The following is a 57671-nucleotide window of genomic DNA, read 5'->3' as shown; positions in this document are numbered from 1 at the left end:
GAGCAGCTCGGCCACGGCCTGTTTGAGCAAACCCAGACCCGTACCGTCCTTGGCCGACAACCAGACCCGTTGCGGCTTGCCATCGGCATCGCGCTGGATCTGCGGCTCAACACCCTCGAGCAAATCGAGTTTGTTGTATACCTCCAGGATCGGCAAGTCCTGGGCCCCGATCTCACCCAGCACCACCATGACCTGCTCAATCTGGGCCATGCGCTCGGGCTCATGGGAGTCGATCACGTGCAGCAACAGGTCGGAGTTGCTCGACTCTTCGAGCGTAGCCCGAAATGCCTCGACCAGTTTGTGCGGCAAGTGACGAATGAAACCCACGGTGTCGGCCAGCACGATCGGACCGAGATCGTCGAGCTCGAGTCGGCGCAGGGTCGGGTCGAGGGTGGCGAACAACTGGTCGGCGGCGAACACGTCGGACTCGGTGACCGAGTTGAACAACGTCGATTTGCCGGCGTTGGTATAACCCACCAGTGAAACCGTCGGAATGTCAGCGCGCTTGCGGCCACGACGCGACTGCTCGCGCTGGCTGCGGACCTTTTCCAGGCGCCCCTTGATCTGCCGCAGGCGAACCCGCAACAGGCGCCGGTCGGTTTCCAGCTGGGTTTCACCCGGACCACGCAGACCGATACCGCCCTTCTGCCGCTCAAGGTGAGTCCAGCCACGAACCAGCCGCGTGCTCATGTGTTCAAGCTGAGCCAGTTCGACCTGGAGCTTGCCTTCATGGGTACGGGCGCGTTGGGCGAAGATATCGAGAATCAGACCCGTCCGGTCGATCACGCGACACTCGAATATCCGTTCGAGGTTACGTTCCTGGCTGGGCGTGAGGATGTGATTGAAAATCACCAGATCTACCTGCTCGGCTTTGACCAGGTCGCGTAACTCCTCGACCTTGCCGCTGCCAATCAGGTATTTGGCGGTTGGCCGATTACGCGGCACGTTGAAAAACGCGACGGTCTCGGCGCCAGCCGACATTGCCAACTCCTGAAACTCCTGCGGATCTTCGCGCGCCTCAGGGTCCTGACCATCCAAGTGAACGAGAATGGCTCGCTCACCACCACCGTGGCGCTCAAAGAACAAAGGAGACTCCTATCAGGCGTTACCTGGCTCAGCATCACCTGCTTCGGATTCGGTTGCGCTAGGCAGACGAATTGGACGAACCGGCACTACTGTAGAGATAGCGTGTTTGTAGACCATTTGGCTGACGGTGTTTTTCAGCAGGATAACGAACTGGTCGAAAGACTCGATCGTGCCTTGCAGCTTAATACCGTTGACCAGGTAAATGGACACCCCAACTTTCTCTTTACGTAAAGTATTCAAGTAAGGGTCTTGTAGCGAATGCCCTTTTGACATGTGCCGCACTCCTTTAAGGATTCAATATAAAAAAATAGGTAAACAGATGGCTTGTGGCCGTCACACCCCCAAGGATAGACGGCAATTGCAAGGACTCAGCTCAATATGGAGATGGTCCCCAGGTATTTCAAGGCGCGCGGCAGATTGTCGCAATCCAGGCTGTCCAGCCAGTGTAAATCAGCCCAACTGCGCAGCCAGGTGAACTGGCGCTTTGCCAATTGGCGCGTGGCGATGATTCCACGCTCCTGCATCTCGGCTGACGTCAGCTTGCCATCCAGGTAGTCCCAGACTTGTCGGTAGCCTACCGCACGTATAGACGGCAACCCGGCATGCAGGTCACTTCGCTCACGCAGGGCTACGACCTCGTCAATGAATCCCTGTTCCAACATTAAAGTGAATCTTTGTTTAATTCGCTCATGCAGTACCTGACGATTTGCCGGAGCAATCGCCAAGTTCGCGACAGTATAGGGCAATTGTTGCCGCCCCGAAGCGGCTGCTTCAGTACTTTGCGCAGATTGTTGCAGTCGTAGCGCGGTCATGCTCTGACCGCTGACGCGATAAACTTCCAGTGCTCGACTGAGCCGCTGCGGATCGTTCGGATGAATGCGCGCCGCGGAAACCGGATCGATCACCGCCAATTGTTCGTGCAAGGCTTGCCAGCCAAGGCGTGCAGCCTCTTCTTCGATTTGTGCGCGCACGTCCGGGTCGGCAGCCGGCATATCGGCCAGGCCTTCGAGCAAAGCCTTGTAGTAGAGCATTGTGCCGCCTACCAGCAGCGGAATTTTTCCGCGCGAGGTGATGTCGGCCATGGCTTCAAGGGCGTCACGACGAAAATCCGCGGCCGAATAACTCTCGGCCGGATCGAGAATGTCGATCAAACGGTGCGGAAACTGCGCCAGAAGCTCCTTCGACGGCTTCGCGGTGCCGATGTCCATGCCACGGTAGACCAGTGCCGAATCAACGCTGATCAGTTCGCAGGGCAGGACCTTGGTGAGTTCGATGGCCAGGTCGGTCTTGCCGGCGGCGGTCGGCCCCATCAGGAAAATGGCAGGTGGGAGCTGGCTCATCAACGACCGCGCAAAAACAGTTTGTCCAGATCGTCCAGGCCCAGTTGGGTCCAGGTCGGTCGGCCATGGTTGCATTGACCGCTGCGCTCGGTGTTTTCCATGTCACGCAGCAGACCGTTCATTTCCGGCAAGGCCAGACGCCGGTTAGCCCGGATCGCGCCGTGGCAGGCCATGGTGCCGAGCAATTCGTTCAGGTGTGCCTGAATCCGGTCGCTGGTGCCGTACTCCATCAGGTCAGCCAGCACATCGCCGACCAGCCGATTGGCTTCAGCCTGTTTGAGCAGTGCCGGAATCTGCCGGATGGCCAGGGTTTCCGGGCCCAGGCGCTGCAATTCGAAGCCCAGTCGCTGGAACCAGGCGGCATGCTCTTCAGCGCAATCGGCTTCGCGCTGGCTGACCGCCAGGGACTCCGGCACCAGCAGTGGCTGACCGCTCAAGCCTTCGCTGGCCATGGCGACTTTCAGGCGTTCGTACATGATGCGCTCATGAGCGGCGTGCATGTCCACCAGCACCAGCCCCTGGGCGTTTTCCGAAAGTATGTAGATACCTTTGAGCTGCGCCAGCGCATAACCCAGCGGAGGGATGTCACCCTGCCCGGCCGGCAGCGCGACCGCATTGGCTTCGGGCAGCGGCGCGAAGAACTCGCGATAGGCAGCCTGGGCTTCGGCGGCAGGCACCGCGGACTGAGGGCGCGGCGTGTATTGATACTGGTAACCGGCCCCCGAACCCGATCCGGCTGGCGTATTGAACGACGGTTGTGCCTGAGGCTGCTCCAGCAATGCGTTGGCCGCCAGACGCATTTCACCCTGCGGACCGAACTCACCGGCATCCAGCCCGGTAGGCCGGACAATCGCTGTCGCAACCGGCGCCGCCAATTGGTCTTCCGGCCGCACATCACCCAAGGCGCGGTGCAAGGTGCCATAAAGGAAATCGTGGACCATGCGCCCGTCACGGAAACGAACTTCGTGTTTGGTTGGATGCACGTTGACGTCGACGCCCGCCGGATCGACTTCGAAAAACAGCACAAATGTCGGGTGCCGGCCGTTGAACAGTACGTCGCGATAAGCCTGGCGCACCGCGTGGGCCACCAGTTTGTCGCGCACCGCACGGCCGTTGACGAAGAAATATTGCAAATCCGCCTGGCTGCGGTTGAAAGTCGGCAAGCCAACCCAACCCCACAGGTGCAGGCCGTTGCGCTCGATCTCGATCGGCAGCGCCTGCTCCAGGAAACCGGGGCCGCAAATCGCCGCGACTCGCCGGGCCCGGGCCGCATCATCGTGGGCTTCGTGCAGGCTGAGGATGGTCTTGCCGTTGTGGCGCAGATGGAACGCCACGTCGAAACGCGCCAGGGCCAGGCGCTTGATCACTTCTTGCAGATGATCGAATTCGGTTTTTTCAGTCTTGAGAAACTTGCGTCGCGCCGGAGTGTTGAAGAACAGGTCGCGAACTTCGACAGAGGTGCCTACCGGATGCGCTGCCGGCTGTACGCGGGGCGCCATGTCACGGCCTTCGGTCTCGACCTGCCAGGCCTGATCGGCATCACGGGTGCGGGACGTCAGGGTCAGACGCGCCACCGAACTGATCGAAGCCAGCGCCTCACCGCGAAAGCCCAGGCTCATGACCTGCTCCAGATCTTCGAGATTGCGGATTTTGCTGGTGGCGTGTCGCGCCAGGGCCAGCGGCAGGTCATCGGCGGAAATGCCGCTGCCATCGTCGCGCACCCGCAGCAACTTGACGCCACCCTGCTCCACATCGACATCGATGCGTTTGGCGCCGGAGTCGAGGCTGTTTTCCAGCAACTCTTTGATCACCGAAGCCGGGCGTTCTACCACCTCGCCGGCGGCAATCTGGTTTGCCAGCCGAGGGCTGAGCAGCTCGATGCGGGCAGCGTTGGTCAGCACCTGGTTCATTCTTTGGCCGCCAGTTCAGTGCCAGGAATGGTCAAGTGCTGGCCGACCTTGAGTTCGTCACTCGCCAGGTTGTTGGCGCTGCGTAGCGCGGCCGGCGACACCTGATAACGCACAGCGATCATCGCCAGCGTCTCGCCCGGATTTACCCGGTGGTCACGCGGGCCTTGGGCGATCTTCCCGGAATCACGCAGCCAGGCGATGTAAGTGCCCGGTGGCGGATTTTGCTGGAAGAATTGACGCACACCGCTGCTGATCGAGCGGGCCAGCGCCTGCTGGTGGCTCGACGCGGCAAGTTTCGAGGCTTCGTTGGCGTTGGAGATGAATCCGGTTTCCACCAGGATCGATGGAATATCCGGCGACTTCAGCACCATGAACCCGGCCTGTTCAACCCGCTGCTTGTGCAGCGGCGTGACCCGGCCAATGTTGCTCAATACTTTCTGACCGACGTTCAGACTGGAGGTCAGGGACGCGGTCATCGACAGATCGAGCAGCACGCCGGCGAGCATGCGGTCCTTGTCGTCGAGGCTGACGTTACCGGCACCACCGATCAGGTCGGAACGGTTTTCACTGTCGGCCAGCCAGCGCGCGGTCTCCGATGTGGCACCGCGATCCGACAGGGCGAACACCGAGGCCCCGAAAGCAGCGGTCGAAGGCGCGGCGTCGGCGTGGATCGAGACGAATAGGTCGGCGCCCTTCTTGCGGGCAATTTCGGTACGCCCGCGCAACGGGATGAAGTAGTCACCGGTGCGGGTCAGCTCGGCACGGAAACCCTTGATCCCGTTGACCTGACGCTGCAATTCGCGGGCAATCTGCAGTACCACGTCTTTCTCGCGCTGACCGCGCGAGCCGGAAGCACCCGGGTCTTCACCACCGTGGCCAGCATCGATCACCACAATGATGTCGCGCTTGCCGGCCGGTGCTGGCGGCAATTTGATAGCAGGCTCCGTCGGCGTGACCGGTACGGCCGGCACCGTGGCCACCGATGGCGTCGGCGCAGGCGGCGGCGCGGCATCGGCCGGGTTATCGAACAAATCGACCACCAGTCGGTTGCCGTACTGGGCGTTGGGGGCCAGGGAGAAGCTTTTCGGGGTGACGGCCTTTTTCAGGTCGATGACCACCCGCAGGTCGGTCGGCGTACGTTGAGCCGAGCGCATGGCGGTGATCGGAGTATTGGCGCTGTTGACGTTCAGCGGCGCACCCAGGGTCGCGCCATTGATGTCGATGACCAGGCGATCGGGGGCCGTCAGGGTAAAGACGCTGTGCTGCACAGGGCCGGTCAGGTCAAACACCAGCCGTGTGTTGTCCGGCGCCCGCCACAGGCGAACACTGTTGACCTTCGTCTCGGCCACAGCGTCGACGGTCACCGCCAAAAACAACACCCCTACGGCAGCAACCAACGCGCGAAAGCGCATACCTAACCCCATCATTTATTTGGATTCCAATGCCAAAGCGGCACACCACGACTCGCCGCGCGAGCCCTGGGACAAAATTTTCAGCGAACGCCCGCTGTCTTGCGGGCTAATGGTAATGGTCAGGTCGGGCTTTGGCAAAAAGCCTGCACCTTTATCGGGCCATTCGATCAGACACAGAGCGTCGTCTTCGAAATAGTCGCGGATACCGAGGAATTCCAGCTCCTCCGGATCGACCAGGCGATACAGGTCAAAGTGGAAGGCGCGAATATCGCCAATCTCGTAGGGCTCGACCAGGGTGAAAGTCGGACTCTTTACCGCCCCGACGTGCCCCAGCCCCCGGATGATGCCCCGGGACAACGTGGTTTTGCCCATCCCCAGGTTGCCTTCGAGAAAGATCAGGCCGTGCCCTTTAGTGGTTTGGGCGATGCGTGCGCCAAACGCGGTCATCGCCTCTTCATCAGCCAGGTACAGGGTTACTTCAGACACGGTGCTTGCTCCTCCAACAACTGACGAATGGCTGGAATCAGATCACTGGCCGCCAGCCCGCGGCCCAATTTACCTTGCTGCTCACCGGCATTGGCGTGCAGCCAGACCGCCAGGCAGGCGGCGTCGAACGTATCCATGCCCTGGGCCAGCAGAGCGCCGACCAGACCGGCCAGCACATCCCCCAACCCGGCGGTGGCCATCGCCGGATGGCCCTGATGACACACCGCCAACCGCCCGTCGGGACTGGCGATCAGGCTGCCAGCGCCCTTGAGCACCACGACAGCTGTATATTTTTTGCTCAAAGCACGCACCGCCGCAGGGCGATCAGCCTGAACCTCGGCAGTACTCATGCCCAGCAACCGCGCCGCTTCGCCCGGATGCGGCGTGATCACACAATCCTTGGGCAAGTTCACACGCTCCTGTGCCAGCATGTTCAGCGCATCGGCGTCCCAGACTTGCGGCAGTGGTGCATTGGCGGCGGCGGACAACAGACTGTGCCCCCAGGCAGCCTGGCCCAATCCGGGACCTACGACCAACACGGAAACCTTTTGCAGCATTTCCATCAACTGATTGGCCGACGAAGTACCCAACACCATCGCCTCGGGGATTCGGGCCAACGCGGCGGGCACATGCTCGCTGCGGGTCGCCACCGACACCATGCCCGCACCGCTGCGCAGCGCACTTTGCGCACCGAGCAGGATCGCGCCACCCAGTCCGCGATCGCCACCGATCAGCAGCACATGGCCGAATTTGCCTTTGTGGGAAGTGGGGGCACGGGTGGCCAGTTGCGGCAGATTGCCAGCCGTCAGCCGGCGGGCACTGGTCGGAGCACTTTCAAGCAGCTGCGGATCGGCGTGCAGGTCGTTGAAGACCAACTCGCCCACCACGTCAGCCGCGTCACCGGTGAACAAACCCAGTTTCAAACCGATGAACGTCACCGTCAGATCGGCTCGTACTGCACCGCCGAGGATTCGTCCCGTATCGGCGCAGAGTCCGGAAGGGATATCCACCGCCACCACTGGCAGCCCACTGGTGTTAATCGCAGCGATGACGCTGGCGTAAGGCTCACGCACGTCACCGGTCAGGCCAGTGCCCAGCAAGGCATCCAGCACGAGGCCGCGCAATTCGGAATTTGCCGTCCAGGCTTCGATAAAGACGTTTTCGGACACCGCTTCGGCATGGGCCGCCGCCGCATCACCGCGCAACTGCTGCGGATCGCCCGCCGCAAGCACCCGAACCACCCAACCGGCGCGCTTGGCCAGCACAGCCACCAGATAACCGTCACCGGCGTTATTGCCGTGACCGGCGACCACCGTCAATTCGCTCGCCGTCGGCCACTGGCGGACCAACGCTCGCCAGGTCGTCCGCGCCGCGCGACGCATCAATTCGAAACCCGGGGTACCGGCAGCGATCAGGCTCGCATCGAGCCCTCGGACCTGCGCGGCGCTGTACAGCGCGTCGGGTAAATCATCTTTAGTGTGCGGCATGCGTCTTCGGGCTCCGATGTCTGGCAGAATTATACGCACCTCAGCTCCGGTTTCTCTCGCCTCATGCCCGCTATTACCACAGACCTGCCCGCCCTCGCCCAATCCATCAAGGACTGGGGCCGCGAGCTGGGCTTCCAGCAAGTCGGCATCAGCGGCCTCGACCTGGGGGAGCATGAGCAGCACCTGCAGCGCTGGCTCGACGCCGGCTACCACGGTGAAATGGACTACATGGGCGCCCATGGCAGCAAACGCTCGCACCCGAATGAACTGGTACCGGGCACCTTGCGTGTGGTTTCGCTGCGCATGGACTACCTGTCGGGCGACACCAAAATGGCGCAGTTGCTGGCCCAACCGGAAAAAGCCTACGTCTCGCGTTATGCCTTGGGCCGCGATTACCACAAATTGATCCGTAAACGCGTGCAACAACTGGCGGAAAAAATTCAGGCCGTGATTGGTCCGTTCGGCTACCGCGCGTTCGTCGACAGCGCCCCGGTGCTGGAAAAAGCCATCGCGGAACAGGCCGGCCTGGGATGGATCGGCAAAAACACCCTGGTCTTGAATCGTAAAGCAGGGAGTTACTTCTTTCTCGCCGAACTGTTCGTCGATTTGCCGCTGCCGGTGGACCCGCCCCACGCCACCGAACATTGCGGTCGCTGCAGCGCCTGCCTCGACATCTGCCCGACCAACGCCTTCGTCGGCCCCTATGTGCTGGACGCCCGACGCTGCATTTCCTACCTGACCATCGAACTCAAGGGTGCGATCCCCGAGGACTTGCGACCGCTGATCGGCAACCGGGTGTTTGGCTGCGATGACTGCCAGATCGTCTGCCCGTGGAACCGCTTCGCCCGTCCGTCTGGCGAAAGCGATTTCAAGCCACGGCACAATCTGGATAACGCTGATCTGGCCGAATTGTTCATGTGGGATGAGACCAGGTTTCTAAGCAGCACTGAAGGCTCGCCACTGAGGAGGGCAGGTTACGAAAGCTGGTTGCGCAATCTGGCGGTCGGGCTGGGCAACGCGCCATCAACGATTCCGGTTCTGGAAGCTTTAAAAGCGCGGCGCGATTATCCATCCGAGATGGTGCGTGAACATGTCGAATGGGCGTTGCAGCAACATGCTGACCGTCAGGCCTCGTCGTTGTAGATGAACTTCGGCATTTCCCAATGAAAACGGATCGCCAGCAAGCGCAGCAGAAAACCGCCAAATAGCGTGATCAGTATCGCTTGCTCACCCGGCACGTTCAGCCAGAGACACAGCATGTAGCACCATGCCGCGGCGAACGAGACGCTGGCATAGAGTTCGCGACGGAAGATCAGTGGAATGTCGTTGCAGAAGATGTCGCGCAGGATGCCGCCGAAAACCCCGGTAATAACGCCACTGACCGACGCGACCAACATGCCATGCCCCATTTCCAGGGCGGTCATGCAGCCGATCAGAGTGAACGCCACCAGACCGACGGCGTCGAGCACCAGAAACAACGAGCGCAGATGACGCATCCAGCGGGCGGTGAACACCGTGAACATCGCCGCGATGGTCGTCAATATCAGGTATTCCGGGTGTTTGACCCAGGTCAGCGGGTAGTGGCCGAGCAGCACGTCGCGCACCGAACCGCCGCCCAATGCCGTGACGCACGCGATCAGCACCACACCAAACCAATCCATGCCGCGACGGCCCGCGGACAAGGCGCCGGTCATGGCTTCGGCGGTGATGGCGATCAGGTAAAGCATCAGCAACATGGTGGCGGTCCTTGCAGAAAGGCGCGCAGTCTACTCACTTCACCTAAGCACCAAAAGAGCGCCCCCAAGAACTTCATCCTCTCACACGGTCGCTCCGTGACTGGACGAACGCCATCGCGGGCAAGCCCGCTCTCACAGGGTTATCGCTGCCCTTGTGGGAGCGGGCTTGCCCGCGAAGAGGCCGGCACAGACACCACCCAATCAGAACTTGATGAAATGCTTGCGGTAGTGCTGCAACTCGGCGATGGATTCGCGGATGTCATCCAGGGCGAGGTGGGTGCTGCCCTTCTTGAAGCTGTCCCGCACGTCCGGCGCCCAGCGTCCGGCCAGCTCCTTGAGCGTCGAAACGTCGAGGTTGCGGTAGTGGAAATAGCTTTCCAGGGATTTCATATGGGTATAAAGGAAGCGACGATCCTGGCAGATGCTGTTGCCGCAGATCGGCGACTTGCCCTTCGGCACCCACTTCTCCAGGAAGGCGATGGTTTCCGCTTCAGCTTCAGCCATGGTGATACGGCTTTCGCGCACGCGCTGGGTCAGGCCCGAATTGCCGTGGGTGCGGGTGTTCCACTCGTCCATCCCGGCGAGGATTTCGTCGCTGTGATGAATGGCGATCACCGGACCTTCGGCCAAGGTGTTCAGGTCGCTGTCGGTGACAATGGTGGCCATCTCGATGATGACGTCGGTATCCGGGTTCAGACCGGTCATTTCCAGGTCGATCCAGATCAGGTTCTGCGGGTTTTGCATGTGTCGGCTCCTAGGCAATGCTGCGCAGTTTAGCCTAGGCCGGTGGCCGGGCGTGCTAAACTCGCGGCCGTTTTACCTAATCGCTGCATTCTTGATACGGAACACCCATGGCCAAACGCCAACTCAATCGTCGTCAAAACTGGCGCATCGAAAAGATTCAGGGCGAACGCGCTGCCCGCGCCGCCAAACGCGAGTCCTCGGCTGTCGAGGCACTCGAAGGTGGCGACCTGGGTCCGGAACAGCACGGCCTGGTGATCGCGCACTTCGGTGTGCAGGTCGAAGTCGAGGCTCGTGATGGCGAGTTGGCCGGCCAGGTATTCCGTTGCCACCTGCGCGCCAACCTGCCGGCGCTGGTGACCGGCGACCAGGTGGTCTGGCGTGCCGGCAACCAGGGCATCGGCGTGATCGTCGCGCAACTGCCGCGCAACACCGAACTGTGCCGCCCGGACAGCCGTGGTCAACTCAAGCCGGTTGCAGCCAACGTCGACATGATCGTCATCGTTTTCGCGCCATTGCCTGAGCCACACGCCAACCTGATCGACCGCTACCTCGTCGCTGCCGAACACGCGGGAATCAAGCCGCTGCTGCTGCTGAACAAGTTCGACCTGATCGACGAGCATAACGCCCCGGCGCTGAATGCCTTGCTGGCGGTTTATCGCACCCTGGGTTATCCGGTACTCGAAGTGTCGGCCCATCACGGCAACGGCATGGAGCAACTTCAGAAGCAACTGGACGGGCGCATCAGTGTGTTCGTCGGCCAGTCCGGCGTCGGCAAGTCATCGCTGGTAAACAGCCTGCTACCGGAAGTCGAAACCCGTGTCGGGCCATTGTCCGAGCTGTCCGGCCAGGGGACTCACACCACCACTACCGCGCGGCTGTTCCACTTCCCCGGCGGCGGTGAGCTGATCGACTCCCCGGGTATTCGCGAATTCGGCCTGGGCCACGTCAGCCGTGCCGACGTCGAAGCCGGCTTCATCGAGTTCAACGACCTGCTCGGCACCTGCCGCTTCCGCGACTGCAAGCACGACCGTGAACCGGGTTGCGCCCTGCTCAAGGCCCTGGAAGATGGCCGCGTGCAGCAACAACGGATGAACAGCTACCGCTCGATCATCGCGAGTTTGCCGGAAAACGGCTACTGAGCCGACTCCCGCCGACATGAAAAAGCCGCGAGATGTTCGCGGCTTTTTTTCGCTTGGGATTTTGTTCTGACTCGCGAAGAAGTCGGGTCAGCTACCCCGACTTTCTAAATCAAGGCTTGGGCGTTTCAGCCGGTTTGGGGGCCGGGTCGTCAAACAGATTCAGCCGTTCGCGAAGTTCGTGAGCCGGCAACGGCTCCTTGTCCGCCGGCAACGCGTTCGGGTCGGTTGGCACTTCACCCGGACCGCCTTGCCCTTGCGCTGGCTCGGGAGTCGGTTCCGCGCCTTGCGAACCTTCAATGGCACGCTGGGCTTTCTTGGTCAGCACCACGATGTCGATACGGCGGTTGACCGGGTTGAACGGATGCTCGCGGTCAAACAAGGCCGACGAGGCATAACCGACCACTCGCGCCACTTGCTGATCCGGATAGCTGCCTGCGACCAGCGCACGGCGAGCGGCGTTGGCTCGGTTGGCCGATAGCTCCCAGTTACCGAAATCACCCTGGCCGCTGTACGGCTTGGCGTCGGTGTGGCCGCTGATGCTGATCTTGTTCGGCACCGCCTTGATGGTGTCGGCCATGGCCAGCAGGATGTCTTCGAAATACGGCTTCAGGCGGGCACTGCCGGAGTCGAACATCGGTCGGTTCTCGGCATCCACGATCTGGATGCGCAGCCCGTCCGTGGTGATCTCGAACATGATCTGGTCTTTGAACTTCTGCAGCTGCGGATTCTCTTCGACCTTGTTCTGCAATTCTTGCAGCAACAGTTCGAGACGCTCCTTCTCCACCATCTCGGCCATGCCTTCGACCTGTTCGGCGTCGACAGTCACCTTGTCCGGCTGCGGTTGGGACTTCACCTCGGGGTTGAGGGTATTTTCCGGCGCCAACTCTGGCGTGCCGCCCAAATCGATGATGTAGGGCGTACCGCTTTCAGTGAAGCCGATCGGGTCTTTGAAGTAACCGGCGATGGCAAGCTTCTGTTCCGGTGAAGCTGTGGACAACAGCCACAACACCAGGAAGAACGCCATCATCGCCGTGGCGAAGTCGGCGAAGGCGATTTTCCAGGAGCCGCCGTGATGCCCGCCGGCGTAGCGTTTGACGCGCTTGATGATAATCGGCTGGTTATTTTCCATGGCTTATCTGCCGCGAACCGCTTGTTCCAGCTCGGCGAAGCTAGGGCGGTGCGCCGGGTACAGAACCTTGCGCCCGAACTCTACCGCCAGCGATGGCGGCATGCCGGAAGCCGAAGCGACCAGCGAGGCCTTGATGGCTTCGTAGACGTTCAGTTCTTCCTTGGCATCGTGACCCAGGGCATGCGCCAGGGGACCGAAGAAACCGTAGGCCGCGAGAATACCGAAGAAGGTACCGACCAGCGCTGCACCAACGTGCACGCCAATCATTTTCTGGTCACTTTCACCCAGCGAAGCCATGGTCACTACGATACCCAGTACCGCCGCGACGATACCGAAACCCGGCATGGCGTCGGCAATGCCGTTCACTGCGTGGGACGGGTGGTCCAGATCTTCCTTGAGGCTGGCAAGCTCCATGTCGAACAGGTTTTCGAGTTCGTGGGGAGCCATGTTGCCGGAGGACATAATACGCAGGTAATCGCAGACAAACGCTGTCATGCGTTCATCCTTGAGCACCGTAGGGTACTTGGCGAAGATCGGGCTCGCGGCGGGATCTTCGATATCGCCTTCGATCGCCATCATGCCTTCGCGGCGACTCTTGTTGAGGATCTCGTAGATCAACCCCAGCACTTCCAGATAGAACCCGTGGCTGAAGCGCGAACTGAACATTCCCAAGGCTTTCTTGAGAACGTGCATCGCCATGTGACCCGGGTTGGCCTGCAGGAATGCACCGAGGGCCGCACCACCGATAATCATCACTTCGAAAGGCTGGATCAGGGCGGCGATTTTGCCGTGGGAGAGCACGTATCCGCCGAGCACGCTCGCGAATACGACGATGATGCCGATTATTTTAGCCATAGGTAGGAGAGCACTTACTGAGTCGGGTTCAAGGTCATATTCGGAAGTTAAAAAATCTCTTCTTCTACTTATCGGCAAAACTGCGCCAGACTATAGCCAGTTCAGGCGAAAAGCCAATTTGACCCACTCCGGGCCCAGGTAATGTTGACGATGATCGCCTCCAGACATGGCTAACGAAACGAACGTCCCGCCTGCAAAACCGACCACCCTCGAAGGCTGGGTCAAGCTTCTCGATGGCGTGCGCCTGCCGGTTCCGCAAGACAGTCACGACCTTGTCTGTCGGGCGATCCGCGACAGTCGCAGCTCGCTGCGCGACATCGCCGAATTGATGCAGGGCAGCCCGGCCCTGGCCTTGAGTGTCATTCGTCATGCCAATCGCCACACCCATGGCAGCATGACCGAGCCTGCGGAAAACCTTGAAGTCGCGATCAATCGCCTTGGCCTCAAGCGCACCGAAGAACTGCTCGAGCGCTTGCCCGCAAAGCCCATGGCCGAGATTCCGAAAGCCCTGCGTCAGTTGCAGATGATCAGTCAGCACGCCACACAACAGGCCAACGGTTTTTTTGCCAGCCGTCTGGCGCGACTATGGCAGGACATCCATTGGGGCAGCTTGCTGTTTCTGTCGCCACTGTGGCCATTGGCGCTGACGCATCCGCAATTACTCGAAGAATGGGAGCTGCGGGTCATCCACAAACGCGAGTCGGCGCGCAAAGTCGAGAAGCAACTGTTTGGCACGCGCCTGCTGGAAATCGGCCTGGCCCTCGCAGATATCTGGCGCCTGCCGATCTGGGTACAGCAAGGCTATCGACTACTGCTCACCGAGCAGCGGGAACTGGTGAAAGTCCTGCGCATTGCCCGCGACAACGAGCATCCGTTGCACCAGCAGAACCGTCTCGACGACGACCCGACCCTGCGCCGCTGGCTCAATCAACCGGCCAACACGGTGCTGCTGGCCAACGGCCTGGCGCTCTCGGCACAACAGGCCTGGGACAGTCCGCACAGTGAGCGCTGGCAGTACCTGACCAGCCTTTACCTGCAAATGCCGATGGGCGAAGTCCAACAGCAATTGCATCAGCAGGCGGCCAATAGTGCACGCCACCACGCCATGCCCGACCTCTGGCACCCCGCCGTTGCGCTGATCTGGCCGTTGGGCACGAAACGTGTCCACGCCGGGCTGCTGCCAGCGCCAGCACCCACCGCCGAAGATCTGGTGAAGTGGCGCAAACAATGTGCCGAGCTGCTGGTCGAGCCGAGTCGCTTTACCAACGCCATGCACTTGACCACTTCCGCCCGTGACGCTTTGGTCGCAAGCGGCATGCGCCGGGTGATGATCCTGATGGCCGACCGCACCCATGCCAATCTTCGGGTTCACCAGACTGCCGGGTTGCCGAAGGAAGTTGCCGGTATGAATTTCGCGGTCAGCCAGAGTACCGTGCTGCAGCGCTTGCTCGCGCAGCAGGCCCAGGTGCGCCTGTCACCGGACAACAACGCGCAATTTTCCGCCCTGCTGCCCAATAGCCTGCGTTCGCAATTCAGCGGCGAACACCTGCTGCTGCGATCACTGGTCAACAATGGCCGGGTGATCATGATCGTCGTGGCGGACCAGGGCGGCGGACCGTTTTCGGAGATCACCGTGCAAGCCTTCGGCAAAACCGCACAGTGCATCGAAAAAGCGCTGCACAGCTTTAGTCAGCGCGGCAAATGACGCTGCGTTACAATCCTCCCTTTTGTGCCCTGGAGACCTCACATGTCTGACTTCTCTGGCTTGCCGCTGGTGATCGAACCGAGCGACTTGCTCCCTCGCCTCGACGCCCGCGAACTGATTCTGGTGGACCTGACCAGCAGTGCCCGCTACGCCGAAGGGCATATCCCCGGCGCACGGTTCGTCGACCCGAAACGCACGCAACTCGGTCAGGCGCCCGCACCGGGACTGATGCCGCCGCAAGCGGCACTCGAAGCCTTGTTCGGTGAGCTGGGACACAACCCCGACGCGGTCTACGTGGTTTATGACGATGAAGGCGGTGGTTGGGCCGGGCGTTTTATCTGGCTTCTGGATGTCATCGGCCACAGCAAGTACCACTATATTGACGGCGGCCTGACCGCCTGGCTGGCAGAAGGCATGCCCATGTCGATCCAGATCCCGGCTGCCGTTGGTGGACCGGTTGCGTTGACCCTGCACGACGAGCCGACCGCCACCCGTGAGTACCTGCAAAGCCGCCTGGGGGCTGCCGACCTGGCGATCTGGGACGCGCGCGGACCGCTGGAGTTCTCCGGCGAGAAAGTCCTGGCAGCCAAGGGCGGACACATCCCCGGCGCCGTGAACTTCGAATGGACCGCCGGCATGGATCGGTCACGCAACCTGCGCATCCGCACCGATATGCCGCAAATCCTCGAACAACTCGGGATCAGCAAAGACAAAGAAGTGATCACCCACTGCCAGACTCACCATCGCTCTGGCTTCACCTATCTGGTGGCCAAGTCCCTCGGTTATCCGCGGGTCAAAGGCTACGCCGGCTCCTGGGGCGAATGGGGCAACCATCCCGACACCCCTGTAGAGAATTAAGGTTTTTAAGGACAGTTAATGAACAAGCGTCTGTTTATCGTCAGCCAGTACCTGCTACCCCACAACCTGCTCTCGCGACTGGCCGGCTGCATCGCCGAATGCCGCGTGCGCTGGTTCAAGAATGCCTTCACCGCCTGGTTCGCCCAGCGTTACCAGGTGAACATGTCCGAGGCCCTGGTCGAAGACCTGACCGCCTACGAGCATTTCAACGCCTTCTTTACCCGCGCGTTGAAAGACGGCGCCCGCCCACTGGACAAAACGCCGGGGGCGATCCTCAGCCCGGCCGACGGCGCGGTCAGCCAGCTCGGCCCGATCGAACACGGTCGCGTGTTCCAGGCCAAGGGCCACAGCTTCAGCGTGCTGGAGCTGCTGGGTGGCGACGCAGCCAACGCCGCGCCGTTCATGGGGGGTGAGTTCGCCACCATTTACCTGTCGCCGAAGGATTACCATCGTGTGCACATGCCGCTGGCCGGCACCCTGCGTGAGATGGTCTACATTCCGGGCCGTCTGTTCTCGGTCAACCAGACCACCGCTGAAAACGTCCCTGAACTGTTCGCCCGCAACGAGCGTGTGGCGTGCATTTTCGACACCGAGCGCGGGCCGATGGCCGTGGTGCTGGTGGGTGCAATGATCGTGGCTTCGATCGAAACCGTATGGGCCGGCCTGGTTACACCGCCTAAGCGCGAGCTGAAAACGTTCCGTTACGACGAAGCCGCCCGCGCGCCGATCCATCTGGAAAAAGGCGCGGAACTGGGTCGCTTCAAGCTGGGTTCGACCGCTGTCGTGCTGTTCGGGCCGGATCAGGTGAAATGGGCTGAGGAGCTGGTCGCTGGCTCGCCGGTGCAGATGGGCCAGGGCATGGGCTCACCAAAAGCCTGATACACACCGGTACTGTAGGAGCGAGCTTGCTCGCGATGAACCTCAGAGCGACGCGGGCAATCAGAATGCCCGCGTCATCGTTGACGATCATCGCGAGCAAGCTCGCTCCTACAGGTGTTTTGCGGGGTTAGAGCTGTCCGTCGCGATCGCGGAAGCCCAGCAGATACAGCACGCCATCCAGCCCCAGCGTTGAAATCGCCTGTTTGGCCGACTGCTTGACCAGTGGCTTGGCGCGGAATGCCACGCCCAAACCGGCAATCGCCAGCATCGGCAGGTCGTTGGCACCGTCGCCGACCGCGATGGTCTGCTCCAGACGCAAGCCCTCCTTGTGCGCCAGTTCTTTGAGCAGATCAGCCTTGCGCTGCGCATCGACAATCGGCTCGACCGCCACGCCGGTCACCTTGCCGTCGACCACTTCCAGTTCGTTGGCAAACACATAATCGATACCCAGCTTGGCCTGCAATTGCTTAGCGAAGTAGGTGAAGCCGCCCGACAGAATGGCCGTCTTGTAGCCCAGGCGCTTGAGTTCGGCGAACAGGGTTTCAGCACCTTCGGTCAGGCGCAGCGAGGCACCGATCGAATCCAGCACGCCGACATCCAGGCCCTTGAGCAACGCCAGGCGCTCTTTGAAGCTGGCGCGAAAATCCAGTTCACCCGCCATTGCCCGCTCGGTAATTTCCGACACCTTGTCGCCCACGCCAGCCGCCTTGGCCAGTTCGTCGATGACTTCGGCTTCGATCAGGGTCGAGTCCATGTCGAACACCGCCAGACGACGGTTGCGACGGAACAGCGAGTCTTCCTGGAAGGCGATGTCGACGTTCAGCTCCTGGGCCACGCTGAGGAACTCGGCCCGCAACGCTTGCGGATCGGCCGCTTCGCCGCGCACGGAAAACTCGATGCAGCCCTTGCCCTTGTCGGCCGGGGTATCCAGCGGCATGCGCCCGGACAGACGATCGATGTGGTCGATGTTCAGGCCATACTTGGCGGTGATCGAACTGACGGCCTGCAATTGCCCGGCGGTCACTTTACGAGTCAAAAGCGTCACGATGTGGCGTTTTTTGCCCTGGTTGCCAACCCACTGCTGGTAATCCTCTTCGGACACCGGCGTGAAACGCACCTGTTGATCAAGTTCATAGCCCTTGAACAGGATGTCCTTGAGGACCGACTTGCCTTGTTCGGTGTCAGGAATTTCAACCAGGATGCCGAACGACAGGGTGTCGTGGATCACCGCCTGGCCGATGTCGAGAATGTTCACACCACCCTGGGCCAGAACGCCGGTAATGGCCGCAGTCAGACCGGGACGGTCGACTCCCGTGATGTTTATCAGGACGATTTCGCGCAAGGCGCACCCCCGCAGGTGGAAAAAAACCGCATTCTACCCACATTCAGTGACCATCGGGCACCGTGAGCGCTTTGCCGGTCTAGGGCCTGTCGCTATACTGCGCGTCAACTTCACGGACAAAAGAGCCGAGCTCAAGTGAACCGGCCCACGCCAGTAAAAACCGACAACTTCTTTCTGCTGATCTTCCGTGCACTGCGCCACCGCCGTGTACCGATTGCATTGCGCATCGCCAGCCATAACGTGATCCTGGTCGCTCTGGCCCTGGTGATCTACGCCTGCGTGATGGGTTTGCAGTTCAAGCAGGCCATGCATGAGCAGGCGGATGCGCTGGGTGAAAGCCTGACCACGCAGACAGCCACTTCGGCTACCGAGCTGTTGGTGTCCAACGACATCCTCAGCCTCAACGTGCTGCTCAACAACCTGACCAAGAACAAGCTGGTGGCCCATGCCGCCATCTATAGCATGGATAACCGCATCCTTGCCGAGGCCGGCCAGCGTCCCAAGCACGGCCTGTTGGGCGAGGCCGAAGGCATCTATCAGAGCAAGATCACCTTCCAGGACGTGACCGCCGGACAATTGCGCATCAGCCTGGACATGGATCAGTTCCAACAGCCGATGACCATCAGCCTGCAGAGCATGGGCATTTTGAGCGCCATCCTGCTGGCTTTGTCCCTGGCCTTGAGCCTGCGTCTGGGCCGACACCTCTCTACTCCACTCCTGCAATTGCGGGTATGGCTGCGCAACATTGACGAACACACCCCGGCCACTGAACGCCAGGACGAGATCGGCGACCTCGCGCGCCAGCTGCACGCCAACTTCGCGCCGGAACCGGCCGAACCCGAGCCTGTGCCGGAACCCGAGTTCGACGACAACGACTATGACGATGCCGAACCGGGCTTCGAAGTGCGTAACCTGCGTGATCCAAGCTTTGATGAAAGCCGTCCGATGACCGCGCTGAAGGCTGCACCACGGCGCACCGCCAACACCGTCGAAGACGATGACGAAGATGCATTCGCCGATCTGCTCGATGATTCGCCGGACAGCGCCTTGAAACCGCTGGCCAAACCCGTGATTTCCAACGTGCCACAGCACAGCGCAGTGCTGGCTGTTCAGCTGGGCTCCCAGGAGCAACTGCGTCGCCTGCCTCGGACGCGTCTGGAAGAACTGCTCAAACGCTACCGCGACTGCCTTGACCAGGCTGCCTCGCTCTACCAGAGCGAACTGCATACCCTGAACGATGGCAGCACGCTGATGCTGTTCCACACCGAAGACAGCGGCGACGACTACCTGACCAATGCCATCTGCTGCGGTGAGCTGTTGCGCGCGCTGGGCCATCAGTTGCAGATCGAAGTCGCCGACAGCGGCATCACCCTGCAATTGCAGCTGGGCCTGACCCTGGGCGACGAGCTGTTCGGCCTGAGCCAGATCGACCTGCTGCTGACCGACCCCGCCCAGGACGCCCTGGCCCTATCGCAGCACAGCCGCAACCTGCTGCTGGTGGAGCGAAAGATCAGTGACGATGCCCTGATCCGCCAGCGCGCACGCATCCGGCCGATTGCCAGCCCGGAAGGCGCTTGCTGTGTGGAGCGCCTCATGGAGCCCTATCCGTCGATGCTGGAACGGCAGTTGGCGCGGATGCATGAGCGCCGGGCGTAGGCCATTGCCCTGATGTGAAGAAGCCCGCAGATGAGTGATCGTCTGCGGGCTTTTTGTTGCCTGTTGGGCCATCATCGCGGGCAAGCCCGCTCCCACAGGGTTTCCGGGGCGAACACAAAGTCTGTGAGCGCCATCGCCCATTGTGGGAGCGGGCTTGCCCGCGATGAGGCCATCCGCTGCACTGAATCTCCAACCCTCAGAAACAACAAAGCCCGCATCAATGCGGGCCTTGTGCTGAATCGGTGTGGACTTAGAAGCGGAACACTTCCATATCCGTACGAATCGGTGCTGCCATCGGAATCTTCGGCTGTTTTTCCGCTTCCGCAGCAGGCGCCACAGGCTTGGCTGCCGGCTTTTTAGGAGCTTCGGCGATTGGCGGTTGATTGGCCAGCGGCTTGAGCGCCACCGACAGCTGTTCGGCGAGTTTCTGCAACAGCACACCCTGAGCCTGAACCTGAGCGGCCGTGGTGCCGGCGTGTTGTTCCTGCAGATGAATGATGCGGTTGTCGCGCACCTGACCACGGCGGTCGATCAGGCGCCATTGCGCATCGAGGATCGCCGGTTGTTTTTCACCCGAATCCAGACGAGTGATGGTCAGCAGCACTTGAACATCTGGCGTGAAACCAACGGTTGCCGGCGCCAGCACCACGCGCTGGCTGTCCAGGTGACCGGCGACTTGACGCAGCAACAGCTGATCAATGTCCGAAGACAGGCTACCGGCCCAACGACCGTCGACCGAGGCTTGCAGGCTGCCATCTGGCTGGCGTTGCAACAGGGTTTCGCGCTGAAGGTAGTCAGCAACGGTTACCGGGCCCAGCAATACTGCCATGCCCGCGCTTTGCGCAGGCTGAACCGGACTTCCGCTGTCCAGTTGATACAGCGACACCGGCTGGTGAACGCTGCAACCCGCCAGGCCAAGAACGCCGGCGAGCATCAAAATAAAAGGAAGGCGCAGAGCAGTCATCGTCCCATCCAGGTGATCGCCACAAGGCTGATCACAGTGAAAATACTCAATAAATATGAAGAACGCTCGGCCACGCCGGCGCTTGAAAGGCCATATCATCCGTGAATATGCGTTCCGACTCCAGCGCGAAAGCGTCGATCTACGCGTTAAATCGTGGACCGACGCCTCTAGGACGCTTAATTGAGGTTTTCGACGAGCAGCGCATCTACCCGCTGGAAGCCACGTGGCAACTTGTTACCACGACGCCCACGCTCACCCTTGTAGTGTTCGAGGTCGTCCGCTTTCAGTGACAAGGTACGTTTTCCGGCCTGCAGCACCAATGTGGCGCCATCCGGTATGACGGCGATGTCCGTAACATACTCTTCGCGACTGGCCACACGCTCACCGGAAATCCCGATGATCTTGTTGCCTTTGCCCTTACCTAATTGTGGCAGATCGCTGATCTTGAAGATCAGCAAGCGACCTTCGGTGGTCACCGAAGCCAGCCAGTTCTGCTCACGATCGGCCACCGGGCGCGGCAGGATCACCTTGGCGTTGTTCGGCAGGCTCAACAGCGCCTTGCCCGCCTTGTTCTTGGCCTGCAGGTCTTCACCCTTGACCACGAAACCGTAACCAGCGTCGGACGCGATGACGTACAGCGCATCATCGTCCGGCATCAGCACGCATTCGAAGCTCGCCCCCGGCGGTGGCGTCAGACGACCGGTCAGCGGTTCGCCCTGGCCACGGGCCGATGGCAAGGTATGCGCGGCCACCGAGTAGCTGCGGCCAGTGGAGTCGATAAACACTGCAAATTGGTTGGAACGCCCCGCCGCCAACGCCTTGAATCCATCCCCGGCCTTGTAGGAAAGCCCCGTGGCATCGATCTCATGGCCCTTGGCCGAACGAACCCAGCCTTTTTCCGACAGCACAACGGTGACTTTCTCGTTGGGCAGCAACTCGGTTTCCGTCAGCGCCTTGGCTTCAGCGCGCTCGACGATTGGCGAGCGACGGTCGTCGCCATAGGTTTCGGCGTCCTTGATCAGCTCACTGCGCACCAGTTTCTTCAACTTGGTTTCGCTGCTCAGCAAGGCTTGCAGCTTGGCTTGTTCCTTGAGCAGTTCATCCTGCTCGGCGCGCAGCTTCATTTCTTCCAGGCGCGCCAACTGACGCAACCGGGTGTCAAGGATGTAGTCGGCCTGGACGTCGCTCAGGGCGAAGCGCTCCATCAGCTTGGCCCGCGGATGCTCCTCGGTGCGGATGATGTGAATCACCTCATCCAGGTTGAGGTAGGCAATCAGCAAACCGTCCAACAGGTGCAGGCGGCGCTCGACCTTATCGAGGCGGAACTGCAGACGGCGACGAACGGTCTGCACCCGGAATTCCAGCCATTCCACCAGCAATGCGCGCAGGTTTTTCAGCTGCGGCTTGCCGTCGAGGCCGATGATGTTGACGTTAACCCGGTAGCTGGACTCCAGGTCAGTGGTGGCGAACAGGTGCTGCATCAACGCTTCGTGATCAACGCGACTATTGACCGGAATGATCACGATGCGGCACGGGTTCTCGTGGTCCGACTCGTCGCGCAAGTCCGCGACCTGCGGCGCTTTCGACGGCTTGGCCTGCATCATCGCGGCAATCTGCTCCAGGACTTTGGCCCCGGATACCTGATGCGGCAGCGCAGTGACGACGATGTCGCCGTCTTCGATGTGGTACACGGCGCGCATGCGCACCGAGCCCTTGCCGGTTTCGTACATTTTCAGCAGGTCGGCGCGCGGCGTGATGATTTCCGCTTCCGTCGGATAGTCCGGGCCCTGGATGTGTTCGCAGAGCTGCTCCACCGTGGCCTTGGGCTCATCGAGCAAACGCACGCAGGCGCTGGCGACTTCGCGCAGGTTGTGCGGTGGTACGTCGGTGGCCATGCCCACGGCGATACCGGTGGTGCCGTTGAGCAGGATATTCGGCAAACGTGCCGGCAACACCAGCGGTTCGTCGAGAGTACCGTCGAAGTTCGGGCCCCAGTCTGCGGTGCCCTGGCCCAATTCACTGAGCAGCACTTCGGAGTAACGCGACAGCCGCGCCTCGGTGTATCGCATGGCGGCGAAGGACTTGGGATCGTCCGGCGCACCCCAGTTGCCCTGGCCATCCACCAGCGTGTAGCGGTAGCTGAACGGCTGAGCCATCAGCACCATGGCTTCGTAGCAGGCCGAGTCGCCGTGGGGGTGGAATTTACCGAGCACGTCACCGACGGTACGCGCCGACTTCTTGTGCTTGGAGTCGGCATCCAGCCCCAACTCGCTCATGGCGTAAATGATGCGCCGCTGTACGGGCTTCAGGCCGTCGCCGATATGCGGCAAGGCACGGTCCATGATCACGTACATGGAGTAGTTGAGGTAGGCATTTTCGGTGAAGTCAGCCAGCGATCGGCGTTCTACGCCATCTAAGCTGTCTGCAAGGATGTCGCTCATGCGGGCCTCATCGGTTCGTTGTCTGGCGCAGCAGCATGGTGCCACCGCGCTGGGTAAATTCAAGTTTGTTCAGCGCGCTCATGCCGAGCAGCACCTGGTCGCCATGCAGGCCGGGCGCCACCAGTGCGCGGACATCCCGCAGCACGATGTCGCCCAACTGCAAGCGTTCAATACGGGTGCGATAGCCCTGGCTCAGACCATTGGCCGTACTCAGGGTCACACCAAAACCTTCTTCCAGCTTCAAGCGCTTGGCCAATTCCGCCGGGATCGCCACATCGGTCGCGCCCGTGTCGAGCATGAAGTCCACCGGCTGGCCGTTGATCTGGCCGCTGGCGACAAAATGCCCTTGGGCATTGCCGAGCAGCTTGACCTCGACAAAACCGTCGCCCTGCTGCGAGCTAATCACGGCGTTGGGATTTTGCTGCCGCTCTTCCCATTGGCCAAAAAAACGCGTCGCCAGAAACAGCGCTGCGCACCAGGCCAGCACCATCAATACCCGTCCGGCACGTTTCCCTGGCGTTTGCTGACTCACGGCTTGGCGCTCCAGCCACCGTCAGGTGCGGCAAAGCGCCAGACGATCGGACGGACCTCGCCATCGGCGCGGCTTCCGGTGTTGTTGTCGATACCGATCCAGGCGCCCTCGGCGTCCACGACCAACGCTTCCGCCAGACCATAGTCCTGCGGATAACGGCGATTCTCCTGCAGCGCCTCGTCGGCATACGACCAGCAGCGCTCGACCTTCGCTGTCATCGCGTCACGGCGGCAAATCTCGAACACGTTGCGCTCAAGGGTAAACAGCTTGCCGTTGAACAACGACAGATCGGCAAAATCCCGGGGCATCGCCCGGGCTCGGGGAAACTGTGCAGGTTGCATTTCCTTTCCGGCCTCGCTCAGCAGCACACAGCCGCCATCGCATTCCCAGACACTTTGTTTGCGCTTGATCAGCAGCAACCCGCGACTGTCACGCTCGGCGGCCAACCACAGTTGGTCACCTTCAGGATTGATCGCCAGGCCTTCGAACAGCGCATTGAAGCGCAACAGCATGCCACTGGCCCGCGCTTCGCGAACCATGAGCGGCGAAATCGTCAGCCAGGACGTCGGCCCCGTTGGCGGAACTTGTAGCACCGCCCCGTGGGATTCGCTGACCACGTAACGGTTGCCCGCGCTGTCGCAGGTGATGCCTTCGAAATCCAGGTCACCACCGCGCACGAACGACGACACCCAGGCACGGGAACGCAACCCCCAAGGCAAACCGTTGTCGGGCACCGGAGGAACGCCGATGCCGATCGCTTCAGCTTGCCAGACGTTGCCAGCGGTTTCGAGACGGTAGATCTGGTCGTCGTCACGGTCGGACACCGTCCACAACTCGTTGCCGCACTGAGCCAGCCCGGACAGGTTGCCGCCGCGCATGCCTTCGATGGCATGCTCGGACAACAGGCGCAGTTGCGGTGTCGGCTCGGCAGACACCGTGATCGAGGTCAGCAGCAACGCACACGCCAGGGCAAAGCCCAGACGCATCAGCCCAGAACCTCGGCCAGGTTGCCCTTGGACTCCAGCCAGGTCTTGCGGTCACCGGCGCGTTTTTTCGCCAGCAGCATGTCCATGATTTCCGAGGTCGCCTCGAAATCATCCAGCGTCAGTTGCACCAACCGCCGGGTGTTCGGGTCCATGGTGGTTTCACGCAGCTGCGGCGGATTCATTTCACCCAGGCCTTTGAATCGGGTGACCTGTGGCTTGCCGCGTTTCTTCTCGGCCACCAGGCGATCGAGAATGCCGTCGCGCTCGGCTTCGTCCAGGGCGTAATAGATCTCTTTGCCCAGGTCGATGCGGTACAGCGGCGGCATGGCGACATAAACATGACCGGCATCGACCAGCGCACGGAAATGCTGGACGAACAAGGCACAGAGCAAGGTGGCGATGTGCAGACCGTCGGAGTCGGCGTCGGCGAGGATGCATATCTTGCCGTAGCGCAGCTGGCTCATGTCCGCCGCGCCCGGATCGACGCCGATGGCCACGGCGATGTTGTGCACTTCCTGGCTGGCCAGCACTTCGCTGCCGTCGACTTCCCAGGTGTTGAGGATCTTGCCGCGCAACGGCAGGATCGCCTGGAACTCTTTATCCCGCGCCTGCTTGGCCGAACCACCGGCGGAATCACCTTCCACCAGGAACAGTTCGGAACGCATCGGGTCCTGCCCGGCGCAATCGGCGAGCTTGCCCGGCAACGCCGGCCCCTGGGTGATGCGCTTGCGTTCGACCTTCTTGCTGGCCTTCAAACGACGACCGGCGTTGTTGATCGCCAGTTCGGCCAGCAGCAGGCCGGTTTCCGGGTGGGCGTTGAGCCACAGGCTGAAGGCGTCCTTGACCACACCGGAAACGAACGCCGCCGCCTCGCGGGACGATAGACGTTCCTTGGTCTGGCCGGAGAATTGCGGTTCCTGCATCTTCATCGACAGCACGAAAGCGACGCGCTCCCAGACGTCTTCCGGCGCCAGCTTCACACCGCGCGGCAACAGGCTGCGGAATTCGCAGAACTCGCGCATGGCGTCGAGCAGGCCCTGACGCAGACCGTTGACATGGGTGCCGCCCTGAGCGGTCGGGATCAGGTTGACGTAGCTTTCCTGCACCGCGTCGCCACCTTCCGGCAACCACAGCAAGGCCCAGTCCACCGCTTCCTTGTTACCGGCCAGGCTGCCGCAGAACGGCTCGTCCGGCAGGCGTTCGAACTCGCTGACCGCGTCCACCAGGTAGGAACGCAGACCATCTTCATAATGCCACTCGACCTTCTCGCCGGTGCCTTTGTCTTCGAAGCTGACCAACAGGCCAGGGCACAACACGGCTTTGGCCTTGAGTACGTGCTTGAGGCGGCTGATGGAGAATTTTGGTGAATCGAAGTATTTCGGATCCGGTGCGAAGAACACGCTGGTGCCGGTGTTGCGCTTGCCGACGGTGCCGACGATTTCCAGTTCGCTGGCCTTGAAGCCGTCGGCGAAGGTCATCTGGTACTCGTTACCGTCACGCTTTACGCGCACCCGGACTTCGGTCGACAAGGCGTTGACCACCGAAATACCCACCCCGTGCAGACCGCCGGAGAACTGGTAGTTCTTGTTGGAAAACTTGCCGCCCGCATGAAGCTTGGTGAGGATCAGTTCGACGCCTGACACGCCTTCTTCCGGGTGAATATCCACTGGCATGCCACGGCCGTCATCGCTGACTTCCAGCGAGTGATCGGCGTGCAGGATGACCTGTACCGATTTGGCATGTCCGGCCAGGGCTTCGTCGACGCTGTTGTCGATGACTTCCTGGGCGAGGTGGTTCGGCCGGCTGGTGTCGGTGTACATGCCGGGGCGTTTGCGCACCGGGTCGAGGCCCGAGAGGACTTCGATGGCGTCGGCGTTATAAGAGCTAGCGCTGGGAGTGGCCATGGGGTCTCGTCGTCCTTCAGTAAAAAGCTGTTCAGTAAAAAAGGTTCAGTACACAACCGGGCAGCGTCTGCCGTGAAATCAGAGCGCCGTGAAATCAATGGCCTGATACACATCCGCGCCGATACCGGCAAAACTCAGCATCGCCGGCAGCTGTGCGGCAAACCCCTGGAAACCATGGTCGCCGCCGGCCTGGATACGCAAGGCGCAGGCCCGGTAATACTGCTGGGCGAGGCGATAGTCCAGCGTTTCGTCTCCGGTCTGCAACCACACCTGATAGCGATGCGGATCCTGCGGTGCCGGCACTTCCAGCTCGGCCAGGGCCGTCACGTGGTCGTGGGTCAGTTCCCAGGCCTCATCGGTATACAGGTTTTTCTGGGTTCCCAGAAATCCGTCGAACATCCGGTGCGGACTGACGGCAGGGTTGATCAACAAGGCTTTCAGGCCATGGCGCTCGGCCAGGTGAGTCGCATAGTAGCCGCCGAGCGAGCTGCCGACCAGCAATGGCCGACCGAGTTCGGCAATCGCCTGTTCCAGCTGGCCAATGGCCTCGCGGGGATGGTGATGCAGGGCGGGCACGCGCAGATGATCGCTCAAGCCCAGTCGCTCCATCACTTCGCTCAACTGAGTGGCCTTTTTTGAGGCTGGCGCGCTGTTGAAGCCGTGGATATAAAGGATCGAGCCGGACATTTGGACTCCCTGTGCGTCGGGTAAAGAAGGAGGGAGTTTACAGGGTGTCGGGGGAATCGGGGATACATGCGGAATTAGTGTCGCCAAGGCGGACGCCTTCGCGACTCGGTCATACAGAATGACAAATGAATCAGTAGCCGTTAGAACCGTAATCCACCGTAAAATCGAACCCGACGACCCGCTCCACCCCGGTTTCCAGCCGCCCGTCCGGCAACAACCGCAGCCAGCGATACCCCGGCGCCTGCTCGCCGACCTTGAAATCCTCGCTGCCCGGTTCGAACTGGATGCAGGTCGACGGCGAAGCGATCAGACGTACGTCGTTACGCAATTGATCGATTTCCTGATGCACATGCCCCCACAACACGGCGCGCACCTGTGGAAAACGATCCAGCACCGCAAACAACGCTTCGGGATTGCGCAACCCGATAGGCTCCATCCAGGCACAACCGATCGAAACCGGATGGTGATGGAAACACACCAGATGATGTCGCTGCGGCGCTTCGCTCAACGAGCGGGCCAGCAACTGCAATTGTTCGTCCTGCAAATAGCCCGGCACCGAGCCCGGCACCGCCGAATCGAGCAGCGTGACCCGCCAATTTCCGATATCCACTACCGGTTCCAACAAAGCGCTTTGCACCGCCGCCTCAGACATGATCCGCGGCTCGTCGTGATTGCCGGGAATCCAGCGCGACGGTGCATCGAGCTGTCGAGTCAAGTCGCGAAACTGTTGATAGGACTCCAGCGTGCCATCCTGGGACAGATCCCCGGTAGCCAGGATCAGATCGATCCGGGGTTGCTGCGCGCGCACCAGCTCGATGACTTTTTGCAGGCTGTCGCGGGTGTTCATGCCCAGCAACGTACCGTCCGCCTCGGCAAACAGATGGCTGTCGGAAAGTTGCACCAGCAACGCCGGATCGGCGGCGGTCAATGTGGATACGCTCGGCAAGGCGTTCTCCCAGGGCATGATCACGGGAATGGAGGATGGCGCAATTATGCTGGGGGATGATCGAAAAGGGGAATCCGTGAACCTGACGCAGTTCACAAGAACGTTAACGGACGACTTCGTACTCATGCCCCAACGCCAGGCAATGGCTCAGCCATTCGCCCAGAAACATGTTCAACTGGGCCTTCTCGTCGGGCTGGTGCATCGAGGCGTTCGGGTAAGGATAGATGCCGCGAAAGCGTCGCGCGTGCTCGGCGCTGACCACTTCGGCCATGCAGGCGTCGTGGTAGACCTGAACCTCCAGCTGTGGCACAGGCAGCCATGGCAAGCTGTGTTCCTGGCGCACTTGCAGGGTCGTGGTGTACGGACAGACTTGCAGCACCTCCAGCGCCAGCACGCCGAGCATCTGGTCGCCATGGGTTACGGCAATGCGCCGCGCCGCCGGCTCGCTGCGCATGTCCGGCAGCAATCGCATCAGGCGCGCGTAGTTCGCCTCGCAGGACGCTTGCAGCCCCACCAGATCCACTCGATAGCGATCGCGCAACTTGTTTACGACCATAACCCCCTCACTTCAACGCGATTCAAAGCCAGCCACTGCAAGGCAATGATGCTGGGCGCGTTGGCAATACGTCCGTCGCGTACGGCCTGCAGGGCATCTTCAAAGGCCCACACCGTGACGCGGATATCTTCTGCTTCTTCCTCCAGCCCATGCAGGCCGCCGACCCCGTTACTGTCGCAGCGCCCCAGGTACAAATGCACGAATTCGTTGCTGCCGCCCGGCGATGGAAAATATTTGGTCATCGGCCACAGCGCCCCGATCACAAGCCCAGCTTCCTCCTGCGCTTCGCGGTGAGCAACTTCTTCCGGTTGTTCGTCCTTGTCGATCAGACCGGCGACCAGTTCGATCAGCCATGGATTATCGGTCTTGCCCACGGCGCCGACGCGAAACTGCTCGATCAGCACCACTTCGTCGCGCTGTGGATCGTAAGGCAGCATGCACACGGCATCGTGACGGACAAACAATTCACGATGGATTTCACGACTCATGCCCCCGGCGAACAATTCGTGACGCAAGTGCACGCGATCGAGCTTGTAGAAGCCCTCGAAGCACTTTTCGCGCCGAACGATATCGACGGCGGTCGGAATGGCGTTGGCAAAATCGGTCATGACAATCCTCTTGTTTCACATCCAATACGAGGCTCCTTTTTTCCTTGAACCTCGACTTCGCGCCATCCTAACGCGCCCGCGACGTTTGATGCAGCCCCTTTCCCGTCAGCGGGATAGACGGTGAGGGCGAAACCCACTCTAATTAGCTTAGTGGCGAACTGACTGCTCCGTTGAGAGTCGAAGCGGGTAACTTTTTGCCTTTCCCTGTTTTATGAAGGACACCCATGTCGCTTTTTAAAATCGCCTCCATGGCCGCTATCGCCCTCACCCTGGGTGCCTGCCAGAGCCTGTTCCAGCCCAACTATCGAGTGCCGCTGGAAACCACCCGCGATGCCAGCGAACAGCTGAAACCGGGTTGCAAGGACCAGGACTGCCCACTGGTGAATATCGACACACTGCGATTCCCTGATGAGCCACAACTGGACGACATCATCGAGAAACGCCTGCTGCAAATGACCCGCACCTCGCCCGACGCCCCGGTCGCGCCGACACTGGCGGCGTATCGCGATCAGTTTTTGCGCACTGCCGGACCGCGCAACAGCAGTTATCTGCAAGCGAAAGTACGCGAGCAGCATGACGGCTTGGTGATCATCGAATTGTCCAGCTACCTGGACACCGGCGGTGCCCATGGCACACCGGGTCGAGGTTTCATCAACTATTCACGCCAGCAGCATAAAGTGCTGACGCTGTCGGACATGCTGGTGCCGGGGCAGGAAGAAGCCTTCTGGAAAGCGGCGCAGGTGGCACACAACAGCTGGCTGATCAGCACCAAGCTCGATCAGGAACCGGAGTTCGTGAAGAGCTGGCCGTTCCAGAAAACCCAGAACGTGGCGCTGACCTATGGCGGGGTGATCCTCAAGTACGAAACCAGCAGCATCGCGCCTTACGCGCTGGGCCATGTCGAACTGAAGATCCCCTACCCTCGCCTGAACGGCATCATCAAGCCCGAGCTGTTTCCCGGCCGTAACTGAAGGCACGGCCCAGCACAAGCTGCAGCAGCCCTGCCAGGACCAGCGCCGGCAGGGTTGCGCCGATGTCCGGATACAGATTGGCCAGCAGATGGTAAGTGCTGATCCCGCCCAGCCAGGCGAGCAGTGCCGGCCAGCGCAACGCGGCTGACGCCACTTGGCCACTGCGTTTGCGCAGGATGAAGTGATCCACCAGCACGACGCCGAACAACGGCGCGAACACCGAACCGATCAACAACAGGAAGTTCTGGTACTGGGCCAGGGGCGCCAGCAAGGCGATCAAGGTGCAGACCACACCGATGGCCAGCGCCAGGTGTTCGACCTTCAAGCGCAACAGAATCCCGCTGGACACCGCCGCCGAGTGAATATCGGCAAAGGCGTTTTCCGATTCATCCAGCAGAATCAGCAGCAGCGGAATCCCCAGGCCGGCACCGGCCAACGCCAACAGCAAGGCATTGACTTCACCGCTCGGCGCAAACGCCAGGGTGTAGGCCACGCCCAGGCTCATCAGCCAGAAATTACCGATAAAGAAACCGATCGCGGTGCCACCGAAGACATTTTTCGCCCGTTTGCCGAAACGCGAGTAGTCGGCAATCAGCGGCAACCACGACAGCGGCATGGCGATGGCGATGTCAAAGCCCACGGCGAACGGCATCGAACCGTCACCGGCCTGCGCCCACAACGCCGCCAGGTCTGCCTTGGCGAACAGGTTCCAGGTCAGCCAGATGCACGCGGCCAACAGCAGCCAGATACCCCACTTGCGCAGGATCTGCCGCACGAAGGTCAACGGACCGCTGACGGCCAGCAAGGTCGCCAATGCACCGAAGAACAGCGTCCACAACACTGGATTGGACATCAGGCTGCCTTCGTTGAAGGCGCGCGCTCCCAGCAGGCTGGCGGCATCGCGCATGACGATGATTTCGAACGAGCCCCAGCCGATCAGTTGCAGCAGGTTCAGCACCGCCGGCAGGCTCGCGCCCTTGGCACCCAGGCTGAGCTTGAGCGCAGCCATCGACGACAGGCCGGTGTCGCTGCCGATCACGCCGACCGAGGCCAGCAGCAGAACGCCGACCAGCGTGCCGAGGAAAATCGCCAGCAACGAGCCCGAAAGCCCCAGGCCAGGCGCAAGCAAGGCGCCGGTCTGCAGGACCATCAGGCCGATGCCGAGGGAGAACCACAGGGAAAACAGATCGCGCCCACCGAAGACTCGTTTGTCGATCGGCACCGCGATATCGGGTGAGTAAGTGCTGGGTTGAATGCTCAAGGGTGTTATCTCAGAGGGACATTTGTTGTTGTGTAGGTCGCTATCGCCAGCAGGCTGGCTCCCACAGGGGACATGTGAAAGGCACAGATCCAATGTGGGAGCCAGCCTGCTGGCGATGGGGCCTGTGCAGGCCCCTCCTTTTCAGGTCAGATCAAACTTTCTGGTACAGCTGACTGCCTTCCTGCTTGAAGCGCTCGGCCTGTTCGGCCATGCCCTGGGCGACGTCCACGTCGACCGCTTCGATCCGCTGGTTGGCCGCGTATTCACGGACTTCCTGGGTGATTTTCATCGAACAGAATTTCGGCCCGCACATGGAGCAGAAGTGCGCGACCTTGGCCGAATCCTTCGGCAGGGTTTCATCGTGATACGAACGAGCGGTGTCCGGATCAAGGCCCAGGTTGAACTGATCCTCCCAACGGAATTCGAAACGCGCCTTGCTCAGGGCATTGTCGCGGATCTGCGCGCCCGGATGCCCCTTCGCCAGATCGGCGGCATGCGCGGCGATCTTGTAGGTGATGATCCCGGTCTTCACGTCATCCTTGTTCGGCAGGCCCAGGTGTTCCTTGGGTGTTACGTAGCAGAGCATGGCGCAACCGAACCAGCCGATCATCGCCGCGCCGATGCCGGAGGTGATGTGGTCGTAGCCCGGCGCAATGTCGGTGGTCAGCGGGCCGAGGGTGTAGAACGGCGCCTCGTCGCAGCACTCGAGCTGCTTGTCCATGTTCTCTTTGATCAACTGCATCGGCACGTGGCCCGGGCCTTCGATCATGCATTGCACGTCGTGCTTCCAGGCGATCTTGGTCAACTCGCCGAGGGTTTCCAGCTCGCCAAACTGCGCTTCGTCGTTGGCGTCGGCAATCGAACCCGGACGCAGGCCATCGCCCAGCGAGAAGCTGACGTCGTAGGCCTTCATGATTTCGCAGATGTCTTCGAAATGGGTGTAGAGGAAGTTTTCCTTGTGATGCGCCAGGCACCACTTAGCCATGATCGAACCGCCACGGGAAACGATGCCGGTCACGCGCTTGGCAGTCATCGGCACGTAGCGCAGCAATACGCCGGCGTGGATGGTGAAGTAGTCGACGCCCTGCTCGGCCTGCTCAATCAGCGTGTCGCGGAACAGCTCCCAGGTCAGGTCTTCGGCCACGCCGCCGACTTTTTCCAGGGCCTGGTAGATCGGTACGGTGCCGATCGGCACCGGCGAGTTGCGGATGATCCACTCCCGGGTTTCGTGAATATGCTTGCCGGTAGACAGGTCCATGACCGTGTCCGAACCCCAGCGGATACCCCAGGTCAGTTTCGCCACTTCTTCTTCGATGGACGAGCCCAGGGCGCTGTTGCCGATGTTGCCGTTGATCTTCACCAGGAAGTTACGGCCGATGATCATCGGTTCCAGTTCGGTGTGGTTGATGTTGGCCGGAATGATCGCGCGACCGCGGGCGATCTCGTCACGGACAAATTCGGGCGTAATGATTTTCGGCACGCTGGCGCCGAAGCTGTGACCGGCGTGTTGCTGGTCCAGCAGGCCGGCGGCGCGGGCCACTTCCAGCTTCATGTTTTCGCGGATGGCGACGTATTCCATCTCGGCGGTAATGATGCCTTGACGCGCGTAGTGCATCTGACTGACGTTGGCCCCCGGCTTGGCGCGGCGCGGGTTGTTGACGTGAGCGAAACGCAGCTTGGTCAATTCCGGATCGGCGAGGCGCTCCTGGCCGAAGTTCGAGCTCAGGCCACTCAGGCGTTCGGTGTCGCCACGGGATTCGATCCACGGCGAGCGCACGTCGGCCAGGCCTTTGCGCACGTCGATAATCACGTTGGGGTCGGTGTACGGGCCAGATGTGTCGTACACCACCACCGGTGCGTTGACTTCACCGCCGAAGTCGGTCGGCGTCACGTCGAGGCTGATTTCACGCATCGGCACGAGGATGTCGGGACGGCTGCCCTGAACGTAGATTTTTTGCGAGCGGGTAAACGGCTGAACCGATTGCTGATCGACCTTGGCCGAGTCACTCAGGTTGGTGGCATTTTTTGCTTTTATGGTCATCACGGGCTCTCCAGACATCATCCAGGCAGTGGAATTTTGTCGGAGCGAACCTGTAACGAATGGACGCACGTGAGCTGGGAAAACCAGCTGTGCTGTGCTCAGTACTCGAGGGGTGTTCGATTGTCGAACAACATCCCGGACGAAGCACAAGAGGACTCGCCGGGTGACGAGAAATCTTGTTCCCTACGCAGGCGCTAACCTGATCAGGTTCAACGGGATCCGAAATTATTCGATCTCAGCCTCATAGCAAGGCACCCCGACAAGAACGTGGCCAGTCTAGACACAACTGATCAAGAACGCCAACACGGCGATAAACACCGTGATGAATGGCGCAATTACAGGATTGTTGCCGGACGAACGCACAACTACACTCGCAGCGGCCATGCCGTGCATTGACGCTGCGGGTGCCGCGCCGTAGCCTTGGCGCTCAAATTATCAGTGTAATTTTCAGGGATCGCCTCATGCTGCGCAAACTCTCACTGGCCCTTGCCGTGTCTTGTGCGTCCAATGGAATGGCCTGGGCAGAAGAAGCGCCCTTATCGACCAAAACCGACCTGGTCAGCGTCTATCAGGAAGCGGTCGACAACAACGCCGATCTCGCGGCCGCCATCGCCCAATATGGCGCGCAAAAAGAAGTCGTGCCTCAGGCCCGTGCCGGGCTGCTGCCCAATCTCTCGGGTGGCGCTGATGTTTCCAGCGTTCGCACCTCGATCGATCAGCCTTCGGCCACCGCCAACCGCAATGCTCATTCCTACCAGGCCACCCTGGCGCAGCCGCTGTTCCGTGCCGACCGCTGGTTCCAGTTCCAGGCGGCCAAGGATGTGAACGAACAGGCCGCCCTGCAACTCTCGGCGACCGAGCAAAACCTGATCCTGCAGACTGCCGACAGCTACTTCAACGTGCTGCGCAGCCAGGACAACCTGGCTTCGACCAAGGCCGAAGAAGCGGCATTCAAGCGCCAGCTCGATCAATCCAACGAGCGCTTCGATGTCGGCCTCTCGGACAAGACCGACGTACTGAACTCACAAGCCAGCTATGATACCGCCCGGGCCAACCGCATCGTCGCGCAGCGCCAGGTGGATGATGCCTTCGAAGCCCTGGTCACCCTGACCAATCGACGCTACAACTCGATCCAGGGCATCAGCCACAATCTGCCGATCCTGCCGCCGGCACCGAATGACGCCAAGGCCTGGGTTGAAACAGCGGCCAGACAGAACCTTAATTTGCTGGCCAGCAACTACGCGGTCAGCGCCGCCGAACAAACCCTCAAACAGCGCAAGGCGGGTCATGCGCCGACCGTCGATGCCGTGGCCAGGTACGAGAAGGGCGACAACGATGCGCTGGGTTTCAGCAACCCTAGCGCCTTCGGCGTGCCGTACAAGGGTGACGTCGAACAATCGTCGATCGGGCTGCAACTGAACATTCCGATCTACAGCGGCGGACTGATCAATTCCCAGGTGCGGCAGTCGTACGCCCAGCTGGACCAGACCGAGCAGCAACGCGAATCCCTGCGCCGGCAAATCGTGGAGAACACCCGTGACCTGCATCGTGCGGTGAACACCGATGTCGAGCAGGTGCAGGCGCGCAAACAGTCGATCATCTCCAACCAGAGTGCGGTGGAAGCGACCGAAATCGGTTATCAGGTGGGAACACGAAACATCGTCGACGTGCTGGATGCGCAACGTTCGCTGTACAACTCCGTGCGTGATTACAACAACACCCGCTACGACTACATCCTCGACAACTTGCGCTTGAAACAACAGGCCGGCACGTTGAACCCGGGGGACTTGCAGGATCTGGCGCGCTGGCTCAAGCCTGACTACAACCCGGACAAGGACTTCCTGCCACCGGATCTGGCCAAGGCAGCAGCCGAACAACTCAAAGCCAGACCTTAAAAGCAAATACTGTGGCGAGGGAACTTGCTCCCTCGCCACAGGTGTCAAGTCAGTCGATCAACCGCCCCAGCCCATCCAGCAACCGCTGCAATGCGCCCTGATTGGTGCGCATCACCTTCAGCCCGGCCTGCGCCATGCGTTGCGCATCCCTCGGCAATTCGAACAACCGCTGCACCGCCAACGCCAACCCTTCGGCATCTTCCACTTCCTGCAACGCCCCGGCACTGCGCAACTGCGCGGCGATTTCGAGGAAGTTGAACAGGTGCGGACCACTGAGTACCGGTTTGGCCAGTGCTGCCGGTTCCAGCAGGTTATGCCCGCCGTTGGGCACCAGGCTACCGCCGACGAACGCGCTGTCGGCCAAGGCATAGAGAAATAGCAGTTCGCCCATGGTGTCGCCCAGCAGCACCGAAGTGTTGGCGGTGACTGGCTCGCCACTGGAGCGCCGGACCGTAGCAAACCCCTGTTGACGGCACAATTCGAACACCGGATTGAAGCGTTCTGGATGACGCGGCACCAGAATCAGCAAGGTATCGGGATGGCTCGCCAGCAACTGGCGATGGGCGGCCAGCACCACTTCGTCTTCGCCGTCGTGCGTACTGGCGGCGATCCACACCGGGCGCTCCTGCGCCTGCCATTGCCCGCGCAACTCGGCGGCACGCTGCAACAGCTGCGGGTCGATGGTCAGGTCGAACTTGATCGAACCGGTGACTTCGACGGTTTCAGCCCGCGCGCCCAACTCACGAAAACGCTGGGCCTCTGCTTCTGTCTGCACCGCGAACAAACTCATCTCAGCGAGCATCGGTCCGGTCAACTTACCGAAGCGGCCGTAGCCTTTGGCCGAGCGCTCGGACAATCGGGCATTGGCCAGCGCCACGGGAATTCCACGCTGGGCACATTGATGGATATGGTTGGGCCAGAGCTCGGTTTCCATAATCACCGCCAGTTTCGGCCGAACCTGATCGAGGAAGCGCTTCGCCGCGCACGGCAAGTCATAAGGCAGGTAGCAGTGCTGGATGCGCGGTTCATTGGCGAACAACGCCTGAATGCGCTCGGACCCGGTTGGCGTCATGCAGGTCACGGTGATCGGCAGCTGTGGATAACGTTGCAGCAAGGCGCGAATCATCGGCGCGGCGGCAATGCTTTCGCCCACGGACACTGCGTGCACCCAGAGACCGCCCGGTTTCATCGTCGGTATCCCATAGGAAAAACGCTCGCCAATGCGTTTGGCATAGGCCGGCGCCTTGCGCGCCCGCAGCCACAGCCGAATCGCCACCAATGGCAGCCCCAGATAAAACAACGCGGTGTAGAGAGTTCTATTCATGGCGGCGGAGTTTATCGGTTTTTTCGCCGATCGCCTGCAAGTGCACGGCAAATCGTTCCGCCAGCCAGCGCGCCGCCGGCCCGAGCGGCTCATCGCGACGCCAGACCAGCTCCACCACCAAGGCTGGCGGGGTCCACTCGCTGCTCAGTTCGACCATCTGCCCGTGATAGGTCGGGTACTGCACCACGTGGCGCGGCAGCCAGGCCCAACCGAGGCCGCGCACCAGCCATTCAGCCATCACGTAAAAACTGTCGGCGCGCCAGACTTGCGGGCTGGCCGGTTCGCTGCCGGGGTAAACGCTGGACTGGGTCGACATCAGCAATTGACGATGTTGCGCCAGTTGCTGGCAATCGACCTGCGCCTGCCTGGCCAACGGATGGTCGACACCACAGACAGTGACCATTTCCACACTGCCGAGCACGCGCCGCTCCAGCGCTTCGGGAATCTGATCATGAAAGAACAGCAAGCCCAGATCGGCACGGCGTTCCACCAGTTTGCGCGCGACCTCGCCCTGGGCGGCGCTGGTCAATTGCACTTCAAGACTGGGAAAGCGCTCGGCCAGTGCCTCGAAGCTTTCAATGATCGGTTGATAAGGCATCGCCTCATCCTGGGCCAGACGCAGGCGGGCCTCCTGCCCGCGCATCATCGCCAGTGCCCGGCCATTGAGGCGCTCGCACTGGCGCAGCACTTCCCGCGCCTCGTCCAGCAAGGCATTGCCGGCCTCGGTGAGTTTCGGCTGACGGCCGCTGCTGCGGTCGAACAGGCTCACGCCCAGGTCTTCCTCCAGCGACGCGATCGCACTGCTGACCGCCGACTGCGCCTTGCGCTGCTCCCGTGCCACAGCGGAAAACGACCGTTGCTCGGCCACGCTGACAAACAGGCGCAACTGCTCCAGATTCCATTGCATGTTCATGGATCAACCCATCTTGCTAGCAGATAGGTAATGACTTTACCGCATCTGAAGAGTCTCTAAAATGCCGACCTCAGAAAGCAGCACTTCACACGAGGATTGACCCATGACCGCTTACTACTACCTGGCCATAGCCATCTGCGCCGAAGTGATTGCCACTGTTTCGATGAAAGCGGTCAAGGGCTTCAGCACCCCGCTGCCACTGCTGTTGGTCATCGTCGGTTACGGCATTGCCTTCTGGATGCTGACCCTGGTGGTGCGCAGTGTGCCGGTGGGCGTGGCTTATGCGGTGTGGGCCGGCATGGGCATCGTGATGGTCAGCGTCGCGGCGCTGTTTATCTACGGGCAGAAGCTGGATGTGCCGGCGATGATGGGGATGGCGCTCATCGTATTGGGCGTCGTGGTCATCCAGCTCTTCTCCAAAACTGCCGGGCATTAAACCCCGAACCACCCTCCCACAGGTGCAGCAGCCCTCCAATCTTCGAGTCTGTATACTGCGCCCTCGTCTTGAACACTGAGGTCGTTGCATGCCATCCGTTATTTCCACCGACGTTCTGATTGTCGGCGCTGGTGTCGCCGGCCTCTGGCTGAATGCGCGCCTGCGCCGCCAGGGTTTTTCGACCGTGCTGGTGGAAAGCGCCAGCCTCGGCGGCGGGCAAAGCATGAAGTCTCAGGGCATCATCCATGGCGGCGCCAAATACGCCCTGCATGGCGCCCTGACCGGAGCCTCGGAAGCCATCGCCGACATGCCGCGCCGCTGGCGTGAGGCACTGGCCGGGGACGGCGAGCTGGACCTGTCCGGCGTGCGCCTGTTGTCCGAAGCCCACTACCTTTGGTCCCCCGGCACGATCGCCGGCAACCTCACCAGTTTCTTCGCCAGCAAAGCCGTGCGCGGTCGCGTCGATCAGGTCAAGGGCGACCAACTGCCACCGGCCCTGCAGGACAAGCGCTTCAAGGGCAAGGTTTATCGCCTCGCCGAACTGGTGATCGACGTGCCAAGCCTGGTCCAACGCCTGGCCGACCTGGCGGGTGATGGCTTGCTCGCCGGTCAGAAAATCGAACCGCTGCTGGAGGGTGGCGTGCTTGTCGGCCTTAAAGTGGACGAGCGTGAGATCCGCGCGCAACGCATCGTCTTGAGCGCCGGCGCCGGGACGGCGGCACTGCTTGAGGCCTTGGGCCTGAGTCAGCCGGCCATGCAACGCAGGCCGCTGCACATGATCATCGCCAAGGGCCCGAGCCTCAAACCGCTGTACGCCCACTGCCTGGGCGGCGGCACCAAACCACGCATTACCGTGACCACCCACCCGGCCGCCGACGGCCAGTGGGTCTGGTATCTGGGTGGCGATATCGCCGAGACCGACGGCGTGGCCCGTGAGCCGGCCGAACAAATCGCCACCGCCCAGAAAGAACTCGGCCAGTTGCTGCCCTGGATCGACTTGAGCACCGTGCAATGGGCCACCTTGCGCGTGGATCGTGCCGAGCCCCTGCAAACGGGGCTGACCCGCCCTGACAATGCGTTCCTGGCCGAGGAAGGTCGACTGCTGGTGGGCTGGCCGACCAAACTGGCACTGGCGCCGGACTTTGCCGATCGGGTGATCGCAAGCCTTGAGAGTGATGGCATTCGACCCGGCCCAACATCCGAATTGCCGCCCCTGCCAAAACCGCCGATGGGTGTGCCTGCCTGGGAGCAACTGCTGCCATGAGCCAACCGACCCTGCACGATCTGCATCGCCCCTTGGGCAGCACCGGCCTGCTGGTTTCGCCCCTGGGCCTGGGCACGGTCAAACTCGGCCGCGACCAAGGGGTGAAGTACCCCAATGGATTCCAGATTCCTGACGATGACGAAGCGCGGATGCTGCTCAAACTGACACGCGACCTGGGCATCAATCTGATCGACACCGCACCGGCCTATGGTCGCAGCGAAGAACGCCTCGGCCCGCTGCTGCGGGGACAGCGCCAGGATTGGGTGATTGTCAGCAAGGTCGGCGAAGAATTTGCCGACGGTCAGTCTCGCCACGATTTCACCGCCGCGCATACCCGATTTTCAGTGGAGCGTAGCCTGCAACGCCTGGAGACAGATTTCATCGATCTGGTGCTGGTGCACTCCGATGGCAACGATCTGGCGATCCTCGACGACTGCGAAGTCTATGCCACCCTCGCCGCGCTCAAGGCCGAAGGCAAGATTCGCGGCTTCGGCTTTTCCGGCAAAACCGTCGAAGGCGGTTTGAAGGCTCTGGAGCAAGGTGATTGCGCGATGGTCACCTACAATCTGAACGAACAGACCGAGAAGCCCGTCATTGACTATGCTGCTGCTCACGGCAAGGCCATTCTGGTGAAAAAAGCCCTCGCCAGCGGTCACGTGTGCCTGAGCCCGGGGGTGGATCCGGTGCGCGCGAGTTTCGAGCTGTTGTTCGAACATCCGGGTGTTGCCAGTGCTATTGTCGGGACCATCAATCCGCTGCACCTCGCCCACAACGTCGCGACCGTTGCCCAGGTCCTACGTAGCAACTGATGCCGCCCCACGCGGCCTTAAGCAGGAGCCGACATGCCGCGTACGCTCATAAGAAAGAACCCGAGCAACTTCAAGACCCTGCCGTTATTCGTCGAAGCGACTCCCGAAGGCCTGAGTTATCAGAGCGTCGGGAGGCCGCTCAACTTCTCCCAGATCCTCCAGCGTCGCCGCCCCGTAACGGTCGGTGACACCGAGCGGTTTGCCCTCGAATTGGCCAACCTCGGGGTTTCGGTACGCCTGACGCTGCATTGGCAGAATCGCGACTATTGGGTGTTGGTACGACAACGTCGGCAAGACCGTGGCGATGTGGTGCTCAAGCTGATTTCCGGCTATGTGCCGGCGCATGAACTGAATCTGCCGCTGCACACCGCAATCCAGGAGATTGCCGAGGAATGCCTGCTGGAAACCCCGGAAGGCTGGCTCGGCGGGCGCTTCCACGATACCTGGCTACCGGCGCCCTACTCTTCAGCCCTGCACTACCGCGAAGCCATGCCGTTTCGCCTGACGTCACTGTCCGGCTCGGCACGGCCGGTGCGTTGCGCCAAACTGCCGCTGATCGAACGGCCACGGGCCTATGTGCACCTGCCGACGGCGTCACTGCAACTTATCTATGATCTGCGCCTGGATGTACCCAAGGAAGCCAAATCCCTGAGCCTGTTCCATGTCGACGAACGTTTGGAGGGCGATCAATTGGTGGCCCGCCTGGACCGCAAGCGCCCCGATCTATACCTGATGCCCTTGCAGGACGGCCACCCTCTGGCCGAGCTCTACACCTTGAAAAAGGATCAATTGCACCCGGCAAGCACGCGCGGCTTGTACCTGGCGGAAAGCTTTGCCCGACAAGAAGGCTGGCTGGTCAAGGATGAGCGGATTCGCTGGAAGGATTGGGTCAGGCAGCAGGGTTTGACCCCGCCGGGGAAGGATTCAGGTCTGGCGCTGTTACGCGGGAAGGCGAAACAGCTGCTGAAGAAGATGGTGCCGCGTAAAAAGGTCAGCTCTTAACGCAAAAGATCGCAGTCCTTGTAGCAAGGCTGCGATCTTTTATGGCGTCATTCAGATTGGCGGATCTTCTCGACGATCGCGGTCGTTGAGCTGTTTTCCACCAAACCCAGCACTTTCACCGTCCCACCATAAGCGGTCACGATGTCCGCGCCGACAACCTGATCGATCCCGTAGTCCCCGCCCTTGACCAGCACGTCCGGCTTGACCTCGCGCAGCAGGTTTTCCGGGGTGCCTTCCGGGAAGCTGATCACCCAGTCCACCGCGCCCAGACCGGCCAGCACGGCCATGCGCCGGTCGACACTGTTGATCGGCCGACCCGGCCCTTTCAGGCGGCTGACCGACGCATCGTCGTTGACCGCGACAATCAGCCGGTCGCCCTGCGCCCGCGCTTGCTCCAGATACGTCACATGGCCGGCGTGCAGAATGTCGAAACAGCCGTTGGTGAAGACAATCTTCTCGTTGTGCGCACGGGCATCGTCGACTGCCAGCAGCAGTTGTTCGAGACCCAGCACACCGCGCTCAGAACCTTCTTCACGCTGAATGGCACGACGCAATTCCGGCGCGCTGATGGCCGCCGTACCAAGTTTGCCGACCACGATGCCCGCCGCCAGATTGGCCAGGCCGACCGCGTGAGGCAGCTCCTCGCCTGCGGCAATCGCTGCCGCCAGGGTGGAAATCACCGTATCGCCGGCACCGGTCACGTCGAACACTTCACGGGCACGCGCCGGCAGGTGCAGCGCCGGATGATCCGGGCGCAACAGGGTCATGCCGTGTTCGCCACGGGTCACCAGCAAGGCCCCCAGGTCCAGGTCGTGCATCAACTGCGCGCCCTTGCTCACCAATTCGTGCTCATCGGCACAACCACCGACGATGGTTTCGAATTCGCTGAGGTTCGGCGTGATCAGGCTCGCACCGCGGTAGATCGAGAAATCCTTGCCCTTGGGATCGGCCAGTACCGGAATGCCACGGGCACGGGCGGCCTGGATCAAGACCTGGTGATTTTTCAGCGCGCCTTTGCCGTAGTCGGACAGCACCAACACCTTGATGCCTTCGAGCAACTCGTCGACTTGCGCCGCCAGTTCGAGCGCGTCGGTGGCGAATGGCTCTTCAAAGTCGATACGCAGCAGTTGCTGGTGACGACTCATGACCCGCAGCTTGACGATGGTCGGCTGGTGCGCAACGCGCTGAAAGAGCGCCCGCACACCGGCACCCTTGAGGCTATTGGCCAGACTGTCGGCGGCTTCATCGTCGCCGGTCACGCCAACCAGCGAGGCTGGGGCGCCGAGGGCGGCAATGTTCAACGCAACGTTGGCGGCACCGCCCGGGCGGTCCTCGATGTGATCGACCTTGACTACCGGTACCGGCGCCTCAGGGGAAATCCGTGAGGTACCACCATGCCAGTAACGGTCGAGCATGACATCGCCGACCACCAAGACAGGGGCTTGATCGAATCGCGGCATGGACAACTTCATGGAGCAACCCACATACAAAATGAACAGGGGCGCGATATTAACACAGGGCAGGCACCCGCTTGTGCGATGGCTGCAACGGGATGAAACGGCGGGATTTTCTGATCATTTTTTGAGCAGAATCTCCGTCAGTCGCTGGCACGCCTGCGGCATATCCAGCGTCTGGGTATCAATCTCGCACTCCGCATGCCGCGGGGTTTCATACGGGCTATCGACGCCCGTGAAGTCCTTGATCCGTCCTTGCCGGGCCGCCAGGTACAAGCCTTTGGGGTCGCGCTGTGCGCAAACCGCGAACGGCGTACTCACATAAAATTTAATGAAATCGCCCTCGGCGAACAGACGCCGCGCCGCCTCACGCTCGACCCGGAACGGCGAGATCGCCGCCACAATTACAATCAGGCCAGCTTCCACCATCAGTCGCGCCACCTCGGCCATACGCCGGATGTTTTCCCGACGACAGTCGGCCCCCATCCCCAGATCACGGCAAAGACCGGCTCGCAGGTTGTCACCATCGAGTACAAAGGTGTGCAGTCCACGTTGATTGAGTTGCAGCTCCAGGGCATTGGCCAGGGTCGATTTGCCCGCCCCGGACAACCCTGTCAGCCAAAGACAACGCGGACGTTGCGACTTGAGTGCGGCACGCTCGGCGCTCGACAGCGATAACGCATAGGGCCTGATCCCCGGATCCGGTATCGGCAGCCCTTCATTCATAACCGAGCAACTCGTAATCACGCTGGTACACCCGACGAACCAGACGACGGGTACGCGTCGAACAGAATTCCCGGGCAGGACCGGGGCTTCGATGATCCGAACCATTGATATGAGGCAACGGCGTCCCATGCCCCAATTGTTCGCACACCAGGCGGAAGTCCCGCTCCAGGTATTCCTGATACCCAATGAAATCCAGTGCCAGATGCCCAAGGGAATCGGTGAGGAAGTCGGTCTGCGGGGCAAAATGCACTTGCTGCCGGATCGTTTCCGGGTGCAGCCAGCGCGCAACGAAATCGTCGAAGTCGCGGTAGTGGCTGACCAGGTTTTGCGCAGACTGGTCACGCTGGCTCAACGCATTGCCCCGCAGAAAAGCGTAGGCCGAATACGCCCTCTCCAGCGGATCGCGAACAAAGGCAAACTTGAAGCTGCTGGCAAACTGTTCGGGAAATTGTTGCTCGTACCAGTACAACGGCAGGTGTCCGGGGCTCCAGCCATCGAACAACGCAGCACAGATACTGCTGCCAGCACATTTGGGCACGTGGATGAACAGGCAGGAACGCTGCGCGAAGGGCCGTGGGTAACGCGAACTTGCCGACATCGACTTGTTCACCACCTGACGATCCACGACCGACAGCCGGCCCAGCAAGAAATGCCGTTGTGTCTTGGGCAACAGCTTCCAAAGATATCGTTGCAACATTGCAGCACCCGCGCTAAAGGGATGGCCCTTACGATTGAAGTCAAAATTCGTTCAGGAACCTTAACAAGCGCGCTGCCGGGATTTATTCAGGTTTGGTCAAGAACCGTAAGGATCTGGATACAAGTCTGCGGACGCATTGCACGTCGGCAGTGCAACAGGGTGAGCCGGGCCCACCCTGTTTCGGGTTCAGGCGATATCTTCGGCCGGTGTGTCCAGGCCCATCGCATGCAGACGCGAGTAATAGCCATTCTGCGCCAGCAACTGTGTGTGAGTGCCGCGCTCGACGATCTGGCCCTGGTCCATCACCAGAATCAGGTCGGCCTTTTCGATGGTCGACAAGCGGTGGGCGATGACCAGTGTGGTGCGACCTTTCATGACTTGGTCCAGTGCCGCCTGAATGTGGCGCTCGGACTCGGTATCAAGTGCCGACGTTGCCTCATCGAGGATCAACAGCGGTGCATTCTTCAACAACGCACGGGCAATCGCCAGGCGTTGACGCTGCCCGCCGGACAACAACACGCCATTTTCACCGACCTGGGTATCCAGGCCTTCGGGCATTTGCGAGATGAAGTCCATCGCGTAGGCATCGGCAGCGGCTTTTTCGATGTCGGCGCGGGGAGCGCCAGCCAGGTCACCGTAGGCGATGTTGTTGGCAATGGTGTCGTTGAACAGGGTCACATGCTGCGTGACCTGCGCCACGTGTCGACGCAGATTGCGCAGGCGATAGTCTTCGATTTCGACGTCATCGAGCAGGATTTCGCCAATGTCGTGATGATAGAAACGCGGTATCAGGCTGGCCAGGGTCGATTTGCCGCTGCCAGAGCGACCGACCAGCGCGATCATTTGCCCTGGCGCCGCCGTGAAGCTGATGTTCTTCAGCACTTCGCGTTCGGTCCCTGGATAAGTGAAGCTAAGGTTGCGCACCTCCAGATGGCCTTCGACGCGATCACGCTCGACCGTACCGTTATCGACTTCAGGTTCGACGTCAAGCTGTTCGAAAATGCTTTCGGCACCGGCAACGCCTTTCTGAATGGTCGAGCTGACTTCCGACAACTGCCGGATCGGCTTGGGCAGCAAGCCCGCGGCAGTAATGTAGGCCACCAGATCACCGGCAGTGGCATCACCGCGCAGGAACAGCACCAGGAACATCAACACCGCCATGGCGGTATAAATCACCAGCTGCAGCATGGGCGTATAGACCGCACCGGTCTTGGTCATGCGCAATTGCTTGTCGGTATTGCCCTGGCTGGCGGCGGCGAAACGGCGCTCTTCATAGCTCTCGCCGCCGAAGCTGCGCACCACGCGATAGCCCTGGATGGTCTCGGAGGCCACATGGGTCACATCGCCCATGGCCACCTGGATCTTCTTGCTCTGCTTGCGGAATTTCTTGCTGGTGCTGCTCACCATGATCGCGATCAGAGGCAGGATCGCCAGCATTACCAGGGTGAGCTTCCAGTTCATCCACAGCAGGTAGGCGAACAGGAACACCACGGTCAGGCCTTCACGAATGACCACTTTAATGGCGTCCGTGGCGGCACCGGTGACCATGGTCACGTTGAAGGTGATGCGCGAAATCAGGTGCCCGGAGTTATGGGTATCGAAATAACGGTTGGGCAGCACCAGCAACTTGTTGAACAACTCGACGCGCAAGTCATGGACCAGCCCCAACGAGACCTTCGCCAGATAGTAGTTGCCAAGAAACGAACCGAGGCCTTGCCACGCAGCGATCAGAATGATCAGCAACGGCACGGCCATCAGCAACTGCAGGTCTTTCAGATAGGGAACATTGGGGAAGAGTACTGCTTCAGGGTTGCTCAGGCCATCGACGAAGTATTTGAGAATGCCGGCCAGCATCGGCTGCGTCGAGGCAAAAATCACAAAGCCAACGATACTGAGCGCAAACATGCCCCAGTACGGACGCACATACGACAGCAGGCGCAGGTAAATCTTCAAGCTCGACGGCGCAGGCGAATCAGGGCTAGTCATGAGAACCCGTTGTATGAGAAAAGAGCCCGCGAGTGTAACACAGGCCATTTTAGTCGCTGAGCTGCGGTAACATGGCCGGCTATCCATGCCTCATGGCGTCGAACTCCGGAGTATTGATGCAAGCGCTTGATCACACCCGATACCTTGCCCTGCGCGAGGGAGCACAAGTCCTTGAAGCGGATGGTTCGGGGGACAAGGTCTTGCGGCTGACGGATGGCTCGATCCTCAAACTGTTTCGTCGCAAGCGCCTGCTGACTTCAGCCGCCTGGTATCCGTACGCCAAAAGGTTCGCCGACAATTGCGATGCGCTGCGTGAGCGGCAGATTCCCTGTCCCTCAATCCGCCAGGTCTATCGCATCCCGAGTATCGCCCGTGATGCAGTGCATTACGATCCGCTGCCGGGGCAGACCTTGCGTCAGCTGCTGGATATCCAGGGCGATGCCGATCCGCTGCGGGGTCAGCTTGGGGTTTTCATGGCCACCTTGCATGAGCGCGGAATCTATTTCCGCTCGGCGCATCTGGGCAACATCGTACTCACGCCCGAACATCAGCTGGGCCTGATCGACATTGCCGATTTGCGGGTTTATCGCCGTCCACTACGCAAGACACTGCGGCTGCGCAATTTCAAGCATATGGTGCGCTACCCGCAGGATCGGCAATGGCTACTCGACAGGCGTGGAGAAGTCTTCATGCAACACTATGGCCAGACCCAGAGCATCTGTTCCCCGGAAGAACTGAACAGCGCCCTGCAAAAATGACCTGACCTTCGCCTCCGGGGAGGAGGCGAAGGTCAGGTTCATGCCAGCGCGATACGCTGCGCCTTGAGTACTCGCCCGAGGATCATTGCTCCAGGCAGCAGCACTAGCGGCCACAACTCGTCAGGGTTGCCGATCAGCAAGCTGCCATCGAAGTTCAGCATGACCAGCGCACACGCCAGGTACATGCCCCAGGCATCACGCAGACGCCAGGCCTGCCACAGCGTGGCCGCCATCAGCCCGATAAACAACACCAGAGCCACCGCGCCGCTGTACAACCCCAGCGCCACAAAGATGTTGTGCGGGTGCTGGATCGGCATCGAGCCATCAAGCAACTGATCGGTGTGGAAATTAATGCCGCAACCCAGCATCCAGCCGCAGTTCTGCCACTCGCCGACCATGATGCGAAAGAGTTCGATGCGATACGAATCACCACGGGTCCAGAGTGACTGGAACCAGACTTCGTCATGCACGATCAGGTACAGAATGCCGGCCACCACCAGACTGATCGCCGCCACACCGCCGACCAGCCGCGGCTTGTGATAGAGGCCATAAAGCAGCCACACGCCCAACAGGAACGCACCCCCGACAAATGCTGTACGCGTTTGCAAAACAAAGGCCACCGCAAAGAGCGAAAAGACAATGGCCAGCGCACCTTCAACCCAGCGATGCTCCTTCACCCAGAATGGCAATGCCAGCGCCAGCGCGCACAACAGCCAGATACTGGCGTAGATGACGTTCTGCAAACGTGCCGGCAACAATGCCACCCGACTGCCGATTGCAAATTCATGGGTGGTCCAGCTGTAGAGGGCGCAACAGAAGATATACAACGCCAGGATCCAGAACTGCGCGCGCACAAACCCCGGGCTGCGGAAAAACCGTGGATCACTGAAGGCCCCCACGATCATGACGAACATCATCACGTAGAACACATGCTTGAAAAACTGCATCTGCCCGGCAATGGCTGCCGGCACAAGAAACCACAGGATGAACACCATCCAGCCCAGCGCCAGCGGTTGCCTGAACAATCCTGCGCCTCGCTCCTTGATCAGGAACACCAGACCCGGCACTACCATCAGGCCGTAGAACAGATTGTTGGTCCACTTCGAGGACCAGCCCACCACATAGCTCAGCAAGAATAGGCAGAGCACTGCTCCGAAATACGACGTGACGGTGATCTTTCCTGGCTTCACGCCGCTAGATCCCATGGAGCACCCAACCTGCTACAAGACCAAAAACAAGGGCCGCGATCAGTTTGAGTCGATCGAGACGTTTACGTCGCAATTTATTCACGCGCTCCTGCGGAACCACTACGTGTTCACCGAAGCCCGTGTGCAGTACCGCATCGTTTTCCAGAATCAACGCATAGCGGTTCTGCGCGGCATACAGGCGCGACAGGTCTTTTTCTCCAGAGAACGCGGAATACGGCGCATGGGCCAGGTAGTCCGCACGGCGCCGCAGGCCCGGATTGAAGGAAAAGCCCTGCCAGTCTGCCTTTTGCGAGCCCAGCACATAAAAAGGAATGCCGTGGCTGACCTTGCGTTCGTTGAGGAACACATAAGGACTGTGGACCATCAGGTCGTGATTGAAGCTGCGTAGCCACACCTGAAGCGCCTGTGGATCCTCCTCCAGCAGACACTGGGACTCTTCGATAAACCCTTCGCGATAGAAGTCCCAGTCATCTTCGCAGTGAAAAATCCACGACGTCTGCACCTGAGCATAGGCAGCATCGATGGACTTCAACTGACCCAGGCGCGGATTGTTGATGAAAAACTGGGTATGCGCCCTCCAGTGTTCCGGAATACAAGCCTCTACGGCACGGTCGCCAGAGTCTTCGGTAATGAACACTTTACGGATGGGAGCCGTATTGAACCGGTCAAAGGTCTCCAGGGTTCGCTTCAACAGATCGAAGCGACCGCAACTGGTGATGACGACCGAAATGTCGCTAGTCTCGCTGAACAGCATGTGTTTACACCGCACCCTTGATTGTTGAATCGCCCGGCCTCACAGCCCTAGCGACACGCGTAATTTTTCTTTCCAGCTCAGTGGAGCCCGCTCGCGCAATGGTGCGCGCATCGCCTCGACAATCGCATGCCCCACCGCACGGAAGGTATAACGCTGCTCTACCAGCGCTTGTCCGGCCAATGAAATGGCCTCGGTCAGTTGCGCAGATTCGCGCAGCACGGCCAGTTTTTCCCGAAGTTCGTCGCGGGTTCGATAGAACACAACGTTGTGCATGTCGACGAAACCCAAGGCGCGATTCTCTTCTTCCCCTTGATCGTAGGCAAACAGCACACAACCACAGGCCATGGCCTCGAAATTCTTGATCATGTACTCGCCCATACCCACATCGGCACTGACGAAGTAACGGATCCGGCTCAGCGTTTCACAGTATTCCTCGCCCGATTTGGTGCGCGTGATCAACAGGTTTTCGACTTCGGCAACGGACTCGAGCATCTCCTTGCGTCCAGCATAAGCAACGCTGTTGAGACTGCCGACGAAACCCAATTCGATATCCCGTTCGCGCTGACGGTTTTGCAGCAGTGCCTGGTCGTAGCCTTTGGGCACGAAGTGCGCGTCAAAGCCCTCGTCACGCAAACGCTGACTGACCATAAAACCCGAGCTGATCACCCGCGCCCACGGCAATTTACGGTAATGCGCACTGAATTTGCCGGTGTATTTGCACGGGATGTAATTCTGATAGGCATCGTGCTCCAGAATAACCAGATTGGGCAGCGTCTGTATGAACCGCACCTGTCTGATTTCTTTTTTGAAGCGCAGGAAAAACACGATCCGGTCATAGAGGGTCACATCGACATGCTTGCGGAAATAACCGCGCAAGTCGTCCTGCTCGGCACTGGTCAGCTCACGCTTGTCGCAGTCGCACTGCTCGGCAATACCGTCATACAGTCGATCGAGGATCGCTCGTTGCTCTTTCTGCACCAGAAACAGAACTTTCAATTGGGCTCTCTCTTGCCAGTCAACTCTTGGACCCAGAACAACTCGTGGCGTCGCACTGTTTTACGGAAAAATTCGTTTTCACCAAAAGCTGGCCAGCGTCGGCCTGCGAGACAACGTTGAATGGCCCGGCGAAGAAGGCGTTTGAAGGGCAGCCGGGGCTGAAGGTCGTGCATCATGCCCAACGACATGGCTTTGTGCCATTGCACTTCAGTCGACAGAGAAGGCGTCCATGGCCGCAAGGGCTCGACAGCATCGAACTGCGGTGGCAGCGCGACACCCTCGCCTGCATCGCCCATTGGCCAGCGATCGTTGTCGTGCAAATGATTGGCGTAATGCAACAGGATTTCGGGCTGCCAGGCTGTACCGAGCAGCGCCTGTATCACCGCCTGCTGTGAGCATAGATGGTCCGGATGCGGATCGAAGTGCGGATGTGGCAAAACAATGACCTGAGGCTGGATGCGCTCGATCAGCTCTCGCAAATCGGCCAACAGATTGTTCCAGGACGGCACTCCATCGACATCACTGCTCAAGGTAAATGGATTGAACTTGCGGAAATACCGGGTATCACCAAGATGGGCCTCGCGGGACGCCACGGCTTCGGCCGGCGCGCTCTGCATCGCAGGCAATTGCAGACAGAAATAACCCAGCTGGATGCAACGCTCCTGAGGAACACCGCCCCACAATGGCACACTGACACTGTCCCAGGCACGAAGTGCCCCCTTCAACCGCGACGCCTCGACACCTTCAAGCCCCATCTGCCGATAGTGTTCGGCTTCGATCTCGCCAGCGGTCAGGGTCACGATCCAGCTTTCGCTCGCGCGGCTGTACAACCCGAAGGCAGCCAGTTCCGCGTCATCGGCATGGGGTGCAATGACCATCACCCGCTGACGACTGTAATCCGGATGCTCGAATGCCCACAGCAGGGGTTCACCCAACAGCCGGCAGAAACGCCCACGCAGGCGCAACTCCCCGCGCGACAACACCTGTGCCTGACCGCTGAGGTTGAGGTAACGCAGGCCGTTCACGCCACGCTCGAAGGTTTGTCGGTCCGGGTTATCACCACCGGACATCTCGACGACCGGATCAATGAATCGCCCCAACCACGTACTTTTGATGCGCAACGCCAATACCAGCGTCGCGTCATCGACCAGCATGACGCCATCGTCCAGCCGCAGGCGATCGCCACTCAGATGAACCTTGGGTTGCGGCGTGTAGGGCGGGAAACTGTATTGATAATCGTCTTGGGGCGAATAGAACAGGTGGTCGGCAAACCAGGCCTCATGGGCAATCCACCCCAGAGCCGCGAGTACCAGCGGCAGCCACCAGGCCACCACTACACCACTTACAACCAACAGCCCCAGTGCGATCAGCAGACCGATGCGTTTGTTGCGGCGATGACGCTTGAGCAATTGCTGCTTGCGGCTCATAGGCTGACTCACACGGTGTAGACCGGCACAGGGTTGCACCAGCGATCCTTGTATTCCCGGTCGGCGCGACCGAAGGAAAAACGCAAGGGCTTGTCCAGCGCCCGGGCATGCTCCCAGGCGCTTTGGGTGTTGAGAAAACTCAGCACGCTGCCAGGGCTGAATTCGCGGGTTTCAGGGTCGACGCCGCCATTGATGTACTCGACGCTGATCCACTGCGGCGTCTCGACGCGGTACACCAGCTGGATCGCAATCGGCGCATCATTGAGGAAAATCACCGAGCCGATCAGCAACTCGCGCAACAGCTCGATGACCTCGGCCATGCGCTCGGCACCTGTCGCCGGGAAACCCCAGCGGCGCAGAAACAGGTCGCAGTAAATCGCTGCCAGCTCGGCACTGGAGAACTCCGACACCGGTCGTATCAAGCCACCCGCCTCTTCGAGCAGCCTCAGTTCGCGGCGCTGGTTGTAGCGAAACTTCTTCGACAGTTCTTCGGGTGTGCGGGCCATGGCCAGTTGTTCGGCCTGCAACTTGATGCCGGTAAAACGGCTTTCGTTCAGCGCCGACAAATAACGACCGCGATGACGCAGGGGGGCCTGTGCATCTTCAGCGGCCGGCAAGATGATCTCGGCATTGCCAAGGTCGAACAGGCCTTTCTTTCCGCTGCGCTTGAGTACGTCCTTGGACAATGCAAGGTCGCGACCCCATGTCGGAATCGCCGCCTTGATTTCGCCGTTTTGCTCCCAGGCCAGGTAACGAACCGGAATATCGGCCAATTGCGCCAGGCGCTCGACCACCATCGGATGAGTCGCGACGCTGCCACCATAACGCTGCCAGGTTTCGGCATATGTAGAGGCATCGGCTACCGACCAGCCACGTTCGCGCCAGCCTTGAAATCGGTTGAGCATCAGCCCCTCGGTGCCAGTTCGATAACGTGTGGCAAATGCCAGAAAGCATCGCGTACCGCGCGGTCGGAGAAACGTTCGCGCAAGCGGTCGAGCATGAGTTCGGCGCATTGGTGACGTTGACCTTCGTCCATCGCGGCCAGATGTTGCAGCCCTTGCGCCAGGTGTTCGGCATCGCCCAGCGGGAACAGAATGCCCACGCCTTCGACCACTTCTTTCGCCCCACCACACGCGGTGGCGAGCAACGGTACGCCGGCAGCCATGGCTTCGAGCAGCACCATGCCAAACGGTTCGTGATCGGAACTCAGGGCAAACACGTCGAAGGCACGGAAATAACGTCGCGCCTCGGGCACCTGGCCGAGGAACAGCACGCGATCGCCAATCCCCAGCTCGCGGGCCTGGGCCTTGAGATCCTCCTCCAGACGACCGCTGCCGAGGATCACCAACTGACTGTTGGCCGGCAAGCCCGGCAGCGCCGCAGCAAAACCGTCCAGCAGCGTGGCCTGGTCCTTGTCCGGATGCAGTCGCCCGACGTTGCCGACAATCCAGGCATCCGCCGCCAGGCCGAGTACTTCTCGTGCCTCGCTCGCCGACACTTGACTGTCCTGCAAGGCCTGCACATCGATGCGGTTATAGAGGGTTCGAATCCGCGCCGCCGGCCATTTCGGCAGGCAACTGCGCATGTCATCGCGCACCGCGTCGGACACCCCGAGCAGGCTCAGACGCTTGCGGAAAATATGCGCGAACAGTTTGCGCGAGCCACGTTTGTAATCGTCAAACGCGTGATGCACGCCAATCACCGGCAACGAGGTGCCGAGCAAGGCGATATAAATCGGCTTGAAGCGATGGGCGATGCAGAAACTGAAATTGCGCGAAGCGGCGATCTTGCGCAAATCGCCGATGGCTCCCAGCTTCAAGCCACGAATGGCCCTGGAGCTGTACTCCATGAACAACACTTCATCGGAAGCGCACCCCGCGGCAACTTCGGCATCGGCGACCCCGGTCAGAAAAACCGTGGTCACGCGATAGCCGGTCCCCGCGAACAGGCTGGCGTACTGCCGTGCGCAGTCCAGAAACGGTCCGTCATAGCCGTGACAGAACTGCAGCACATGGCGTTCAGCCGAGCGTGTCATATGCGTTCGCGCCCTCTTTGACCACCAGGATGTCTTCCATGATCAGGTACTGTAGATCCGAACCGAAGAACATGTTCAAGGCGTCCGTCGGAGAGCAGATCATAGGTTCGCCACGACGGTTGAGCGAGGTGTTGAGCGACACACCGTTGCCGGTCAGTACTTCCAGCGCCTTCATCATGTCGTAGTAGCGCGGGTTGTATTCGCGCTTGAGTACCTGGGCACGGGAAGTACCGTCTTCGTGGACGACCTCCGGCACGCGTGTTTTCCACTCCTCGGCCACTTCGAAGGTGAAGGTCATGAATGGCGCCGGGTGATCAATCTTGATCATCTGTGGCGCGACGGTATCGAGCATCGAAGGGCAGAAAGGCCTCCAGCGCTCGCGGAACTTGATCTGGTGGTTGATGCGGTCGGCCACGCCGGCCACGCTCGGGCAACCGATGATCGAACGACCGCCCAACGCGCGAGGACCGAACTCCATGCGCCCCTGGAACCAGGCCACCGGGTTACCGTCAACCATGATTTTGGCGATCTGCTCCGGCATGTTGTCGAGCTTGCGCCATGTAGGCTTGTTCGCATGACGGGCGCACGCGGCGATCACGTCTTCGTTGCTGTACGACGGACCGAGGTAGACGTGTTCCATCTTCTCGACCGGTACGCCACGAGCGTGGGACACGTAGGCGGCAGCGCCGACTGCGGTACCGGCATCACCGGACGCAGGTTGCACGAACAGTTCCTTGACGTCGTCGCGGGCAATGATTTTCTGGTTCAGCTTGACGTTCAATGCACAGCCACCGGCGAAGGCCAGCTTGCCGGTTTCCTTGAGTACATCGCCCAGGTAATGGTCGATCATCTGCAGCGCCAATTTCTCGAACAGCGCTTGCATGCTCGCGGCGTAATGGATGTATGGCTCGTCGGCGATGTCGCCTTCGCGCTTCGGACCCAGCCACTCGATCAACTTCGGCGAGAAGTAGAACCCCTTGCCCTTCTCTTTGTAGCGGCGCAGGCCGATGACGTTGGCGTAATCGGTGTTGATCACCAACTCACCATTTTCGAACGAGGCCAGGCGCGAGAAATCGTATTTGCTGGCGTCGCCGTACGGCGCCATGCCCATGACCTTGAACTCGCCGTCGAGCATTTCGAAACCGAGGAACTCGGTGATCGCACCGTAGAGGCCGCCCAGGGAGTCAGGATCGAAGAATTCCTTGATCTTGTGGATCTTGCCGTTTTCACCGTAACCGAAGAAGGTCGTCGCGTACTCACCCTTGCCGTCGATCCCGAGGATCGCGGTTTTCTCTTTGAAACCGGAGCAGTGGTAGGCACTGGAGGCGTGGGCCAGGTGATGTTCGACCGGCTCGATCTTGATTTTCTTTGGATCGAAGCCCAGTTGCTCGAGGCACCAGACGATCTTGTTGCGATAGCGCTTGTAGCGACGGTTGCCCATCAGGATCGCGTCGAGGGCGCGGTCCGGGGCGTACCAGTAACGCTTGGCGTAGTGCCAGCGCGCCTTGCCGAACAGGCTGATCGGAGCGAACGGGATCGCTACCACGTCAACGTCGGAAGGTTTGATACCAGCCTGTTCCAGGCAGAACTTTGCCGATTCGTAAGGCATGCGGTTCTTTGCATGTTTATCGCGTACGAAGCGCTCTTCCTCAGCCGCCGCGACCAGCTTGCCGTCGATGTACAAGGCTGCGGAAGGATCATGGCTAAGGGCGCCGGACAGGCCAAGAATCGTCAATGCCACAGGGGTCTAGCCTCTTTAGTCTGCATGCAGGCGCAGTGGCGCCTCAAAAAATGATGTGCCTTCGCCAGGAGCGCGAGGCAGCTAAAGCGCGGGATTATAGCTTAAAAGCAGCGGCAAGCCTCTAGCTGCAAGCGGCAAGAAAGCGCGGGGTGTTCATGAGGCCCCCCAACCGCGCGCCGGCCGCCAGTAAATGAGGATGTTGCCATCCACGGCCTGCCGGCAAATCGTGTACGGCAAGACAACGGTATCCAGACCGCCAGACAAGGCCAGGTCCAGCAGAACGAGCGGTACGAGGATTCCCGTGGGATCGGGCGGCGCGTTCAGTACACAAAAATCGTAAGCCAGGCCGCTGTAGACCCGCGGGATGGACTGACAGTAGGTTTTTTGCCGGCGAAGCCCCTGGGCGGCTTCGGCATCATCCTGCAACACCGTTGCGACGGTCCCGCAACCGGTCAAGGCCAGTGAGATTGCGCCTGATGCGACTGCCATTCTGATTGTCAAAGTCTGCCCTCCAAGAACGTCAGGCAAACTAGCATCGTGGTTGTTCAGGCCACAGTTCATGGCTTCCCAAGATCGTGTAGGACGGTTCATAAGAGCCTGCCCCCTGATCTCTGGCGACCAATCCAACCCCTTCGCGAGCAGGCTCGCCCCCACAGAAAATCCCGGCCGCACGCGATCCAAGGTGGGAGCGAGCCTGCTCGCGAAAGCAATTCAGTCAGCGCTGGACATGTCCTTGGGAAGACGCTGATCAATGACTTGATAAAGGGCACTACCTTCAGGCCAGTTGCGCATGAAGCGCGCCCGGTCCCGCGCGTACGCCGGGGCGAAGCTGGCAAGCGAGCCGTGCTGGCACATTGAATCCAGATCGATCAGCGCCCAGCGATCATCCTGCCAGAACAGGTTGTGCCCCTTGAAATCGCCATGGCTGATGCGCTCGCGGATCAACTCGGCAAACAAATGTTCCAGTGCCGCCAGCTCCGCCTCGGGCGCATTCCCGCTTTCCACAAAGGGTGCAAAGCGCTCGATGATATCCGGCCCCGACAGATGCTCGGTGATCAGGTAAGCGCGGCTGCGCAGCCAGAGAAAACGCTTCTCCAGCATAGCCAGCGGCTTGGGCGTAGCGATATCGAGGAACGCCAGACGATTGCCTTCGCGCCAGGAATGCCAGGCCCGGCTCGGACGCCAGAAGCGTTTGAGCCAATGGGCAAAACCTTTGATGTTGTAACGCTTGATCACCAGCGTGCGACCATCCACTTCAACCATGCCGACGCTCGCTGCGCCGCCGGTCTTGTACAAGTGCCCCTGATCGAGCAAGTCGTCGGCCTGCGCCAGTACCGGCAGCATCGCCGCTTCTTCCTCGCGACGGATTGCCCGTAAGCCGAACGCCCCACGCTGCACGCTGAACAGCGTGCATTCACGCCCGACCTTGTTCAGGAAGTCCTTGAGACGCCAGCTGCGCACCTTGTCGATTTGCTTCTGCAGAGCCTCCATGGGCAAGGCATGCTCGCCATTGCTCAGCAGGTAGTACACCAGCAACTCTTCGGTGAATGGCTCCAGCGTCTTGGGCAACTGAGCGAAAAACACACCGAGGTTGTCCAGGACCTTTTGCCGCGACAGTGGCTGGCCGGGTGTTTCGGCGCAGATCCCGGCGCCATCGATCAAATACAGTCGACTGCCCTGGCGCAACAGGTTGTCCAGGTGCAGATCTTCCTGCCACAAACCCTTGCGGTGCATTTGACCGATCGCACCCAAGGCTTCAGCGAGAACCGCCGACTGCTCATCGGCCAACGCCGGCAAGTGTTCAACCTGCTTCCATTCATCGCCCAGGCTTGCAGCGCCTTCCAGAAACTCGAACAGCAGCCAGCCGCCCTCGCCGTCCTTAAGACCGTCTGCCAACAGCAGCGGAGTGGTCAAGCCTTGCGCTGCGAGCAGGCGCACGCCCTCCAGCTCTCGCTGAAAATGCCGCGCCGCTTTGCTGCCGACCAGCAATTTGGCCAGCACCGGGCGACCCCGCCAGACACCGGCACCGACATAACGCTGCCCGGGCAGCACCCGCAACAGGCTCAGTAGCTGCAAATCGGCCGGTCCGGCGGCATCGGCCAGGGAAAGGCTCAGCGGCAGCACCGGACTGCGGCCAGCGTTTTTCAGTTCGGATAAACGCATCAGCGCTTCTCCTTATAGTTGCGCCGCGAGGTCAAGCGACCCAACCAGCCATCGATCAGTGAACTGTTTTGCGGCTGATCCAGATAGGCGGCCAGTAAAATGCGCAACTGCGCTTCGCTCCATTCAGGCGCCCGACGCAGCAGCGGCTCCAGATCCTTGACCCGGTCGCGCTGACCGAACAGCAACGGTCGGGTCTTTTCCAGATCGATCAACTGGGCCCGATAGCCATCGTCGGTGGCACAAAGAAAAATATGCTTGGGATAAAAACAGCCGTGCACCTGACGCTTGCCGTGCAGGCGCTGCGCCAGCTTCCCGCAGGCTTGCAGGATAGCGGTTTGTTGCGCTTCACTCAGGTCCGTCCAGCGCTGCAGCAACGAATCCAGATCATCCCAACCATCCAGGGCACGGGTCAGCAAAATTGC

52 protein-coding genes and 1 riboswitch (2 of these 53 only partly in view) are annotated in these 57671 nt (G+C 60.6%); of the genes, 13 read left to right on the top strand and 39 right to left on the bottom strand.

Features of this window, described 5'->3' with window-relative positions; translation table 11 throughout:
* The 7 genes from hflX to FFS64_RS03315 form a co-directional block, all read right to left on the bottom strand.
* Positions 1-1086: the 5' portion of a ribosome rescue GTPase HflX gene (gene hflX, locus FFS64_RS03345; protein WP_095192131.1), read on the bottom strand. Its footprint begins 216 nt before the window's first position; 1086 of the gene's 1302 nt are visible here — the first part of the coding sequence; its start codon is at positions 1084-1086; the stop codon falls past the left edge of the window.
* Positions 1087-1098: 12 nt separating this feature from the next.
* A complete protein-coding gene (gene hfq, locus FFS64_RS03340; protein WP_007902656.1) occupies positions 1099-1359 on the bottom strand; it encodes an RNA chaperone Hfq in 261 nt (86 codons plus the stop codon).
* Between the two features lie 95 nt (positions 1360-1454).
* Positions 1455-2426 carry a tRNA (adenosine(37)-N6)-dimethylallyltransferase MiaA gene (gene miaA, locus FFS64_RS03335; protein ID WP_137804221.1) on the bottom strand — a complete coding sequence of 324 codons (972 nt, stop codon included), beginning with the start codon at positions 2424-2426 and terminating at the stop codon, positions 1455-1457.
* On the bottom strand, positions 2426-4324 hold the full coding sequence (gene mutL, locus FFS64_RS03330; protein WP_171017058.1) for a DNA mismatch repair endonuclease MutL: 1899 nt from the start codon (positions 4322-4324) through the stop codon (positions 2426-2428). Before mutL ends, miaA begins: the two co-directional genes overlap by 1 nt.
* An 8-nt stretch (positions 4325-4332) precedes the next feature.
* Complete coding sequence (locus tag FFS64_RS03325) at positions 4333-5763, bottom strand: N-acetylmuramoyl-L-alanine amidase (RefSeq protein ID WP_137804219.1); 1431 nt, start codon at positions 5761-5763, stop codon at positions 4333-4335.
* A complete protein-coding gene (gene tsaE / locus FFS64_RS03320) occupies positions 5764-6234 on the bottom strand; it encodes a tRNA (adenosine(37)-N6)-threonylcarbamoyltransferase complex ATPase subunit type 1 TsaE (protein WP_095192135.1) in 471 nt (156 codons plus the stop codon).
* The gene (locus tag FFS64_RS03315) at positions 6222-7721 is read right to left on the bottom strand and encodes an NAD(P)H-hydrate dehydratase (protein ID WP_137804218.1); all 1500 of its coding nucleotides are present in this window, start codon (positions 7719-7721) and stop codon (positions 6222-6224) included. Before FFS64_RS03315 ends, tsaE begins: the two co-directional genes overlap by 13 nt.
* 63 nt (positions 7722-7784) lie before the next feature.
* Here FFS64_RS03315 and queG point away from each other — a divergent pair, with 63 nt between their 5' ends.
* Complete coding sequence (queG, locus tag FFS64_RS03310) at positions 7785-8864, top strand: tRNA epoxyqueuosine(34) reductase QueG (RefSeq protein WP_137804217.1); 1080 nt, start codon at positions 7785-7787, stop codon at positions 8862-8864.
* Here queG and FFS64_RS03305 read toward each other — a convergent pair.
* Positions 8846-9457, bottom strand: coding sequence for a trimeric intracellular cation channel family protein (locus tag FFS64_RS03305; protein ID WP_095192138.1), 612 nt, complete (start codon positions 9455-9457; stop codon positions 8846-8848). The two genes, queG and FFS64_RS03305, sit on opposite strands and share 19 nt — an antisense overlap.
* A 201-nt stretch (positions 9458-9658) precedes the next feature.
* Positions 9659-10201: an oligoribonuclease gene (gene orn / locus FFS64_RS03300; RefSeq protein ID WP_137804216.1), complete on the bottom strand. Its 543-nt coding sequence runs from the start codon at positions 10199-10201 to the stop codon at positions 9659-9661.
* 107 nt (positions 10202-10308) lie between these two features.
* Here orn and rsgA point away from each other — a divergent pair, with 107 nt between their 5' ends.
* Positions 10309-11340, top strand: a complete 1032-nt coding sequence (rsgA, locus tag FFS64_RS03295; protein WP_008064125.1) for a small ribosomal subunit biogenesis GTPase RsgA — start codon at positions 10309-10311, stop codon at positions 11338-11340.
* Positions 11341-11449: 109 nt separating this feature from the next.
* Here the strand turns inward: rsgA and motB are convergent, their stop codons facing one another.
* Positions 11450-12469, bottom strand: a complete 1020-nt coding sequence (gene motB / locus FFS64_RS03290; protein WP_137804215.1) for a flagellar motor protein MotB — start codon at positions 12467-12469, stop codon at positions 11450-11452.
* 3 nt (positions 12470-12472) lie between these two features.
* Positions 12473-13324, bottom strand: a complete 852-nt coding sequence (gene motA / locus FFS64_RS03285; RefSeq protein WP_137804214.1) for a flagellar motor stator protein MotA — start codon at positions 13322-13324, stop codon at positions 12473-12475.
* Between the two features lie 166 nt (positions 13325-13490).
* Here motA and FFS64_RS03280 point away from each other — a divergent pair, with 166 nt between their 5' ends.
* From FFS64_RS03280 to asd, 3 genes are read left to right on the top strand one after another with little or no spacing between them, the layout of a single operon-like run.
* Positions 13491-15029, top strand: a complete 1539-nt coding sequence (locus tag FFS64_RS03280; protein ID WP_137804213.1) for an HDOD domain-containing protein — start codon at positions 13491-13493, stop codon at positions 15027-15029.
* Positions 15030-15071: 42 nt separating this feature from the next.
* The gene (locus tag FFS64_RS03275) at positions 15072-15887 is read left to right on the top strand and encodes a rhodanese-like domain-containing protein (protein WP_137804212.1); all 816 of its coding nucleotides are present in this window, start codon (positions 15072-15074) and stop codon (positions 15885-15887) included.
* Between the two features lie 18 nt (positions 15888-15905).
* Positions 15906-16766, top strand: coding sequence for an archaetidylserine decarboxylase (gene asd / locus FFS64_RS03270; protein ID WP_137804211.1), 861 nt, complete (start codon positions 15906-15908; stop codon positions 16764-16766).
* A 127-nt stretch (positions 16767-16893) separates the two neighbouring features.
* Here asd and serB read toward each other — a convergent pair whose 3' ends face one another.
* Positions 16894-18108, bottom strand: a complete 1215-nt coding sequence (gene serB, locus FFS64_RS03260; protein WP_095192149.1) for a phosphoserine phosphatase SerB — start codon at positions 18106-18108, stop codon at positions 16894-16896.
* A 135-nt stretch (positions 18109-18243) separates the two neighbouring features.
* Here serB and FFS64_RS03255 point away from each other — a divergent pair, with 135 nt between their 5' ends.
* The gene (locus FFS64_RS03255) at positions 18244-19764 is read left to right on the top strand and encodes an AhpA/YtjB family protein (RefSeq protein WP_137804210.1); all 1521 of its coding nucleotides are present in this window, start codon (positions 18244-18246) and stop codon (positions 19762-19764) included.
* 250 nt (positions 19765-20014) lie between these two features.
* Here FFS64_RS03255 and FFS64_RS03250 read toward each other — a convergent pair whose 3' ends face one another.
* The 9 genes from FFS64_RS03250 to FFS64_RS03210 all read right to left on the bottom strand — a co-directional run bounded on the left by FFS64_RS03250 (position 20015) and on the right by FFS64_RS03210 (position 29388).
* Entirely contained in the window at positions 20015-20728 is a 714-nt protein-coding gene (locus FFS64_RS03250; protein ID WP_095192151.1) for a membrane integrity-associated transporter subunit PqiC, read from the bottom strand.
* Between the two features lie 176 nt (positions 20729-20904).
* Complete coding sequence (gene parC, locus FFS64_RS03245; protein WP_137804209.1) at positions 20905-23169, bottom strand: DNA topoisomerase IV subunit A; 2265 nt, start codon at positions 23167-23169, stop codon at positions 20905-20907.
* 7 nt (positions 23170-23176) lie between these two features.
* Complete coding sequence (locus FFS64_RS03240; RefSeq protein WP_137804208.1) at positions 23177-23701, bottom strand: TIGR02281 family clan AA aspartic protease; 525 nt, start codon at positions 23699-23701, stop codon at positions 23177-23179.
* Complete coding sequence (locus FFS64_RS03235; RefSeq protein WP_137804207.1) at positions 23698-24687, bottom strand: esterase-like activity of phytase family protein; 990 nt, start codon at positions 24685-24687, stop codon at positions 23698-23700. The genes FFS64_RS03240 and FFS64_RS03235 overlap by 4 nt, the downstream gene beginning before the upstream one ends.
* Positions 24687-26591: a DNA topoisomerase IV subunit B gene (parE, locus tag FFS64_RS03230; RefSeq protein ID WP_095192155.1), complete on the bottom strand. Its 1905-nt coding sequence runs from the start codon at positions 26589-26591 to the stop codon at positions 24687-24689. The genes FFS64_RS03235 and parE overlap by 1 nt, the downstream gene beginning before the upstream one ends.
* Positions 26592-26669: 78 nt before the next feature.
* Positions 26670-27278 (bottom strand): YqiA/YcfP family alpha/beta fold hydrolase, encoded by a 609-nt coding sequence (locus tag FFS64_RS03225; protein WP_137804206.1) that lies wholly within the window; start codon positions 27276-27278, stop codon positions 26670-26672.
* 130 nt (positions 27279-27408) lie between these two features.
* Positions 27409-28224, bottom strand: a complete 816-nt coding sequence (gene cpdA, locus FFS64_RS03220; RefSeq protein WP_137804205.1) for a 3',5'-cyclic-AMP phosphodiesterase — start codon at positions 28222-28224, stop codon at positions 27409-27411.
* A 103-nt stretch (positions 28225-28327) separates the two neighbouring features.
* Positions 28328-28780 carry a DUF1249 domain-containing protein gene (locus tag FFS64_RS03215; protein WP_008063540.1) on the bottom strand — a complete coding sequence of 151 codons (453 nt, stop codon included), beginning with the start codon at positions 28778-28780 and terminating at the stop codon, positions 28328-28330.
* The gene (locus FFS64_RS03210) at positions 28771-29388 is read right to left on the bottom strand and encodes an NUDIX domain-containing protein (protein WP_137804204.1); all 618 of its coding nucleotides are present in this window, start codon (positions 29386-29388) and stop codon (positions 28771-28773) included. The genes FFS64_RS03215 and FFS64_RS03210 overlap by 10 nt, the downstream gene beginning before the upstream one ends.
* A gap of 224 nt (positions 29389-29612) precedes the next feature.
* Between FFS64_RS03210 and FFS64_RS03205 the strand changes: the two genes are divergently transcribed.
* Positions 29613-30359, top strand: a complete 747-nt coding sequence (locus FFS64_RS03205; RefSeq protein WP_137804203.1) for an RsiV family protein — start codon at positions 29613-29615, stop codon at positions 30357-30359.
* Here FFS64_RS03205 and cytX read toward each other — a convergent pair.
* Both cytX and thiC read right to left on the bottom strand, forming a co-directional pair.
* Positions 30328-31620 carry a putative hydroxymethylpyrimidine transporter CytX gene (gene cytX, locus FFS64_RS03200; protein WP_137804202.1) on the bottom strand — a complete coding sequence of 431 codons (1293 nt, stop codon included), beginning with the start codon at positions 31618-31620 and terminating at the stop codon, positions 30328-30330. The genes FFS64_RS03205 and cytX overlap by 32 nt on opposite strands.
* A gap of 151 nt (positions 31621-31771) precedes the next feature.
* Positions 31772-33661 carry a phosphomethylpyrimidine synthase ThiC gene (gene thiC, locus FFS64_RS03195; protein WP_137804201.1) on the bottom strand — a complete coding sequence of 630 codons (1890 nt, stop codon included), beginning with the start codon at positions 33659-33661 and terminating at the stop codon, positions 31772-31774.
* 163 nt (positions 33662-33824) lie between these two features.
* Positions 33825-33930, bottom strand: a riboswitch (TPP riboswitch).
* 192 nt (positions 33931-34122) lie between these two features.
* Here thiC and FFS64_RS03190 point away from each other — a divergent pair.
* Positions 34123-35556 (top strand): TolC family outer membrane protein, encoded by a 1434-nt coding sequence (locus FFS64_RS03190; protein WP_137804200.1) that lies wholly within the window; start codon positions 34123-34125, stop codon positions 35554-35556.
* Between the two features lie 49 nt (positions 35557-35605).
* Here the strand turns inward: FFS64_RS03190 and waaA are convergent, their stop codons facing one another.
* Positions 35606-36880, bottom strand: a complete 1275-nt coding sequence (waaA, locus tag FFS64_RS03185; RefSeq protein ID WP_137804199.1) for a lipid IV(A) 3-deoxy-D-manno-octulosonic acid transferase — start codon at positions 36878-36880, stop codon at positions 35606-35608.
* Entirely contained in the window at positions 36873-37793 is a 921-nt protein-coding gene (locus tag FFS64_RS03180; RefSeq protein WP_137804198.1) for a LysR family transcriptional regulator, read from the bottom strand. The genes waaA and FFS64_RS03180 overlap by 8 nt, the downstream gene beginning before the upstream one ends.
* A gap of 103 nt (positions 37794-37896) precedes the next feature.
* Here FFS64_RS03180 and FFS64_RS03175 point away from each other — a divergent pair, with 103 nt between their 5' ends.
* The 4 genes from FFS64_RS03175 to FFS64_RS03160 all read left to right on the top strand — a co-directional run bounded on the left by FFS64_RS03175 (position 37897) and on the right by FFS64_RS03160 (position 41304).
* Positions 37897-38229: a multidrug efflux SMR transporter gene (locus FFS64_RS03175; protein ID WP_095192165.1), complete on the top strand. Its 333-nt coding sequence runs from the start codon at positions 37897-37899 to the stop codon at positions 38227-38229.
* Positions 38230-38317: 88 nt separating this feature from the next.
* A complete protein-coding gene (locus FFS64_RS03170) occupies positions 38318-39493 on the top strand; it encodes an FAD-binding oxidoreductase (protein WP_137804197.1) in 1176 nt (391 codons plus the stop codon).
* Positions 39490-40302: an aldo/keto reductase gene (locus FFS64_RS03165; protein ID WP_095192167.1), complete on the top strand. Its 813-nt coding sequence runs from the start codon at positions 39490-39492 to the stop codon at positions 40300-40302. The genes FFS64_RS03170 and FFS64_RS03165 overlap by 4 nt, the downstream gene beginning before the upstream one ends.
* A gap of 33 nt (positions 40303-40335) precedes the next feature.
* Positions 40336-41304 carry a metal ABC transporter ATPase gene (locus tag FFS64_RS03160; protein WP_137804196.1) on the top strand — a complete coding sequence of 323 codons (969 nt, stop codon included), beginning with the start codon at positions 40336-40338 and terminating at the stop codon, positions 41302-41304.
* Between the two features lie 47 nt (positions 41305-41351).
* On the opposite strand, the gene hldE is transcribed toward FFS64_RS03160, so the two are convergent.
* The 4 genes from hldE to msbA form a co-directional block, all read right to left on the bottom strand.
* Complete coding sequence (gene hldE, locus FFS64_RS03155; protein ID WP_137804195.1) at positions 41352-42776, bottom strand: bifunctional D-glycero-beta-D-manno-heptose-7-phosphate kinase/D-glycero-beta-D-manno-heptose 1-phosphate adenylyltransferase HldE; 1425 nt, start codon at positions 42774-42776, stop codon at positions 41352-41354.
* Between the two features lie 102 nt (positions 42777-42878).
* On the bottom strand, positions 42879-43484 hold the full coding sequence (cysC, locus tag FFS64_RS03150) for an adenylyl-sulfate kinase (protein WP_137804194.1): 606 nt from the start codon (positions 43482-43484) through the stop codon (positions 42879-42881).
* A complete protein-coding gene (locus tag FFS64_RS03145) occupies positions 43477-44181 on the bottom strand; it encodes a sulfotransferase family 2 domain-containing protein (RefSeq protein ID WP_137804193.1) in 705 nt (234 codons plus the stop codon). Before FFS64_RS03145 ends, cysC begins: the two co-directional genes overlap by 8 nt.
* Positions 44182-44367: 186 nt before the next feature.
* Complete coding sequence (msbA, locus tag FFS64_RS03140; protein WP_218571075.1) at positions 44368-46167, bottom strand: lipid A export permease/ATP-binding protein MsbA; 1800 nt, start codon at positions 46165-46167, stop codon at positions 44368-44370.
* 116 nt (positions 46168-46283) lie between these two features.
* On the opposite strand from msbA, the gene FFS64_RS03135 reads away from it, so the two are divergent.
* Positions 46284-46925 carry a toluene tolerance protein gene (locus tag FFS64_RS03135; protein WP_095192173.1) on the top strand — a complete coding sequence of 214 codons (642 nt, stop codon included), beginning with the start codon at positions 46284-46286 and terminating at the stop codon, positions 46923-46925.
* Positions 46926-46963: 38 nt separating this feature from the next.
* Here the strand turns inward: FFS64_RS03135 and FFS64_RS03130 are convergent, their stop codons facing one another.
* From FFS64_RS03130 to FFS64_RS03085, 10 genes are all read right to left on the bottom strand, one after another.
* Positions 46964-48130: an O-antigen ligase family protein gene (locus FFS64_RS03130; RefSeq protein ID WP_137804191.1), complete on the bottom strand. Its 1167-nt coding sequence runs from the start codon at positions 48128-48130 to the stop codon at positions 46964-46966.
* Positions 48120-48887: a glycosyltransferase family A protein gene (locus tag FFS64_RS03125; protein WP_137804190.1), complete on the bottom strand. Its 768-nt coding sequence runs from the start codon at positions 48885-48887 to the stop codon at positions 48120-48122. The genes FFS64_RS03130 and FFS64_RS03125 overlap by 11 nt, the downstream gene beginning before the upstream one ends.
* 39 nt (positions 48888-48926) lie before the next feature.
* Entirely contained in the window at positions 48927-49883 is a 957-nt protein-coding gene (locus FFS64_RS03120) for a glycosyltransferase (protein WP_137804189.1), read from the bottom strand.
* Positions 49880-51310 carry a PIG-L deacetylase family protein gene (locus tag FFS64_RS03115; protein WP_137804188.1) on the bottom strand — a complete coding sequence of 477 codons (1431 nt, stop codon included), beginning with the start codon at positions 51308-51310 and terminating at the stop codon, positions 49880-49882. The genes FFS64_RS03120 and FFS64_RS03115 overlap by 4 nt, the downstream gene beginning before the upstream one ends.
* 8 nt (positions 51311-51318) lie before the next feature.
* On the bottom strand, positions 51319-52215 hold the full coding sequence (locus FFS64_RS03110; protein ID WP_137804187.1) for an antimicrobial resistance protein Mig-14: 897 nt from the start codon (positions 52213-52215) through the stop codon (positions 51319-51321).
* On the bottom strand, positions 52215-53345 hold the full coding sequence (locus FFS64_RS03105; RefSeq protein WP_095192179.1) for a glycosyltransferase: 1131 nt from the start codon (positions 53343-53345) through the stop codon (positions 52215-52217). Before FFS64_RS03105 ends, FFS64_RS03110 begins: the two co-directional genes overlap by 1 nt.
* On the bottom strand, positions 53329-55086 hold the full coding sequence (locus FFS64_RS03100) for a carbamoyltransferase (RefSeq protein WP_137804186.1): 1758 nt from the start codon (positions 55084-55086) through the stop codon (positions 53329-53331). The genes FFS64_RS03105 and FFS64_RS03100 overlap by 17 nt, the downstream gene beginning before the upstream one ends.
* A 153-nt stretch (positions 55087-55239) precedes the next feature.
* Positions 55240-55575: a YceK/YidQ family lipoprotein gene (locus FFS64_RS03095; RefSeq protein ID WP_137804185.1), complete on the bottom strand. Its 336-nt coding sequence runs from the start codon at positions 55573-55575 to the stop codon at positions 55240-55242.
* 222 nt (positions 55576-55797) lie between these two features.
* Positions 55798-57249 carry a lipopolysaccharide kinase InaA family protein gene (locus tag FFS64_RS03090; protein ID WP_137804184.1) on the bottom strand — a complete coding sequence of 484 codons (1452 nt, stop codon included), beginning with the start codon at positions 57247-57249 and terminating at the stop codon, positions 55798-55800.
* A protein-coding gene (locus FFS64_RS03085; RefSeq protein ID WP_137804183.1) for a lipopolysaccharide kinase InaA family protein crosses the window boundary here: on the bottom strand, positions 57249-57671 show its 3' portion. Its footprint extends 330 nt past the window's final position; only the last 423 of its 753 coding nucleotides appear in the window; its start codon lies off the right edge, out of view; it ends in the stop codon at positions 57249-57251. The genes FFS64_RS03090 and FFS64_RS03085 overlap by 1 nt, the downstream gene beginning before the upstream one ends.

Origin of the sequence: Pseudomonas sp. G(2018), assembly GCF_005502415.1 — a bacterium.
Taxonomy (GTDB): Bacteria; Pseudomonadota; Gammaproteobacteria; order Pseudomonadales; family Pseudomonadaceae; genus Aquipseudomonas.
This window is presented reverse-complemented; position numbering and strand designations above follow the sequence as displayed.

What these genes read in the sequence shown, in the direction of transcription:
- hfq (WP_007902656.1), bottom strand. Translation starts at nt 1,359, where the DNA reads ATGTCAAAAGGGCATTCGCTACAAGACCCTTACTTGAATACTTTACGT.
- miaA (WP_137804221.1), bottom strand. Translation starts at nt 2,426, where the DNA reads ATGAGCCAGCTCCCACCTGCCATTTTCCTGATGGGGCCGACCGCCGCC.
- FFS64_RS03325 (WP_137804219.1), bottom strand. Translation starts at nt 5,763, where the DNA reads ATGATGGGGTTAGGTATGCGCTTTCGCGCGTTGGTTGCTGCCGTAGGG.
- FFS64_RS03315 (WP_137804218.1), bottom strand. Translation starts at nt 7,721, where the DNA reads ATGCCGCACACTAAAGATGATTTACCCGACGCGCTGTACAGCGCCGCG.
- queG (WP_137804217.1), top strand. Translation starts at nt 7,785, where the DNA reads ATGCCCGCTATTACCACAGACCTGCCCGCCCTCGCCCAATCCATCAAG.
- FFS64_RS03305 (WP_095192138.1), bottom strand. Translation starts at nt 9,457, where the DNA reads ATGTTGCTGATGCTTTACCTGATCGCCATCACCGCCGAAGCCATGACC.
- orn (WP_137804216.1), bottom strand. Translation starts at nt 10,201, where the DNA reads ATGCAAAACCCGCAGAACCTGATCTGGATCGACCTGGAAATGACCGGT.
- rsgA (WP_008064125.1), top strand. Translation starts at nt 10,309, where the DNA reads ATGGCCAAACGCCAACTCAATCGTCGTCAAAACTGGCGCATCGAAAAG.
- motB (WP_137804215.1), bottom strand. Translation starts at nt 12,469, where the DNA reads ATGGAAAATAACCAGCCGATTATCATCAAGCGCGTCAAACGCTACGCC.
- motA (WP_137804214.1), bottom strand. Translation starts at nt 13,324, where the DNA reads ATGGCTAAAATAATCGGCATCATCGTCGTATTCGCGAGCGTGCTCGGC.
- FFS64_RS03280 (WP_137804213.1), top strand. Translation starts at nt 13,491, where the DNA reads ATGGCTAACGAAACGAACGTCCCGCCTGCAAAACCGACCACCCTCGAA.
- FFS64_RS03275 (WP_137804212.1), top strand. Translation starts at nt 15,072, where the DNA reads ATGTCTGACTTCTCTGGCTTGCCGCTGGTGATCGAACCGAGCGACTTG.
- asd (WP_137804211.1), top strand. Translation starts at nt 15,906, where the DNA reads ATGAACAAGCGTCTGTTTATCGTCAGCCAGTACCTGCTACCCCACAAC.
- FFS64_RS03250 (WP_095192151.1), bottom strand. Translation starts at nt 20,728, where the DNA reads ATGACTGCTCTGCGCCTTCCTTTTATTTTGATGCTCGCCGGCGTTCTT.
- parC (WP_137804209.1), bottom strand. Translation starts at nt 23,169, where the DNA reads ATGAGCGACATCCTTGCAGACAGCTTAGATGGCGTAGAACGCCGATCG.
- FFS64_RS03235 (WP_137804207.1), bottom strand. Translation starts at nt 24,687, where the DNA reads ATGCGTCTGGGCTTTGCCCTGGCGTGTGCGTTGCTGCTGACCTCGATC.
- parE (WP_095192155.1), bottom strand. Translation starts at nt 26,591, where the DNA reads ATGGCCACTCCCAGCGCTAGCTCTTATAACGCCGACGCCATCGAAGTC.
- FFS64_RS03225 (WP_137804206.1), bottom strand. Translation starts at nt 27,278, where the DNA reads ATGTCCGGCTCGATCCTTTATATCCACGGCTTCAACAGCGCGCCAGCC.
- FFS64_RS03215 (WP_008063540.1), bottom strand. Translation starts at nt 28,780, where the DNA reads ATGGTCGTAAACAAGTTGCGCGATCGCTATCGAGTGGATCTGGTGGGG.
- FFS64_RS03210 (WP_137804204.1), bottom strand. Translation starts at nt 29,388, where the DNA reads ATGACCGATTTTGCCAACGCCATTCCGACCGCCGTCGATATCGTTCGG.
- FFS64_RS03205 (WP_137804203.1), top strand. Translation starts at nt 29,613, where the DNA reads ATGTCGCTTTTTAAAATCGCCTCCATGGCCGCTATCGCCCTCACCCTG.
- thiC (WP_137804201.1), bottom strand. Translation starts at nt 33,661, where the DNA reads ATGACCATAAAAGCAAAAAATGCCACCAACCTGAGTGACTCGGCCAAG.
- FFS64_RS03190 (WP_137804200.1), top strand. Translation starts at nt 34,123, where the DNA reads ATGCTGCGCAAACTCTCACTGGCCCTTGCCGTGTCTTGTGCGTCCAAT.
- waaA (WP_137804199.1), bottom strand. Translation starts at nt 36,880, where the DNA reads ATGAATAGAACTCTCTACACCGCGTTGTTTTATCTGGGGCTGCCATTG.
- FFS64_RS03180 (WP_137804198.1), bottom strand. Translation starts at nt 37,793, where the DNA reads ATGAACATGCAATGGAATCTGGAGCAGTTGCGCCTGTTTGTCAGCGTG.
- FFS64_RS03175 (WP_095192165.1), top strand. Translation starts at nt 37,897, where the DNA reads ATGACCGCTTACTACTACCTGGCCATAGCCATCTGCGCCGAAGTGATT.
- FFS64_RS03170 (WP_137804197.1), top strand. Translation starts at nt 38,318, where the DNA reads ATGCCATCCGTTATTTCCACCGACGTTCTGATTGTCGGCGCTGGTGTC.
- FFS64_RS03165 (WP_095192167.1), top strand. Translation starts at nt 39,490, where the DNA reads ATGAGCCAACCGACCCTGCACGATCTGCATCGCCCCTTGGGCAGCACC.
- FFS64_RS03160 (WP_137804196.1), top strand. Translation starts at nt 40,336, where the DNA reads ATGCCGCGTACGCTCATAAGAAAGAACCCGAGCAACTTCAAGACCCTG.
- hldE (WP_137804195.1), bottom strand. Translation starts at nt 42,776, where the DNA reads ATGAAGTTGTCCATGCCGCGATTCGATCAAGCCCCTGTCTTGGTGGTC.
- cysC (WP_137804194.1), bottom strand. Translation starts at nt 43,484, where the DNA reads ATGAATGAAGGGCTGCCGATACCGGATCCGGGGATCAGGCCCTATGCG.
- FFS64_RS03145 (WP_137804193.1), bottom strand. Translation starts at nt 44,181, where the DNA reads ATGTTGCAACGATATCTTTGGAAGCTGTTGCCCAAGACACAACGGCAT.
- msbA (WP_218571075.1), bottom strand. Translation starts at nt 46,167, where the DNA reads ATGACTAGCCCTGATTCGCCTGCGCCGTCGAGCTTGAAGATTTACCTG.
- FFS64_RS03135 (WP_095192173.1), top strand. Translation starts at nt 46,284, where the DNA reads ATGCAAGCGCTTGATCACACCCGATACCTTGCCCTGCGCGAGGGAGCA.
- FFS64_RS03130 (WP_137804191.1), bottom strand. Translation starts at nt 48,130, where the DNA reads ATGGGATCTAGCGGCGTGAAGCCAGGAAAGATCACCGTCACGTCGTAT.
- FFS64_RS03125 (WP_137804190.1), bottom strand. Translation starts at nt 48,887, where the DNA reads ATGCTGTTCAGCGAGACTAGCGACATTTCGGTCGTCATCACCAGTTGC.
- FFS64_RS03115 (WP_137804188.1), bottom strand. Translation starts at nt 51,310, where the DNA reads ATGAGCCGCAAGCAGCAATTGCTCAAGCGTCATCGCCGCAACAAACGC.
- FFS64_RS03110 (WP_137804187.1), bottom strand. Translation starts at nt 52,215, where the DNA reads ATGCTCAACCGATTTCAAGGCTGGCGCGAACGTGGCTGGTCGGTAGCC.
- FFS64_RS03105 (WP_095192179.1), bottom strand. Translation starts at nt 53,345, where the DNA reads ATGACACGCTCGGCTGAACGCCATGTGCTGCAGTTCTGTCACGGCTAT.
- FFS64_RS03095 (WP_137804185.1), bottom strand. Translation starts at nt 55,575, where the DNA reads ATGGCAGTCGCATCAGGCGCAATCTCACTGGCCTTGACCGGTTGCGGG.
- FFS64_RS03090 (WP_137804184.1), bottom strand. Translation starts at nt 57,249, where the DNA reads ATGCGTTTATCCGAACTGAAAAACGCTGGCCGCAGTCCGGTGCTGCCG.